At 62.5% G+C, this 57,671-nt stretch carries 44 protein-coding genes, 4 tRNA genes and 2 pseudogenes (2 of these 50 running past the window's edge); 36 read left to right on the top strand and 14 right to left on the bottom strand.

Going from position 1 to position 57,671, the window contains the following annotated elements; all coding sequences use genetic code 11:
* The 3 genes from B2D37_RS10510 to purU form a co-directional block, all read left to right on the top strand.
* Positions 1-2,870: the 3' portion of a sarcosine oxidase subunit alpha gene (locus B2D37_RS10510; protein ID WP_079202631.1), read on the top strand. It extends 148 nt beyond the left edge of the window; the window shows 2,870 of its 3,018 coding nt (coding positions 149-3,018); its start codon lies beyond the left edge, outside the window; its stop codon occupies positions 2,868-2,870.
* A gap of 86 nt (positions 2,871-2,956) precedes the next feature.
* Positions 2,957-3,586, top strand: coding sequence for a sarcosine oxidase subunit gamma (locus B2D37_RS10505; RefSeq protein WP_079202630.1), 630 nt, complete (start codon positions 2,957-2,959; stop codon positions 3,584-3,586).
* A 119-nt stretch (positions 3,587-3,705) separates the two neighbouring features.
* Positions 3,706-4,563, top strand: a complete 858-nt coding sequence (purU, locus tag B2D37_RS10500; RefSeq protein WP_079202629.1) for a formyltetrahydrofolate deformylase — start codon at positions 3,706-3,708, stop codon at positions 4,561-4,563.
* A 516-nt stretch (positions 4,564-5,079) separates the two neighbouring features.
* Here the strand turns inward: purU and B2D37_RS10495 are convergent.
* A complete protein-coding gene (locus B2D37_RS10495; protein ID WP_079202628.1) occupies positions 5,080-5,634 on the bottom strand; it encodes a UPF0149 family protein in 555 nt (184 codons plus the stop codon).
* Positions 5,635-5,877: 243 nt separating this feature from the next.
* On the opposite strand from B2D37_RS10495, the gene B2D37_RS10490 reads away from it, so the two are divergent.
* Complete coding sequence (locus tag B2D37_RS10490; RefSeq protein ID WP_079202627.1) at positions 5,878-6,741, top strand: fumarylacetoacetate hydrolase family protein; 864 nt, start codon at positions 5,878-5,880, stop codon at positions 6,739-6,741.
* Between the two features lie 230 nt (positions 6,742-6,971).
* Here the strand turns inward: B2D37_RS10490 and B2D37_RS10485 are convergent, their stop codons facing one another.
* The 4 genes from B2D37_RS10485 to B2D37_RS10470 form a co-directional block, all read right to left on the bottom strand.
* Positions 6,972-7,181, bottom strand: a complete 210-nt coding sequence (locus B2D37_RS10485) for a hypothetical protein (protein WP_256573169.1) — start codon at positions 7,179-7,181, stop codon at positions 6,972-6,974.
* A gap of 236 nt (positions 7,182-7,417) precedes the next feature.
* Positions 7,418-7,762 (bottom strand): YdbL family protein, encoded by a 345-nt coding sequence (locus B2D37_RS10480; RefSeq protein ID WP_079202626.1) that lies wholly within the window; start codon positions 7,760-7,762, stop codon positions 7,418-7,420.
* 11 nt (positions 7,763-7,773) lie between these two features.
* On the bottom strand, positions 7,774-7,965 hold the full coding sequence (locus B2D37_RS10475; protein ID WP_079202625.1) for a YnbE family lipoprotein: 192 nt from the start codon (positions 7,963-7,965) through the stop codon (positions 7,774-7,776).
* Positions 7,966-7,980: 15 nt separating this feature from the next.
* Positions 7,981-10,590, bottom strand: a complete 2,610-nt coding sequence (locus B2D37_RS10470) for a YdbH domain-containing protein (RefSeq protein WP_177345209.1) — start codon at positions 10,588-10,590, stop codon at positions 7,981-7,983.
* Between the two features lie 850 nt (positions 10,591-11,440).
* Between B2D37_RS10470 and B2D37_RS10465 the strand changes: the two genes are divergently transcribed.
* Together B2D37_RS10465 and rmuC are read left to right on the top strand one after the other, a co-directional pair.
* A complete protein-coding gene (locus B2D37_RS10465) occupies positions 11,441-11,785 on the top strand; it encodes a tetratricopeptide repeat protein (RefSeq protein ID WP_079202623.1) in 345 nt (114 codons plus the stop codon).
* Positions 11,786-11,854: 69 nt separating this feature from the next.
* Complete coding sequence (rmuC, locus tag B2D37_RS10460; RefSeq protein WP_079202622.1) at positions 11,855-13,342, top strand: DNA recombination protein RmuC; 1,488 nt, start codon at positions 11,855-11,857, stop codon at positions 13,340-13,342.
* Positions 13,343-13,698: 356 nt separating this feature from the next.
* Here rmuC and B2D37_RS10455 read toward each other — a convergent pair whose 3' ends face one another.
* Together B2D37_RS10455 and B2D37_RS10450 are read right to left on the bottom strand one after the other, a co-directional pair.
* Positions 13,699-14,955: an MgtC/SapB family protein gene (locus B2D37_RS10455; RefSeq protein WP_079202621.1), complete on the bottom strand. Its 1,257-nt coding sequence runs from the start codon at positions 14,953-14,955 to the stop codon at positions 13,699-13,701.
* 181 nt (positions 14,956-15,136) lie between these two features.
* Positions 15,137-18,619, bottom strand: a complete 3,483-nt coding sequence (locus B2D37_RS10450) for a PAS domain-containing hybrid sensor histidine kinase/response regulator (RefSeq protein WP_079202620.1) — start codon at positions 18,617-18,619, stop codon at positions 15,137-15,139.
* A 248-nt stretch (positions 18,620-18,867) separates the two neighbouring features.
* Here B2D37_RS10450 and B2D37_RS10445 point away from each other — a divergent pair, with 248 nt between their 5' ends.
* The 5 genes from B2D37_RS10445 (at position 18,868) to B2D37_RS10425 (ending at position 23,847) form a co-directional block, all read left to right on the top strand.
* Positions 18,868-19,437, top strand: coding sequence for a GNAT family N-acetyltransferase (locus tag B2D37_RS10445; protein ID WP_079202619.1), 570 nt, complete (start codon positions 18,868-18,870; stop codon positions 19,435-19,437).
* A 3-nt stretch (positions 19,438-19,440) separates the two neighbouring features.
* Complete coding sequence (locus B2D37_RS10440) at positions 19,441-20,280, top strand: AraC family transcriptional regulator (RefSeq protein WP_079202618.1); 840 nt, start codon at positions 19,441-19,443, stop codon at positions 20,278-20,280.
* 272 nt (positions 20,281-20,552) lie between these two features.
* Positions 20,553-21,263: an AzlC family ABC transporter permease gene (locus B2D37_RS10435; protein ID WP_079202617.1), complete on the top strand. Its 711-nt coding sequence runs from the start codon at positions 20,553-20,555 to the stop codon at positions 21,261-21,263.
* Positions 21,263-21,592 carry an AzlD domain-containing protein gene (locus B2D37_RS10430; RefSeq protein ID WP_079202616.1) on the top strand — a complete coding sequence of 110 codons (330 nt, stop codon included), beginning with the start codon at positions 21,263-21,265 and terminating at the stop codon, positions 21,590-21,592. The genes B2D37_RS10435 and B2D37_RS10430 overlap by 1 nt, the downstream gene beginning before the upstream one ends.
* A gap of 377 nt (positions 21,593-21,969) precedes the next feature.
* Positions 21,970-23,847: an MFS transporter gene (locus B2D37_RS10425; RefSeq protein ID WP_079202615.1), complete on the top strand. Its 1,878-nt coding sequence runs from the start codon at positions 21,970-21,972 to the stop codon at positions 23,845-23,847.
* Positions 23,848-23,857: 10 nt separating this feature from the next.
* Here B2D37_RS10425 and B2D37_RS10420 read toward each other — a convergent pair whose 3' ends face one another.
* Together B2D37_RS10420 and B2D37_RS10415 are read right to left on the bottom strand one after the other, a co-directional pair.
* Complete coding sequence (locus B2D37_RS10420) at positions 23,858-25,348, bottom strand: MDR family MFS transporter (protein WP_177345277.1); 1,491 nt, start codon at positions 25,346-25,348, stop codon at positions 23,858-23,860.
* A gap of 49 nt (positions 25,349-25,397) precedes the next feature.
* Positions 25,398-26,447, bottom strand: a complete 1,050-nt coding sequence (locus B2D37_RS10415; RefSeq protein ID WP_079202613.1) for an HlyD family secretion protein — start codon at positions 26,445-26,447, stop codon at positions 25,398-25,400.
* A gap of 121 nt (positions 26,448-26,568) precedes the next feature.
* Between B2D37_RS10415 and B2D37_RS10410 the strand changes: the two genes are divergently transcribed.
* The 8 genes from B2D37_RS10410 to B2D37_RS10375 all read left to right on the top strand — a co-directional run bounded on the left by B2D37_RS10410 (position 26,569) and on the right by B2D37_RS10375 (position 31,186).
* Positions 26,569-27,435, top strand: a complete 867-nt coding sequence (locus B2D37_RS10410) for a LysR family transcriptional regulator (RefSeq protein WP_079202612.1) — start codon at positions 26,569-26,571, stop codon at positions 27,433-27,435.
* An 86-nt stretch (positions 27,436-27,521) separates the two neighbouring features.
* Entirely contained in the window at positions 27,522-29,003 is a 1,482-nt protein-coding gene (gene gltX / locus B2D37_RS10405) for a glutamate--tRNA ligase (protein WP_079202611.1), read from the top strand.
* 124 nt (positions 29,004-29,127) lie between these two features.
* A tRNA-Ala gene (locus B2D37_RS10400) sits at positions 29,128-29,203 on the top strand.
* Positions 29,204-29,268: 65 nt separating this feature from the next.
* A tRNA-Glu gene (locus tag B2D37_RS10395) sits at positions 29,269-29,344 on the top strand.
* Between the two features lie 52 nt (positions 29,345-29,396).
* Positions 29,397-29,472 (top strand) — tRNA-Ala (locus tag B2D37_RS10390).
* A 62-nt stretch (positions 29,473-29,534) separates the two neighbouring features.
* Positions 29,535-29,610 (top strand) — tRNA-Glu (locus tag B2D37_RS10385).
* Positions 29,611-29,782: 172 nt separating this feature from the next.
* A complete protein-coding gene (locus B2D37_RS10380; protein WP_079202610.1) occupies positions 29,783-30,322 on the top strand; it encodes a TetR/AcrR family transcriptional regulator in 540 nt (179 codons plus the stop codon).
* Between the two features lie 24 nt (positions 30,323-30,346).
* Entirely contained in the window at positions 30,347-31,186 is an 840-nt protein-coding gene (locus tag B2D37_RS10375; RefSeq protein WP_079202609.1) for an alpha/beta fold hydrolase, read from the top strand.
* On the opposite strand, the gene B2D37_RS10370 is transcribed toward B2D37_RS10375, so the two are convergent.
* Positions 31,156-33,072 carry a diguanylate cyclase gene (locus tag B2D37_RS10370; protein WP_079202608.1) on the bottom strand — a complete coding sequence of 639 codons (1,917 nt, stop codon included), beginning with the start codon at positions 33,070-33,072 and terminating at the stop codon, positions 31,156-31,158. The two genes, B2D37_RS10375 and B2D37_RS10370, sit on opposite strands and share 31 nt — an antisense overlap.
* A 332-nt stretch (positions 33,073-33,404) precedes the next feature.
* Here B2D37_RS10370 and B2D37_RS10365 point away from each other — a divergent pair, with 332 nt between their 5' ends.
* Positions 33,405-33,854: a thioesterase family protein gene (locus B2D37_RS10365; RefSeq protein ID WP_079202607.1), complete on the top strand. Its 450-nt coding sequence runs from the start codon at positions 33,405-33,407 to the stop codon at positions 33,852-33,854.
* Between the two features lie 9 nt (positions 33,855-33,863).
* Here the strand turns inward: B2D37_RS10365 and B2D37_RS10360 are convergent, their stop codons facing one another.
* Positions 33,864-34,070, bottom strand: coding sequence for a hypothetical protein (locus B2D37_RS10360; RefSeq protein ID WP_154067074.1), 207 nt, complete (start codon positions 34,068-34,070; stop codon positions 33,864-33,866).
* Between the two features lie 332 nt (positions 34,071-34,402).
* Between B2D37_RS10360 and B2D37_RS10355 the strand changes: the two genes are divergently transcribed.
* Entirely contained in the window at positions 34,403-35,392 is a 990-nt protein-coding gene (locus tag B2D37_RS10355; protein WP_079202605.1) for a tRNA-dihydrouridine synthase, read from the top strand.
* A gap of 176 nt (positions 35,393-35,568) precedes the next feature.
* Here the strand turns inward: B2D37_RS10355 and B2D37_RS10350 are convergent, their stop codons facing one another.
* The 3 genes and pseudogenes from B2D37_RS10350 to B2D37_RS10340 form a co-directional block, all read right to left on the bottom strand.
* Positions 35,569-36,315: an SDR family oxidoreductase gene (locus tag B2D37_RS10350; RefSeq protein WP_079202604.1), complete on the bottom strand. Its 747-nt coding sequence runs from the start codon at positions 36,313-36,315 to the stop codon at positions 35,569-35,571.
* Between the two features lie 68 nt (positions 36,316-36,383).
* Positions 36,384-40,061 (bottom strand): PAS domain S-box protein, encoded by a 3,678-nt coding sequence (locus B2D37_RS10345; RefSeq protein WP_079202603.1) that lies wholly within the window; start codon positions 40,059-40,061, stop codon positions 36,384-36,386.
* Between the two features lie 95 nt (positions 40,062-40,156).
* Positions 40,157-41,061 (bottom strand): annotated as a pseudogene (locus B2D37_RS10340) (LysR family transcriptional regulator).
* A 213-nt stretch (positions 41,062-41,274) separates the two neighbouring features.
* Between B2D37_RS10340 and leuC the strand changes: the two are divergent.
* The 15 genes and pseudogenes from leuC to B2D37_RS10265 all read left to right on the top strand — a co-directional run.
* A pseudogene (gene leuC / locus B2D37_RS10335) lies at positions 41,275-42,701 on the top strand (3-isopropylmalate dehydratase large subunit).
* Between the two features lie 11 nt (positions 42,702-42,712).
* Positions 42,713-43,357, top strand: coding sequence for a 3-isopropylmalate dehydratase small subunit (leuD, locus tag B2D37_RS10330; RefSeq protein ID WP_079202602.1), 645 nt, complete (start codon positions 42,713-42,715; stop codon positions 43,355-43,357).
* Between the two features lie 9 nt (positions 43,358-43,366).
* Positions 43,367-44,131, top strand: a complete 765-nt coding sequence (locus B2D37_RS10325) for a class I SAM-dependent methyltransferase (protein WP_079202601.1) — start codon at positions 43,367-43,369, stop codon at positions 44,129-44,131.
* A 37-nt stretch (positions 44,132-44,168) separates the two neighbouring features.
* On the top strand, positions 44,169-45,251 hold the full coding sequence (leuB, locus tag B2D37_RS10320) for a 3-isopropylmalate dehydrogenase (protein WP_079202600.1): 1,083 nt from the start codon (positions 44,169-44,171) through the stop codon (positions 45,249-45,251).
* 55 nt (positions 45,252-45,306) lie between these two features.
* Complete coding sequence (asd, locus tag B2D37_RS10315; protein WP_079202599.1) at positions 45,307-46,419, top strand: aspartate-semialdehyde dehydrogenase; 1,113 nt, start codon at positions 45,307-45,309, stop codon at positions 46,417-46,419.
* 162 nt (positions 46,420-46,581) lie between these two features.
* Positions 46,582-47,592 (top strand): aspartate-semialdehyde dehydrogenase, encoded by a 1,011-nt coding sequence (locus B2D37_RS10310; protein ID WP_079202598.1) that lies wholly within the window; start codon positions 46,582-46,584, stop codon positions 47,590-47,592.
* Positions 47,593-47,746: 154 nt separating this feature from the next.
* Positions 47,747-50,557, top strand: coding sequence for a FimV/HubP family polar landmark protein (locus B2D37_RS10305; RefSeq protein ID WP_079202597.1), 2,811 nt, complete (start codon positions 47,747-47,749; stop codon positions 50,555-50,557).
* Between the two features lie 3 nt (positions 50,558-50,560).
* Complete coding sequence (gene truA, locus B2D37_RS10300) at positions 50,561-51,427, top strand: tRNA pseudouridine(38-40) synthase TruA (protein WP_079202596.1); 867 nt, start codon at positions 50,561-50,563, stop codon at positions 51,425-51,427.
* Between the two features lie 45 nt (positions 51,428-51,472).
* The gene (locus tag B2D37_RS10295) at positions 51,473-52,093 is read left to right on the top strand and encodes a phosphoribosylanthranilate isomerase (protein ID WP_079202595.1); all 621 of its coding nucleotides are present in this window, start codon (positions 51,473-51,475) and stop codon (positions 52,091-52,093) included.
* A 221-nt stretch (positions 52,094-52,314) separates the two neighbouring features.
* Entirely contained in the window at positions 52,315-53,205 is an 891-nt protein-coding gene (accD, locus tag B2D37_RS10290) for an acetyl-CoA carboxylase, carboxyltransferase subunit beta (protein WP_079202594.1), read from the top strand.
* A complete protein-coding gene (gene folC, locus B2D37_RS10285) occupies positions 53,202-54,509 on the top strand; it encodes a bifunctional tetrahydrofolate synthase/dihydrofolate synthase (protein WP_079202593.1) in 1,308 nt (435 codons plus the stop codon). The genes accD and folC overlap by 4 nt, the downstream gene beginning before the upstream one ends.
* Complete coding sequence (locus B2D37_RS10280; RefSeq protein WP_079202592.1) at positions 54,493-55,116, top strand: SPOR domain-containing protein; 624 nt, start codon at positions 54,493-54,495, stop codon at positions 55,114-55,116. Before folC ends, B2D37_RS10280 begins: the two co-directional genes overlap by 17 nt.
* A 223-nt stretch (positions 55,117-55,339) precedes the next feature.
* Positions 55,340-55,894, top strand: a complete 555-nt coding sequence (locus tag B2D37_RS10275; RefSeq protein WP_079202591.1) for a CvpA family protein — start codon at positions 55,340-55,342, stop codon at positions 55,892-55,894.
* A 46-nt stretch (positions 55,895-55,940) separates the two neighbouring features.
* Entirely contained in the window at positions 55,941-57,446 is a 1,506-nt protein-coding gene (purF, locus tag B2D37_RS10270; RefSeq protein ID WP_079202590.1) for an amidophosphoribosyltransferase, read from the top strand.
* Between the two features lie 86 nt (positions 57,447-57,532).
* Positions 57,533-57,671, top strand: the beginning of a protein-coding gene (locus tag B2D37_RS10265; RefSeq protein WP_079202589.1) for an O-succinylhomoserine sulfhydrylase. Its footprint extends 1,073 nt past the window's final position; 139 of the gene's 1,212 nt are visible here — the first part of the coding sequence; it begins with the start codon at positions 57,533-57,535; its stop codon lies beyond the right edge, outside the window.

Below are 57,671 nucleotides of genomic sequence, written 5' to 3'. Positions count from 1 at the left end.
GTAGCTTCAAGTACTCGCGTCCGCGTGGCATCGTCGCCGCCGGCGCCGAAGAGCCCAACGCGGTGCTGCAGATCGGCGCCAGCGAAGCCACCCAGATCCCCAACGTGCGCGCCACCCAGCAGGCCCTGTACAGCGGCCTGGTGGCCAACAGCGTGAACGGCTGGCCGAGCGTCAACAATGACCTGATGGGCATTCTCGGCAAGGTCGGTGGGCAGATGATGCCGCCGGGCTTCTATTACAAGACCTTCATGTACCCGCAGAACCTCTGGCTGACCTACGAGAAGTACATCCGTAAGGCCGCTGGCCTGGGTCGCGCGCCGAAGGAAAACGATCCGGACAGCTACGACTACCTGAACCAGCACTGCGACGTACTGGTAGTCGGTGGCGGCGCCGCCGGTCTGGCCGCCGCATTGGCTGCCGGGCGTAGCGGTGCACGGGTGATTCTGGCCGACGAGCAGGAAGAGTTCGGCGGTCATCTGCTCGACAGCCGTGAAAGCCTCGACGGCAAACCGGCCGCCGATTGGGTGGCCAAGGCCCTCGCCGAACTGCAGAAGATGCCGGAAGTCACCCTGTTGCCGCGCTCGACCGTGCACGGCTATCACGATCACAACTTCCTCACCATCCACGAACGGCGCACCGATCACCTCGGTGATGCCGCGCCGATGGGCGAGGTGCGGCAGCGCCTGCACCGGGTGCGTGCCAAGCGCGTAGTCCTGGCCGCCGGCGCCCACGAGCGTCCGCTGGTGTATGGCAACAACGACGTGCCCGGCAATATGCTGGCCGGCGCGGTGTCCACCTACGTGCGCCGTTACGGCGTGGCCCCGGGTAAGCAGCTGGTGCTGTCGACCACCAACGATTACGCCTACCGCGTAGCGCTGGACTGTCTGGAAGCCGGGTTCAAGGTGGTCGCCATCGCCGATGCCCGTGCCAACCCAAAGGGTGCCTGGGTCGAAGAAGCACGGGCCAAGGGCCTGCGCGTCCTGACCGGCAGTGCGGTGATCGAAGTGCGTGGCAGCAAGCGCGTCAGCGCGGCGCGCGTCGCGGCGATCGATCCGCAGGCACATAAAGTCACCAGCCCCGGCGAATGGTTGGAGTGCGACCTGGTCGCCAGCTCCGGCGGTTACAGCCCGGTGGTGCACCTGGCCTCGCACCTGGGCGGCAAGCCGACCTGGCGTGAAGACATCCTCGGTTTCGTGCCGGGTGAAGGTTTCCAGGCGCGCGTCTGCGCCGGTGCCATGAACGGCGTGTTCGCCCTCGGCGAAGTGCTCGCCGACGGCTTCGAAGCCGGCGCCAAGGCGTCTGCCGACGCGGGCTTTACCCCGGTCTCGGGCGAGTTGCCGAAAGTTTTCGGCCGTCACGAAGAGCCGAGCATCGCGCTGTTTCAGGTGCCGCACGAGAAGTCGACCGCACGGGCGCCGAAGCAGTTCGTCGACCAGCAGAACGACGTCACCGCGGCCGGTATCGAACTGGCCACCCGCGAGGGCTTCGAGTCGGTCGAGCACCTCAAGCGCTACACCGCGCTGGGCTTCGGTACCGATCAGGGCAAGCTGGGCAACATCAACGGTCTGGCGATTGCCGCGCGGTCGATGGGCATCAGCATCCCGCAGATGGGCACCACCATGTTCCGCCCGAACTACACCCCGGTGACCTTCGGCGCCGTGGCCGGGCGTAACTGCGGTGCGTTGTTCGACCCGGTGCGTTACACCGCGCTGCACAGCTGGCACCTGAAAAATGGCGCCGAGTTCGAGGACGTCGGTCAGTGGAAGCGCCCCTGGTACTTCCCCAAGGCCGGTGAAGACATGCACGCCGCCGTCGGCCGCGAGTGCAAGGCGGTACGCGACAGCGTCGGCCTGCTCGATGCCTCGACCCTGGGCAAGATCGACATCCAGGGCCCGGATGCGCGCGAGTTCCTCAACCGCGTGTACACCAACGCCTGGACCAAGCTGGACGTGGGCAAGGCCCGTTACGGCCTGATGTGCAAGGAAGACGGCATGGTCTTCGACGACGGCGTGACCGCCTGTATGGCCGATAACCACTTCGTCATGACCACCACCACCGGCGGCGCCGCGCGCGTCATGCAGTGGCTGGAAATCTACCAGCAGACCGAGTGGCCGGACCTCAAGGTGTACTTCACCTCGGTCACCGACCACTGGGCGACCATGACCCTGTCCGGCCCCAACAGCCGCAAGCTGCTGGCCGAAGTCAGCGACATCGACCTGGACAAGGACGCCTTCCCGTTCATGACCTGGAAGGAAGGCCAGGTTGGCGGCGTGCCGGCGCGGGTGTTCCGCATCTCCTTTACCGGTGAGCTGTCGTTTGAGGTCAACGTGCAGGCCGACTACGCCATGGGCGTGCTGGAAAAGATCGTCGCGGCGGGCAAGAAGTACAACCTGACCCCGTACGGCACCGAGACCATGCACGTGCTGCGGGCCGAGAAGGGCTTCATCATCGTCGGTCAGGAGACCGATGGCTCGGTGACCCCGGACGACCTCAACATGGGCTGGTGTGTCGGTCGCACCAAACCTTTCTCCTGGATCGGCTGGCGCGGGATGAACCGCGAAGACTGCACCAAGGCAGACCGCAAGCAGCTGGTCGGCCTCAAGCCGGTCAACACCAGCGCGGTGCTGCCGGAAGGCGCACAGCTGGTGTTCGACGCCAAGCAGGCGATTCCGATGAGCATGGTCGGCCACGTGACCTCCAGCTACTACAGCACCAGCATGGGTTACAGCTTTGCCCTGGCCCTGGTCAAAGGCGGCTTGAAGCGCATGGGCGAGAAGGTTTTCGCGCCGCTGGCAGATGGCAGCCTGATCGAGGCCGAGATAGTCCCGTCGGTGTTCTTCGACCCGAAAGGCGAGCAGCAGAACGTCTGAGACCACGACCACTCGCCAGGCCCCAGCAGGCTGGAGCCTGGCGAGCAACGAATTAGCGCTGACGTACCTACGACAGGCGGAACAACATGAGCACAGTAAACGTTTACAAGCAGCGCCCCGATGCGGCGCACGCCGAGTCCCCGCTGTTTCACGCCGGCCTGCATGAGCTGGCAGGCAAGGGCAAGAGCAGCGCGGGCATCAACCTGCGCGAGAGAAAACTGCTGGGTCACCTGACCCTGCGCGGCGATGGCCATGACCCGGCCTTTGCCGGCGCCGTGCACAAGGCCACCGGCCTGGAATTGCCGGGCGCACTGGGCCTGGTGGTCAAGGGTGAGACCTCGTTGCAATGGCTGGGCCCGGACGAGTGGCTGCTGATCGTACCGAGCGGCGAAGAGTTCGCCGCCGAAAAGAGCCTGCGCGAAGCGCTGGCCGGCCAGCACCTGCAGGTGGTCAACGTCAGCGGTGGGCAGACTATTCTCGAACTGACGGGGCCGAAAGTCCGCGAGATGCTGATGAAGTCGTCGATCTATGACGTGCATCCGCGCAACTTCCCGGTGGGCAAGGCGGTCGGCACCACCTTCGCCAAGACCCAGCTGGTGATTCGCCGCAGCGGCGAAGAGACCTGGGAGCTGCTGGTACGCCGCAGTTTCTCCGATTACATCTGGCTGTGGCTGCAAGACGCCTGCGCTGAATTCGGCCTGGCGATCAAGGCCTGACAGCAGTAGCAATCCTGTGGGAGAGGCCGGGCGGCGATCCGCTTTAGCCGCGACTGTTTTCGCGGCTAAAGCCCCTCCCACAGACGCCCGCACTGGCAACGATTACCGGGAGCTTGACCATGAGCCGCACCCCCGATACCTGGATTCTCACCGCCCACTGCCCGAGCGTGCTCGGCACCGTGGACGCGGTGACGCGCTTCCTGTTCGAGCAGAACTGCTACGTCACCGAGCACCATTCGTTCGATGACCGGCTGTCCTCGCGCTTCTTCATCCGCGTCGAGTTCCGCGTGGCCGAGGGCTTCGACGAGCAGGCCTTTCGCGCCGGCCTCGACGAGCGCCTGTCGCCCTTCGACATGCACACCGAACTGACCCCGCCGGGCTACCGGGCCAAGGTGGTGCTGATGGTGAGCAAGGCCGACCATTGCCTGAACGACCTGCTCTACCGCCAGCGCATCGGCCACCTGGCCATGGACGTGGTGGCGGTGGTGTCCAACCATCCCGATCTGGAACCGCTGGCACGCTGGCACGAGATTCCCTATTACCACTTCCCCCTCGACCCCAACGACAAGCCGGCGCAAGAGCGCAAGGTGCTGCAGGTGATCGAGGACAGCTGCGCCGAACTGGTGGTGCTCGCCCGCTACATGCAGGTGCTCTCACCCGAACTGTGCCGCAAGCTGGACGGCCGGGCGATCAATATCCACCACTCGCTGCTGCCCGGCTTCAAGGGCGCCAAGCCCTATCACCAGGCGTACCAGAAGGGCGTCAAGCTGGTCGGCGCCACCGCCCATTACATCAACAATGACCTCGACGAGGGGCCGATCATCGCCCAGGGCGTGGAGGCGGTGGACCATGCCCATTATTCGGAAGACTTGATAGCAAAAGGCCGCGATATCGAGTGCATGACCCTGGCCAAGGCGATCGGCTATCACCTCGAACGACGTGTATTTCTGAATGACAACCGAACAGTGATTTTGTAAAGGAAGTCAACGTTCGACCACCATAAAACCAGTGTGTATATGGCTTACTGTCTGCTGCCGTGCGCTTCCAGTCAGGGTGTTAGATTTACCCGGTTTATAGAGGATCTATGCGCGAAGGCCACGTAACTCAGCAGGTGTCAGATAGTCGGTACATGCTAATGCCCCCATTTGCAGTACTTTCCAGAAGTAGAGGTCAGGCCGACATGGCCAACTTCTGTTTGGCGGTGATGCCTACCAGGGTCATGCTTAGCCGTTCGTGATGATATGTCTGTTGTTGCCGACGTGTTTTTGAGCCGAGTACCGACGCTGGACTGACCCAGCCCAATACTTCGAAAAACCGAATTCAACGAGGGTTCACGAGACGCGGAACTGGGTCAATGAAATCCAGGTGAGGGGCCAAAATGTATCTGCAGTAACATTGTCACCCGGCCTGGGTCGATAGATGCCGTTCACAAAGACTGCTATCGACCCGAATCGTAAAATCCATTGTTGTAAAAAACCAAGTCCAAGCAGCCCTTAGCGCTGAGCCAGCCAGTAGTCATGCAAGGCATGTGCAGTCTGCTCGATCGCTTCCACGCGCTGGCGATGTTGCTCCACATCCAGATCCGCCGGGAGCTCGAAGTTGTCTTGCTCGGCGCAGAAAGTAAGCGCTTGCAGCTTCGCTGCCAGGGGCGCAGACAACTCGGGCCAGTTGCCCACGGCGACACCACGCAGGTAACCGAAGCACCACTCTTCAGCCAGGGTAAGTGTCCGGCCAAAGTGCTCGGTCTGTTCGAACCGTGGCTTGAACGCCTGCGCATTCAGGGTCAGCTGGGTGGCCAGTGTGTTCATGTGGCGCACGCTCAGTTCTATGAGCTTTTTGCACTCATCTGGGTTCTCCCAATCTGGATTTTGCCCGCCCCAGATGGCCGGGAACCACTCGGCGATATCCACCTGTACGGGGCCGGAGACCAAGGCAGTGAAGTAACCATCGAGCTCGGAGGCGTTGAGTACGGAGTGATCGTCGCCGTATTTCAGCAGGGTGTCTTCGATGAACTCGAAGTCGGTGGAACCGAGATGTTGGTTTTGCATAGGGATGTTCCTTCGTTTATCGGGCGCCGCAACGCGTTGAGGTGCGCTTCAAAAAGGCGTGGATGATGGCGCTCCCGGACTTTTTTATCCAGCCGCGCCAAGCGCTATCTGTGCCGTAGCTGCCGTTCTCGGCGAGAATAGCCCGGCAACTGGTCGCTCGACTGGAGCAGGAAGAGCATTGGCCCAGTTTTCCGGGGCTACTGAGTACCGCTGCACAGCGGGCATGAATTCAAGGGTGGTGTGATGAGATTAGTAACTTTCCAAGTGGGCGAAACGGTCGGGCTGGGCAAGGTTGTCGGTGATCGGGTAATTGCCCTGGCGGCGGCATTGCCTGACCTGCCCGCTAGCATGGCGCGTCTGCTGGCGGCCGGCCCCGAGGCATTGGCGCGGGTAGCCGCGCTGCAGCCGGACAGTGACAGCCTGGCGCTGGATCAGGTACACCTGCTGGCGGCGGTGACCGATCCGCAGAAGTACCTGGCTATCGGCATGAACTATCGCGCCCACGCCGCCGAGGCCGAGCGTAACGGTGTGCCTATTCCCAAGTCGCAGCTGTGGTTCAACAAGCAGGTCTCCTGCCTCAACGGTCCCTATGACCCGATCGACATGCCCAAGGTCTCGACCAAGCTCGATTACGAGGCCGAGTTGGGCGTGGTCATTGGCAAGCGCTGCCGGCATGTGTCGGTGGAAGATGCGCCATCGGTGGTTGCCGGTTATCTGGTCTGCAACGACGTCAGCGTGCGTGACTGGCAGATGCGCAGCCCGACGTTCACCCTCGGCAAGTCCTTCGACAGCCACGGCCCGATTGGCCCGTGGCTGGTTACCGCCGATGAGGTGCCGGACCCTCATGCGCTGATGATGCGGGCTTATGTGAATGGCGAAAAACGTCAGGAAACCAGTACCGGCGACATGATCTACAACATCTGGGAACAGATCGCCTACCTGTCGACGGTGATGACCCTGGAGCCTGGCGATATCCTTGCTACCGGCACGCCGGCCGGCGTCGGCGTTGGCTTCACGCCCAAGCGCTTCCTCGCCGTGGGTGATGTGGTGCGGATCGAGATCGACGGTCTCGGTCATATCGAGAACACCGTGGTCGCCGAGGCCTGAGAGGCTGTAAAAACCTCCCGTGTATTGCGACCGCTGCTGACGTTGCGCTATGCAAAAAAGGGGGCCATTCAGCTCGCTAAATGCCTCCCTTTTTTTGCGTAGCAGCCGGTGGCCGGCGAGCTGCTAGACCAGGCCTGTGTGCGTAATGACGACTGGTGTCGGGTGGCGGCCATGGCCCGGATGCTAGTGCGCCGCGGCTCAATTGCCCCTATGAGTGGACGCTGGGCTGCTTATGCAAGCCGCTCCCAGATCTCGGTATTGGCCAGGTCCTGTGTGGTGGCGTGTTTCGACTGGCCGTAGATGGGGGCGAGCTCGTAGCCGTCGCCCGTGTCATCGGCGGCCGAGTAGCGTACGCCGCTGGGCTTGTGCAGGTAGCGCTCGGGGCGGCTGCACTGTGCATTGATACGCTGTACTTGGGCCGATTCGGTCATGCCGTTCATTGCCTGTCCTGCTGCAGCTGGTGCTGCTCCGGTTTCTTCAGAGTCTGTTCTCGATAAGGCCGGGGGTCTGTGCGCTATCGAACCATCCCGCCGTTGACCCGTGATCCCGGGGTTTGACGGCGTGCCCCGGTGACAGGCGGAGTGAGCACGACGGCACAGATCCCGCCAAAGTGAAAAACCCCTGAGGCGTTGGCCTCAGGGGTTTTGGTTGTGCGGCGTGGCGCTTGGCCGTCGGTCTACTTGCGCCGCCACTGGCCTTGCCATTGGATGTACTGGCCGGGTGGGGTTTTGTCGATGGCTTTTTGTCCGGCGATGGCTTCCACGTCGCTGAGCTGGATACCGTTCTGGGTCGCCAGTTTCTGGTATTCGGCGCGCCGAGCCAGGTTGATCAGGCGGGCGATTTCATCGACCTCAGGACCGGGCTTGACCACGCCGAGGTAGCCGTTGGGCATTTCGCCGAGTTGGCCGCTGGTCTTGGCGCCGCCGAGGGCGGACATGGCTTGGTTGAGGTTCAGGGCCAATACCGGCAGGCTCAGGCTGAGCAGTAGGAGCAGGCTTACGATTCGTTTTGACAGGCTCATGGTGTGGCTCCTTAGAACAGTCCGCTGGACTCGCTGAACATGCCGTCCAGCGCCTTATCCACCTTGATGTAGATTTCGTGCTCGATCTTCACGTTGAGGTTGATATTGATCGGCTCGTTGGGCATCGCCAGCTGCACCGTCGGGGTACAGGCTACGCTCAGCAGGCCCATCAGCAGGGCGGCGAAACAACTACGCAAGCGCATGGCGCTTCTCCTTGATTAAGGCTCCTTCGGGGATGCTGCATTGCGCTCCAGCATACGCTGCTGCACCCGTTGCTTGATGATCTCGTTTACCTTATCGGTCAATTGCAAACTGGCCAATAGGGTCGGGATATCTTCCTCCAGATTGATGTTGAAGTGGATCGGACGGCCCAGTTCAATTTCCGGGTTGCGCCCCTCCAGGCGCAGGGCCAAGAGCAACTTGCCATCGCGATCATAGTTGACCTGGCTACTCAGGGTCGTGAAGTGAAAATTTTCCAAAGATTGCGTGACCAGTTGCATGGCCGGGTTGCTGCGCCCCAATGCCCTGATGCGCGCCGAATGAAACTCCAGGCGCCCGCCTGGCGCGCGCGCGAGCAGATGTCCCTGTTCGATCTCGATGCCGGCGGGGCCGATGCTCAGCGGCAGTTGGCCGTCGATGAGGCCGCTGCCCGCCAGGCCCTCGGCCGGGTAGAGGGTGAAGAACTGGTTGAGGTCGAGGCCTTGCAGGTGCAGGGGGAACACCTGCTTGCTCTGCTGCAGGTCCCACTGACCAGGATCGAGCCGGAGCATGCCGCCCATTACCGAGGCCTGGGCCTGTTGCAATTTGAGCAGACCCTGGCTCGGTTGCGCGCGTGCTGCCGTGTAGGTGCCGCGGAGTAGCGCCGGGCCGATGGGCATGCCTGGGTCGACTTGCTCCAGGCGCAGCTTGGTCAGATCGAGATGGAGCTGGCGCTGATCGAGGCGCAGTTGCAGACGCGCATCCAGGCCGCTGAGTTCGCTACGGTCATAGATGCCGGCCAGGCCTTTGCCGTTGAGCCCGAGCTGAATGTCGGGCGAGTCGCGGCCCGGGGCGAGGCTGAGGCTGGCGTTGCCGCTCAGGCGGCCGTTGTTGAGGTCGAGCAGCGCCGGCCAATCAGCCAGGGTTTTCGCCAGCGGATTGCCGGCACGCAGAAATACTTCAGTCAGCTGCGCCTGCAGTTGCAGGCCCTTACTGCTGTTGTGTTGCAGTTGCACGGCCAGCTGCAGATCGGCATCTGCCGATAACTGGCCGCTGAGGTCGAGCTGTTGCTGGCTGGCCGCTAGCGTGCCTTGCCAGCGCCAGCCCTGCGGCTTGAGGGTCGCGTGCTCGAGACGTTGGCTTGCCAGTGTGGCGGGGCCGTGCAGGTGCCACGCCTGCACGGTGCCGGCCTGGTGCTGCGCTTGCAGCTGCAAGTCCTGGCTGGTGGCACTGACCTGCAGCAGGCGCAGCTGCGCAACGCTCAGTTGGCCCAGTTCGAGTTGTGAGCCTTTGCTCAGGTCGAGGCGCAGTTGTTGACTGTCCAGGTAACCGGTGAAGTTCAGCTTGGCTTGCAGGTCGCGCAGTTTCCAGCCGGCGACAGCCAGGCCTGGGCTGCTGACCTTGAGCTGCGCCTTGCCCAGTTGCGCGGCCCAGGGCGGTGCGTTGGCCAGGGCCAGCGTGGCCTGCAGGTCGAGTTGGCTGGGGCCGCTACTGGTCAGGCTGATCGCCAGTGGCAGCGAGCGCTCGGCCAGGTTGCCGGGTAGCTCGGCAAGTGGGCTGGTGGGTTGAATGCGCAGATGCAGCGAGTCGGGGCGCAGGGCTGGCGGCAGCTCGCTCAGCCACTGCGCCGGCAAACGACTGAGCTGCAGATCAGCCTCCAGGTGTTCGGCGAACCATTGGCCCGCGACGCCGCGGGCGGCGATGCCGAAGCGGCCTTGCACCTGGCCCGCCCCCGGGATTGGCCAGGGCTGCGGCAGGGTGGCGCTGGCGTCGACTTGGCCACTGGCGCTGCGCAGTTGCTCCAGGCTCAGGACGCCGGAGGCCAGCTGTAGTTGCCAGGTCGCCGAGAGTTGCGCCGCGCTCGGGGCGCTGGGCAGTCGGGCGTCGGGGGCGAGGGTCCACTCGCTGAGCCAGTCTTGCAAGGCTACGGCCTGGCTGAGGTCGGGGGCACTCAGCTGGCCGCTCCAGAGCGGTCCGGCAGGGCTGCTGCGCAGGTTGCTGTGCAGGCTCAGTTGGCGTTGTCCGTCGACTGCCAGGGTCAGTTGCAGGTCCGCCGCCTGAGCGTCGCCCTGCAGTTGTGCACGCCATGCCAGCTGTTGCTCGCGGTGTTGCAGGTTGAGCCGCAGTTCCAGGGTCCGCGGGGTATCTTGCGTCTGGTTCAGTTGCAGGTCGCCTTGCAGCGTGCAGCGCCCGCCGGGGCAGGGCAGTTCGGCAGTGAGCTGCTCGATGCGCAGGCTGAGTGGCAGCCAGGCCAGCGCTGCGGCCAGTTGCTGCAGATCGGGCGCAGTAGCGCTGGGCTCCGGCTGGTTATTCTGTGCGGCGGGTTGCCAGGCAACGGCGAGACGCTCGAGGCGAACATGCTGCCAGAAGGGCGGCGTCAGGCTGAATTGCTGCCAGCCCAGGTGCAGATCTTGCGCAGTGAGTTGAGTGCTGCCGGCACTGCCGCGCTGCTCCAGGTCGAGGCGAGCCAGGCCGATGCCGGTTAGCGACAGGCGTGCTCCCTGCCAGTCGAGTTGGTGAATCGCGTGACGCTCGAGCAGGCGCAGCCAACTGAAGTAGCTGTAACCGCCAAGCAGCATCAGCAACGTGAGCACGCTGATGATTCGCAGCCCGGAACGCCGGCTGATCATGAGTACATTTCCATTGTGGTAAGGGTGCTGCCTGGACGTTAACCCATGAGCCTGGGGCTGCCAATCAAGCGCTGGCGGATCGTTGAAAACTGGCGTGCTCGCCATCGGCCATGCTGCGGCCCATGGCTATTGTGGTGGGTGGTGCTCCGCGACTATCAGTCGCGGTTCGATGGGCAGGCCAGCGTTATCGCGCCAGGGCGAGGCGGGGCAGGCCATTGTGCATGGGGTGACCCTATTGCCGGCGATACCCGGTTTTTAGCTGCTGTATGCATGAAAATACGTGGTAAATAGCTAAATAGTTGCTGTCAGACGTGGTTATAGCGGGGCAGTGGCGGTCAATATTTTCCCGGTGTGAAGACTCTGGGTGATTGGCGTCCTAGGAAGTGGCGTTGCTTGTAGTGGAAGACCGCTTGAGGCGTGCGTCTTGGCCGGAAAATGCGCCTAAACAGGGCGCTCAGGCAGTCCGGCAGAAAAACTTTTGCACAATTGCGCTGCGCCTTGTCAAGGCTGAATTTGTGATTGATGTAAATCCTTGATTCTTTATAAGATTTTTTTAAGTCAATGAAAAATATGAATTTTTTGTGCTGGTGAAAAAATCATCAGTTTGACCTCAGGCCCCATAGCATAGGCGATCAGGCGTCTTTCTCCCATGTTATCCACTGAGTTATCCACAGCTTTTGTGGATTGTCGCAAGCCTTTGCTTTAGCCCGCTCTCGAGTGGGTTTATCGGGGCTTTACCTCGGCGAAAAAAGGAGTAAAGTGCCCGCCTTTCCCGCTACAGCTGCTTCTTATGTCACGCGTATTACCTCGTTTATCCGCTGCAACATCCCCTGTCAGTCCTCGCTTGCCGATGCGCGTTGCGCTCTGGCTGCTGGACAGCCCGCGCTTCGGTCATGCGCCAAGCGTTAAACGCTTCGCCGGCCAGTTGCTCAAGCAGCCGGCGCGTCAGGGTGTGGTGCTGGCCCAGAGCCGGCTGGGGCAATTGCTCTGCCGCGACTGTGGCAATACCCGCGATCGGCGTATCGGCTTCGAATTGCTGCGCCAGGCCGCACGTTCCGGCGATCGCCAGGCCCAGCTGGAGCTGGGCCGGCTGTACAGCCAGCCGCGTCGCAATGAACCGTTGCAGGCGCGGCACTGGCTGGAACTGGCAGCCGCACAGGGCTCGACTGAAGCCAAGCAACTGCTCGGCCTCTGATCCCCGTCTGAGCGTTCTGCGTGGGGCCGGGCTGGGTATACTGCCCGGTAATCTTGCGCGGAGCCGCTTATGCCAATTGATTTACCTTTCCAGCTACCTGCGCTGCTGCTCGGCTTGGCCGCTGCAGGCCTGCCGTTGCTGGCCCTGGCCTGGTCGCTGCAACGGCGTGCGGCCAGTGCGCAACTCGAATCCAGCCTCTTGCAGGAGCGCCTAAGCAGCGCGCAATTGGCTCAGGCTGGCCTGGGCGCACAGCTCGATGAATGTCGCCAGGAACTCGCCGAGATCAGCGAGATCAAGGCCGACCAGCAAGCCGAGTTGGCGGCCAAGCGGCGCGAGACCGAACTGCTGCAGCACGAGCGGCAGGTCGCCCGCGAGGCCGCTCTGGCCTGGCAACAGCAGCGTGAACAACAGGAAGCCGAACTGCGTCGCCTGGGCGCCGAGCGCGCGGCCTTGAGTGCCGAGTTGCGCGAGCAGCAGGGTAGCCACCAGCAGCGCCTGGACGACCTGCAAGGCTCGCGCGATGAGCTGCGTGCGCAGTTCGCCGAGTTGGCCGGGAAGATCTTCGATGAGCGCGAGCAGCGCTTCGCCGAGACCAGCCAGCAGCAGCTCGGCCAGTTGCTCGATCCGCTCAAGGAACGCATCCAGTCCTTCGAAAAACGCGTCGAGGAGAGCTACCAGCAGGAAGCCCGCGAGCGCTTCTCGCTGGGCAAGGAACTTGAACGTCTGCAGCAGCTCAATCAGCGACTGGGCGATGAAGCGACCAATCTGACCCGCGCCCTGCAAGGGCAGAAGACCCAGGGCAACTGGGGCGAGCTGGTGCTCGAGCGGGTACTGGAACATGCCGGGCTGGAGAAGGGCCGTGAATACCAGACCCAGGTCAGCCTGAAGAGCGCCGACGGCCAGCGTTTCCAGCCCGATGTGCTGATCCAGTTACCCGGCGACAGGCAGGTGGTGGTGGATGCCAAGGTCAGCCTGACGGCCTATCAGCAATATGTCGCTGGCGAAGACGAGCCAACCCGGCAGCAAGCCCTGAAACAGCATGTGCTGTCGTTGCGTGGTCATCTGAAAGGCTTGTCGCTGAAGGATTACCAACGCCTGGAAGGACTGCACAGTCTGGATTTCGTGCTGTTGTTCGTGCCGATCGAGGCCGCCTTCGCCGCGGCGCTGCAGGCCGACACCGGCCTGTTCCAGGAGGCCTTCGAGCAGAACATCGTGATTGTCAGTCCGACTACCCTGCTGGCGACCCTGCGGGTGATCGACAGCCTCTGGCGCCAGGAGCGGCAAGGCCAGAACGCGCGCGAGATCGCCGAACGCGCCGGGGCGATGTACGACAAGTTCGTTGCGTTCATCCAGGACCTAGACGAAGTCGGTACGCGCCTGCAGCAGCTGGACAAGGCCTATGCCGCGGCGCGCAACAAGCTCTGCGACGGGCGCGGCAATATCATCAGTCGGGTGGAGAACCTCAAACTGCTCGGCGCCCGCGCGAGCAAGAGCCTGCCGGCCGAGTTGCTCGAACAGGCAGCTGGGGTGGCGGTGTTGGATGAGGCGGCGGAGTAGGGTGCAGCGCCGCCTCGCAGGGTTGTCGCAAGGCGCGCGTGCGAAACACCGAGGTTGCGTAGGCGATCACCCGTCGTCCAGACGCCGCGCTGTCGCGCAGCAAACTGGAGGCAATGGTGTCTGTCGGCTTGTGGGTACCTGTAGGGGCGGGGGGGACGCCCAGTTCCATGCCCACGATGGGTTTCGCGGGCATGGCCCGCTCCTACAGGGCTTTTTGTATATTTAATTTATATATAAAACAATGAGTTATCTTTTGTTTGATGAGAGCGGCCCATGGCCGCGAAGATTGTTGCCGTACCACGGGTCGTCGGCATGCGACTAGGCGTTCCCACTGTGCCTACGGAACCCGGTCGCTCTTAAACCAGCAGCAACACCGTCGCACCCGCCAGCAGGCCAGCGGCCATCACCGGCAGGGTCCGCAGGGCCAGCTCACGGCCGCCGATCAGGGCGATCAGCAAGCCCTTGATCAGGCTGTTACTGAGGACCGCGAGGAAGATGCCGTGCACCGCGACCTGCGGAGCCAGCTCGGCTTTGGCGCTGCGTGCCAGGGTCAGGGTGATGGGGTCCACGTCGGCCAGTCCGGAGAGCAGCGCCACCAGGTACACGCCAGCATCGCCAAGCCAGCGCCGTGCGCCTTCCGCGAGAAACAGGATCAGCACCAGCAGCGCGGCGAAGCGCAGCGCCGAGCCCAGCTCGAAGGGGTTCTTCAGGGCTGGTTCGGCGTTTTCCTCCGACAGGCTGTCGGCCAGGCGAAAATAGACCAGCGCGCCCCCGGCATAGACCAGGGCCGCCACGCCCAATGGCCAGAGCAGGCGCGGTAGCAATTGGGCATTGATCAGGCCGACTTCCAGTAGCACGCGGGGAAACATCAGGGCCGAGGTTGCCAGCAGGCCGCAGGCCAGCATGGCGTGCAGGCCGCGCTGCTGGCTCAGGCGGGCGAGGGTGACGGTCATCGCGGTGGAGGAGACGATGCCGCCCAGCAGCGCGGTGATCAGCAGGCCATGGCGGGTGCCGACCAGGCGAATCGCCACATAGGCGGCAAAACCGAGGCCGGCAATCAGCACCACCATCCACCAGGTGACATAGGGGTTGAACGCCTGCCAGGGGCCGTAGCCCTGGTTGGGCAGGGCCGGCAGCAGCACCAGGGAGATGAACAGCAGCTTCAGCACGCCCGACAGCTCGGCCTCGTTGAGTCGGCGTAGGGCGCCGTGCAGGGTGCGTTTGAGGCTCAGTAGCAGTGCCACCGCCACGGCACCGGCAGCGGCCAGCGGAGGATGTCCGGCGACTGCCAGGCTGCCGAGGATGAAGGTGATCAGCATCGCCACTTCGCTGGTCAGGCCCTTGTCGCCGTTTTGCAGCAGGTCGCCGAAGTACGAGGCGAGAACCAGCGCGGCGAAACCGACGAAGACGACCGCCCAGGCGACCACGCCGAAGCGCTCGCCGAGCAGCATGGCGAAACCACCGAGCAAGCCGGTCAAGGCAAACGTGCGGATACCGGCAGCCAGCCGCCCGTCCTCGCTGTTGCGCTCCTGCCAGCCGCGTTCGGCGCCGATCAGCAGGCCAGCCGCCAGCGCGCTGGCGAAATTCAGTAGGGTGTCGAGCGCCTCGGGCATGCTGCGTCCTTGAGCGGGGCTTGATGGTGACAGTCTAGCTGTGGGCCACCGCCTGACATTGCGCCAGGTCAGTGGATGAGTGTCGCGGCCACTGGCAATCGCGGCTGAAGCCGCTCCCACGTGGAAAGCGTGTTGCATCTTGTGGGAGGGGCTTCAGCCGCGAGCGGTTCCCGCGGCCAGCCTAGCGCAACGTCAGGTGGCGGCTGAGCAGGGCGCGCAAGGCTGCGGGTTTGACCGGCTTGGCCAGGTAGTCGAGGCCGGCGGCGTGGACTTCGGCGATCACTTCGGGGCGGCCGTCGGCGCTGATCACCACGCCAGGCACCGGCTCGCCTAAGCGGGTGCGCAGCCAGGCCATCAACTCGGTGCCGGTTTCGCCTTCGTCGAGGTGGTAGTCGACCAGGGCCAAGTGCGGGCGGACGTCCTCGTTGAGCAGGTGTTCGCATTCCAGGCGATTGCGTGCGGTCCATACCTGGCAGCCCCAGCGTGACAGCAGGCTGTGCATGCCGGTGAGGATGCTGTCCTCGTTGTCGATGCACAGCACCTGGCTGCCGGTCAGCAGCTGGCCATTGAGTTCGGCGCTGGCCGGCTTGGGTTTGGCCAGCGGGGTGCGGGCCAGCGGCACGGTGACGCTGAACACGCTGCCCTTGCCCGGCCAGGACCGCACCTCCAGCCTGTGCTCGAGCACCCGGCACAGGCCGTCGGCAATTGCCAGGCCGAGGCCGAGGCCTTTTTCGGCGCGGGTCTGGTGGCTGTCCAGACGCTTGAATTCCTCGAAGATCACCTTGCGCTTGTCTTCCGGGATACCCGGGCCGCGGTCCCAGACTTCCAGGCGCAGTTGCCCGCCTGAGCGGCGCACGCCCAGCAATACGCGACCCTTGGCGTAGCGGAAGGCGTTGGTGAGAAAGTTCTGCAGCACCCGGCGCAGCAGTTTGCTGTCGCTGTCCACGCGCAGGCGGCTGCCGCGCAGGCGGAAGTCGACGCCGCATTCGGCGGCCAGTACCTTGAACTCGGCGCCCAGGGTATCGAACAGGCTGTTGAGGGCGAAGGCGTTGCGGTCCGGGGTGATGCGGCCATTCTCCAGACGCGAGATGTCCAACAGGTCGCTGATCAGGTCTTCCGCCGAACGCAGCGAGCTGTCCAGGTGGCGCACCAGTTCCTTGGCCTCGTGCGGCAGCGCTTCCTCCTGGTGGGAGAGCGCTGCGGAGAACAGCCGCGCGGCATTCAGCGGCTGCATCAGGTCGTGGCTGACGGCGGCGAGGAAGCGGGTTTTCGACTGGTTGGCCGCCTCGGCCACGCTCTTGGCCTCGGTCAGCGCCTGATTCAGTTGTGACAGTTCATGGGTGCGTGCGGCGACCCGCTGTTCCAGGCCTTCGTTGGCGTCCTTGAGCGCCCGCTCGGCCTCGCGGAACTCGGTGATGTCGGTGAAGCTCATGACGAAGCCGCCGCCGGGCATCGGATTGCCGATCAGTTCGATCGCCCGGCCGTTGGGGAAGGTGCGCTCGTAACTGTGCGCGGTGCCCTGGCGCATCCAGTGCAGGCGCCTGGCAACGCTCTCTTCGATATCGATGTCACCTGCGCCGAGCAGGCCGCGTTGGGCGTTGAAGCGGATTAGCTCGGCAATCGGCCGGCCGACGTAGACTTGGCCGTCCGGGTAGTCGAACAGCTCGACATACCGATGGTTCCAGGCCACCAGACGCAGCGATTGATCGACCACGCTGATGCCCTGGGTGATGTTCTCGATCGCCCCTTGCAGCAGGGCGCGGTTGAACTGCAGCACCTCGCTGGCTTCGTCGACGATGCGCGCCACATCCTCGACCTGCATCTCGCGTCCTTCGATGGCCGCCTTGACCACCGCCCGGGTCGAGGAGGCGCCGAGCACACCGGCGAGCAGGCGTTCGGTGTGGGCGATCCACTCGCTGTTGGCCGGCAGGTTGGGGTTGAAGCTCTGACCCTGGCGCTGGGCACAGCGGATAAAACTCTGTTGTGCGCGCTCCGCACCGACGAAGCGGCTGGCAAGGATCAGCAAGTCGTTGACCTGGACCGCCAGCAAGCTGCGGTTGCTCGGTTTGACACCGAAGTCGTGACCGATAAAGCGGCCGGCTTGCCAGTGTTCGGAAACCCGCGTGCGGGAGAAGTAGGACACCCAGACGAACAGCAGGAAGTTACCGGCCAGCGACAGCACCACGCCGCGGGTCAGGGGGTCGACCGCGAAGCCGATCGGCGCGTAGAGCAGGCCTTGCAGGCCGGGCAGGCTGTCCAGCGACCAGCCGGCGCTGCGCGCCACCAGCGGCATGATCAGGGTGTAGAACCAGATCAGCGCGCCGAGGGCCATCCCGGCAAATACGCCGCGGCGGTTGGCCTGCTTCCATACCAGGGCGCCGAACATCGCCGGGGCCAGCTGGCTGATGGCGGCGAACGAGATTTGGCCAATGGTCGCCAGGCTGGCGTTGGAGCCGAGCAGGCGGTAGCAGACATAGGCCAGCAGCAGGATCAGTACGATGCTCACCCGGCGCGCCGTGAGCATCCAGTGGCGGAAGGCCTCGAACGGCCGCTCGGTGTTCTGTCGGTGCAACAGCCAGGGCAGCAGCATGTCGTTGGAAATCATGGTCGACAGCGCCACCGAGGCGACGATGACCATGCCGGTGGCGGCCGAGGCGCCGCCAATGAAGGCCAGCACGGCCAGGATCGGGTGCGCCTGGGCCAGCGGCAGACTGATAACAAAAGAGTCTGGCGTCACGCCGGCCGGCAGCAGCATCTGCCCGGCCAGGGCAATGGGTACGACGAACAGCGCGGCCAGCACCAGGTAGGCCGGGAACACCCAGCGGGCCAGGCGCAGGTCCCGCGGTTCGATGTTTTCCACCACGGTGACGTGGAATTGTCGCGGCAGGCAGATGATGGCGATCATCGACATGCCGGTCAGCGTCATCATCGCCGGCCAGTTCACCGCCTCGGCCCAGAATTCGTCGAGTGCGGGGGTGTTGCGGGCCTGCTCGAACAGATCGCCGAAACCGTTATAGAGGCCGTAGGTGACGAACGCGCCGACGGCGAGGAAGGCCAGCAGTTTGACAATCGATTCGAAGGCGATCGCCAGCACCATGCCGCGGTGATGCTCGGTGACGTCCAGGTTGCGCGTGCCAAACAGGATGGTGAACAGCGCCAGGACCAGCGATACGATCAGCGCGGTGTCCTGGGCGCGGGTGCCGGTGGAGTCGGCGCCAGCGCCGATCAGCAGGTTGACCCCGAGCACGATGCCCTTGAGTTGCAGGGCGATATAGGGCAGCACGCCCACCAGGCAGATCAGGGCTACGACTATCGCCAGGGCCTGGGATTTACCGTAGCGCGCCGCGATGAAGTCAGCGATGGAGGTGATGTTCTCCTCTTTGCTGATCATCACCATCTTCTGCAGCACCCAGGGGGCGAACAGCATGATGATGATCGGCCCCAGGTAGATCGGCAGGAATGACCAGAGCTGCTCGGCAGCCTGGCCGACCGCGCCGAAGAAGGTCCAGCTGGTGCAGTAGACCGCCAGCGACAGGCTATAGACCCAAGCGCGCATGCGCGGCGGCAAGGGCGCGCGGCGGCGGTCGCCATAGAAGGCGATGGCGAAGAGAATGGTCATATAGATCAAGGCGACCGCAGCGATCAGCCCGCTGGACAAAGACATGGGTACTCCGACAGCAAACTATATGGGACTTGCCCGGTCTTAATTCAGGTGCTGACCACAGCCCCTTCGAGACGAGACCATACTTCAAATGAATCCTCAGCAGTGTCGCAGTAAAGTGCCGTGCCGTCAGGCGCGACTAAGGTCGCAGGCCGGGGCGAAAACAACTCGGCTGCTAGCGCTTGGTAATTGTGGCCGAGCGTCTGCCCTGTTAGCGTGGCGCGCTTGCGTCTAGTCGGAGGAGGGACCCCATGTTCAAGCCGCAATTGATTACCCTGCAGCGCGGCGCGCTGCGTATCGAACCGATGCTCGATGCCGATATTCCGGCGCTGGTCGCCCTGGCCGAAGCCAATCGCCAGGAGCTGATCCATATGAGCGGCGCCCAGCGCCTGGATTGGTACCGCCAGGGCCTGCTCGATCAGCGTGAAGGCAAGGCGCTGCCGTTTGTCATTCGCCTCGGCGAGCAACTGGTGGGCACGACCCGTTTCGGCGACTTCATGCCGGCGCTGCCCGCCGCCGAGATCGGCTGGACCTGGCTCGATCACAGCCAGCACGGCACCGGCCTGAACGTCATGGTCAAGTACCTGATGCTGCGCCACGCCTTCGAGAACTGGCGCATGGTGCGCGTGCAGTTGAAAACCGCCGCCAGCAACCTGCGTGCGCAGCGCGCGATCGAAAAGCTCGGCGCGCAGCGCGAGGGCGTGTTGCGCAATCATCGCCGGCTGGCCGACGGGCGGCTGGATGACAGCGTGCTGTACAGCATCACCGATCAGCAGTGGCCGGCGCTCAAGCAACAGCTGGAGGCGCGTTTCAGCGGCTGATCTATGCCATCGACTGAGGTTGAGCGCACCCGTTTCTGGACGTCGCCCGAGCTGCACGGGGTCGAGCTGCTGCATGCCCACTACATCGAACAACGCTTTACCCCGCATGTGCATGAGGGTTTTGTGTTCACGGTGATCGAGCACGGCGCGCAATCTTTCCGGCATCGTGGCGGCGACCACCTGGCGCCGGTCGGCAGCATGGTGCTGATCAATCCGGATGAACTGCACACCGGCTCCAAGGCCCATGAGCAGGGTTGGCGCTACCGCGGTTTCTACCCCGATAACCGCCAGATCGTCGGAGTGATGGCCGAGCTCGAACTGGATGCGGGCGGTCTGCCGTCGTTTGCCGACAGCGTATTGCATGACCCGCAGTTGCACCGCATGTTCGCTGAGTTGCATCGGTTGCTGGACAGTCCAGCCAGTGCCTTGCAGCAGCAGACCGCCTGGCGCGAGGCGATCCTGGCGTTGTTTCAGCGCCATGCGCGGATTCCAGCTGGCCGCGCGCCAGGGCAGGAGCCGCGGGCCGTGGCGCGGGCCAAGGAATTGCTGAGCAGCCAGCTCGCCGAGCCGCCGTCGCTGGAAGCGCTGGCCCAGGCGGTCAACCTGTCACCCTTCCATTTCGCCCGGGTGTTCCGCCGCGCCACCGGCTTGCCGCCCCACGCCTGGTTGATGCAGCGCCGGCTGGAGCAGGCCCGCGCTTTGCTGAAAAACGGCTGTGCGCCGCTGCGCGTGGCCATGCAACTGGGCTTCGCCGATCAAAGCCACCTGGGTCGGCAGTTCAAGCAGACCTATGGCGTCGGCCCGGGCGCATACCGCAAGGCCTGCCGCGGCCGGCCTGGGTAGGGTGCCGTGCGCATCAGTGGCGACGGTCACTGATACCAACCCTTGGCCAGTGTGGGAGCGGTCTCGGCGGCGAACTGCAGCGTCCGCAACACCGCCTGGTTGGTTCGCAGATCGAGTCGCCTGGGTTCGCGGCTAAAGCCCCGCCCACAGATGTGCAGCACCGCGCAGGGAAGGGCTTCTGCGACATTGCCTGTCCCGCACGAGCCACTGCGCAAGATCGTTCAAGACCGTCCTCGCGCTGCGCGGTAACCTGCGCAGTCCAAGGAGGCTCCATGTCCCGTCAACACGAATTCGCCCAAGGCGCCCGCGACATGCTGCCGATGCTGCTCGGCGCCGTGCCCTTCGGCATCATCTTCGGCAGCCTGGCCGGGGCCGCCGGCCTGAGCCCCTGGCAGACGCTGGGCATGTCGCTGCTGGTGTTCGCCGGTTCGGCGCAGTTCATCGCCATCAGTTTGCTGGGCGCCGGTACCGGCCTTGCCGTGTTGCTGCTCACCACCCTGGTGGTCAACCTGCGCCACGCCCTGTACAGCGCCAGCCTGCAACCTTACGTCCGTCATCTGCCCAAGCGTTGGCGCATGCCGCTGGCCTTCTGGCTGACCGACGAGGCCTACGCGGTGGTGCTGCAGCGCTATACCGCTGCGGACAGCTCGGCGCACAAGCACTGGTACTTTCTCGGGGCGGCCCTGGCCATGTACCTGAACTGGCAGCTGTGCACCCTGATCGGCGTGCTGTTCGGCCAGCGCGTGCCGAATCTCGCCGCCTGGGGTTTGGACTTCGCCATGCTGGCGACCTTTATCGGCATCGTCGTGCCGATGTTGCGCAATCGCCCGCAAGTTGCGGCGGCGCTGGTGGCCGGTGCGGTGGCGCTGGCCTGCCATGCCTGGCCATACAAGCTCGGCTTGCTGGCCGCGGCGTTCAGCGGGATTGTCGTGGGCGTGCTGCTGGAGCGGTGCAATGAACGAGTCGAAGAGGAGCTGGCCTGATGGATAACTGGTGGTTGATTCTCGGCATGTTGGCGATCACCTTTTCGATTCGCTACAGCCTGTTCGCCTTTCCCGACTTGCGCTTCCCGCCGCTGGTGCGCCAGGGCCTGCATTTTGTGCCGACCGCGGTGCTGACCGCCATCGTGCTGCCGGGCATGTTGCTGCCCGATGGCCAGCACTGGGCGCTGCGCCTGGACAATGCCTACCTGTGGGCGGGGCTGGCGACTATCGCCATCGCCGCCATCACCCGACATTTATTGGCGACCATCGGCGGCGGTCTGCTGGTGTTCTTCCTGTTGCGCTGGGCAATGGGTCAGTTGCCGCTCTAAGAGGGTGTTTACAAATTACTGCGCTCGGCCATGCTGCGTTGAAATCAGCCTCAAAATGCTCATGTACTACTCGTACACTCCGCTTTTTCGGCTGATTTCGCCTTGCCTGGCCATCGCTCGCTACTTTTGTAAACACCCTCTAAGCGCTTGTGAAATAACGCCTGTCTACTGCGGCGTGGCGCCGCGAACGCCTGGAGCTAGCCTCGCGACGGCGCTCGATATGTTCACCACCGCTGCGGCGGTTTTGCCGAACGCCGGGCAAAAACCGTCGATCGTTGTGGCTTTGCTACGGCTTGTTGCAGTCCAATGCTGGACGGGCGCCGCGGCGCTCGCGGTTTTCCCGGCCTTGCACGGCCCTAATGCCAGGTACATGGACGATGACCCAACACTCGCAATTCCGCCTGCTCGGTTCCAGGCGCTTCCTGCCGTTTTTCCTCACCCAGTTGCTCGGCGCCTTCAACGACAACATCTTCAAGCAGTCGCTGATCCTCGCCATCCTCTACAAGCTCAGCTCCAGCGCGGACAGCAGCCTGCTGGTCAATCTCTGCGCGCTGCTGTTCATCCTGCCGTTCTTCCTGTTTTCCGCGCTCGGCGGGCAGTTCGGCGAGAAATTCGCCAAGGACAGCCTGATCCGGGCGATCAAGTTCGCCGAGATCCTGATCATGCTGGCCGGCGCCGCCGGGGTGCTGCTGGGCAACCTGCCGCTGATGCTCGCCGTGCTGTTCTGCATGGGCACCCAGTCGGCGCTGTTCGGTCCGGTGAAGTATTCGATCCTGCCGCAGCACCTGCGCGAAGAGGAACTGGTCGGCGGCAACGCCCTGGTCGAGATGGGCACCTTCCTGGCCATTCTCGCCGGCACCATCGGCGCCGGCATCATGATGGCCAGCAGCGGCTATGCCAGCCTGGTCGCCGGCACCGTGGTCACGGTGGCGGTGCTCGGCTATCTGGCCAGTCGTGGCATTCCCCGCGCCCATGCGGCACTGCCGGAGCTGATGCTGGACTGGAACATCTTCCGCCAATCCTGGCGCATCATGCGCCTGGGCCTGGCCGAACAACGTCCTTCGGTGTCGCGCTCGTTGGTGGGCAGCTCCTGGTTCTGGTTTCTCGGGGCGGTCTATCTGACCCAGATCCCGGCCTATGCCAAGCAGTGGTTGTACGGTGACGAGAGCGTGGTGACCCTGATTCTCACCGTGTTCTCGCTGGGCATCGCGCTGGGGTCGATGCTGTGCGAGCGGATGAGCGGGCATAAGGTGGAGATCGGCCTGGTGCCGTTCGGCTCGATCGGCCTGACCCTGTTCGGCGTGCTGCTCTGGTGGCACTCGGGTGGTTTCCCGCAGGGCATCCAGGCCCACGACTGGCTGACGGTGCTGGGCTACGGCCAGGCCTGGTGGGTACTGTCCTCGATTCTCGGTATCGGTTTATTCGGCGGTCTCTACATAGTGCCGCTGTATGCGCTGATCCAGTCGCGTACTGCGGAACACGAGCGGGCGCGGGTGATTGCCGCGAACAACATCCTCAACGCGCTGTTCATGGTGGTTTCGGCGATTGTCTCGATCCTGTTTCTCAGCGTCGCCGAGCTGTCGATTCCGCAGTTGTTCCTGGCGATTGCGCTGATGAATGTCGCGGTCAACAGCTACATCTTCAAGCTCGTCCCCGAGTTCAGCATGCGCTTCCTGATCTGGCTGCTCGGGCACTCGATGTACCGGGTCGAGCATCAGGGGCTGGACGCGATTCCCGAGGAAGGGCCGGCGGTGCTGGTGTGCAACCACGTGTCTTTCGTCGATGCCCTGCTGGTGGGCGGTGCGGTGCGCCGGCCGGTGCGTTTCGTCATGTATTACAAGATCTACAACCTGCCCGTGCTCAACTTTATCTTCCGCACCGCCGGCACCGTGCCGATTGCCGGGCGCAGTGAGGATCTGCTGATCTACGACGCGGCGTTCAAGAAGATTGCCGAATACCTGCGTAACGGCGAGTTGGTGTGCATCTTCCCGGAGGGCAAGTTGACCGCTGATGGCCAGATCAACGAGTTCAAGAGCGGTATCGAGCGCATCCTCGGAGAAAACCCGGTGCCGGTGATTCCCATGGCGCTGCAAGGCCTGTGGGGCAGCTTTTTCAGTCGAGATCCGCGCAAGCGCCTGTTCAGGCGCCTGTGGTCGCGGATCAAACTGGTGGCGGGCGCGCCACTCGGCGCCGAGCAGGCCGATCGGCAGCTGTTGCAGGCGCAGGTGACGGCGTTGCGTGGCGATCTGCGCTGAACAGCGAGGATCAATGCGCCGCGCCACCGGTCGTGCCGGCGGGTAAGCGCCTGGTCAGCAGCACCGCGAGCATGCTGATGGCGAGGGCGATACCGATGCAGTGGAAGGCATCGTTGTAGGCCATGATCGCCGCCTGCTGATGGGTGATCTCGCTGAGCTTGGCCAGGGCCGCCTGCTCGCTGCCCAGCGTTTCGGTCAGGAGCGCCAGACGCTCGGCGACCTGCGGGTTGCTTGGCACCAGGGCCTCGCGCAGGTAGTCGAAATAGACCTTGGCGCGGCTGTCGAGCAGGGTCGCGAGCAGGGCGATGCCGATGGCGCCGCCGAGGTTGCGCAGGATGTTGAACAGGCTCGAGGCCGAGCCGGCATCTTGCGGCAGCACGTAGGCGGTGGCGATCAGCGAGATGGTCACCATCACCAGCGGCTGACCGAGGGCGCGGATGATCTGGATATGATTGAACTGCTCGCCGGCGAAGTCCGGGTTGAGTACCCCGGAGGCGAAGCTGGCGGCGCCGAACAGGGCGAAACCCAGGGCGCAGAGCAGCTTCGGCGACACCACTTTCATCAGCAGTGGCACCAGGGGAATCAGGAATAACTGCGGAATGCCCATCCACATGATCACCTCGCCGATCTGCAGGGCGTTGTAGCCCTGGATCTGCGCCAGATACAGCGGCAGCACATAGATAGAGCCGTACAGGCCCATACCCAGGCCGACGCTGGAAATGCCCGCCAGGCCGAAGTTGCGCTCGCGCAGCACGCCGAGGTTGATCAACGGGTTGGGCCGTGACACTTGCAGGATGATGAACAGCACCAGGCTGATCGCCGCGATGCTGCCGAGCCCGGCGATCAGGTTGGACTCCAGCCAATCCTTGCGGTGGCCTTCCTCAAGAAACACCTGCAGGCAACCCAGGCCCAGGCCGAGGGTGAGAATGCCGGCATAGTCGCTGGTTTTCAGCAGCTCCCAGTGCGGCGCTTTCTTTTCCAGACCGTAGAGCAGCCCGGCGATCATCAACAGGCCAGGCACCACGTTGATATAGAAGATGTATTTCCAGCCGAAGTTTTCCGTTAGCCAGCCGCCCAGGGTCGGTCCGATGGATGGAGCGAAGGTCGCTGTCAGGGCGAACAGTGCCATGCCTTTGGCGCGATGGTGTTCGGGCAGTTTGATCAGGATCAGGGTGAACGCCAGGGGGATCAGTGCGCCGCCGGTAAAACCTTGCAGGGCGCGGAACACGATCATGCTCTCCAGGCTCCAGGCCATCGAGCAGAGCAGTGAGGCGGCCAGGAACCCTATAGACACCCACACCGCCAGGCGTCGCGCGGAGAGGAGCTGGACCAACCAGGCCGTCATCGGAATCATGATGATTTCGGCAACCAGGTAGGAGGTGGAGATCCACGAGCCTTCCTCCAGGGTGGCCGACAACGCACCCTGGATATCCTTGAGTGAGGAGTTGGTGATCTGGATGTCCAGTACCGCCATGAAGGCGCCGAGCAGGGCGCTCATCACCGCGATCCAGTCGCGCCGGCTGGGTTCGCCAGTGGGGCGAATCAGCGCATCAGCCGCCATGCTGTTGATCGGTCTGGATGTCGACCTTGACCTCTACCGACATGCCCGGACGAATCAGGCCCTGGAGCGGATTGTCCACGGCGAAGGTCAGTTTGATCGGGAAGCGTTGCACCACCTTGGTGAAGTTGCCGGTGGCGTTATCCGGTGGCAGCAGGCTGAACTGTGCGCCTGAGGCGGCGAACAGGCTGTCGACCCGGGCCTCGATGGGGGTGTCGGGGAAACTGTCGAAAGTCAGTTCGGCGCTTTGTCCAGGTCGCATACGCCCGATCTGGGTCTCCTTGAAGTTGGCCTGAACCCAGATGTCCTGATCCGGTACCAGCGACAGCAGATAGGCCCCGGCTTGCACGTATTGGCCGTTGCGTGCGGCGCGCTGGCCGATAAAACCGCTGATGGGTGCGAGGACCTCGGTACGCGCGAGGTTCAGCTGTGCTTGGGCCAGGTCGGCGCGGGCGCTGGCGATCTGCGCGTCAAGGCGTTTGATCTCGGCTTGCAGGCTGTTGATCTGCTGGCGCTCGGCTTGTAGATCCGCCTGGGCCTTGCTCACCTGTGAGCGCGCGATGCGGCTGTCGGCCGCCAGGGTGGTCACCCGCTCCTCGGAGACATAGCCGGGTTTGCGCAGGGTTTGCGCGCGTGACAAATCGATTTGGGTACGTTCCAGGATGGCTTCGCTGGCCGTTACGCCAGCCTGGCTGGCGGCAATCAGACTGGCCTGCTGGCTCAGTTTGCTCTGCGCCTGAAGCCGTTCGGCTTCGCGGGTGGCGAGGACGGCCTGAGCACGCTGCTGCGCCAGTTCGAAGTCAGCGCTTTCCAGTTTCAGCAACAACTCGCCCTGCTGTACATGCTGGTTATCACCCACCAACACCTTGACGATGCGCGCGCCAAGCTGGCTGGAGACGCGGGTGATTTCACCCTGGACATAGGCGTTGTCGGTGCTTTCGAGATAGCGCCCGACGAGCAGCCAGCGGGCGGAGAAGGCCGCAGTGATGAGGCCGAGTACGACCAGGAAGATAAGTAGGCGACGTTGCAGTTGGGCAGGCATGGCAGGCGCTCGAAGCTCGGGCAAGAGGGTGTTTGCAACATGGCATCGGTGAATCTAACAGTGTTTCTTTGGAGTCTGTAAGGCTAAAATTCATAAGCTTTGTTGCTTATGGGGAACAATAATGGGTCTTGATGATGCCCTGATCTTCACTCGTGTGGTCGAGTGCCACAGCTTCACCCATGCTGCTCTGGGGCTGGGCATGCAAAAATCCACGGTCAGTCGACGCATTGCCTTGCTCGAGGAACGCCTCGGCGTACGTCTGCTCAATCGCACCACGCGCAAGCTGCGCCTGACTGAAGTCGGTCAGGCCTATTACGAGCGCTGTCGGCAGATCATGCTCGATTTCGCCGAGGCCGAGCAGGCGGTCATGCAGCTACAGCAGGAGCCATCCGGTTTGCTGCGCATCACTGCGCCGATTGAATTTGGTCAGCTGTTTCTCGGTCGCGTGCTTGGCGATTTTATGCGTCAGTACCCGCTAATCACCGCCGAAGTGGAACTGACTTCACGGCATGTCGATCCGGTCGAGGAGGCTGTGGATATCGTCATCCTGGTCGGCCAGCCACAGGACTCCACGCTGATCGCGCGCAAGTTGTTCGAGACCAACCGCTCCTTGTGCGCCAGCCCCGACTACCTGGCCCGGCATGGCACCCCACGGACAGTCGCCGAGTTGGCGTCGCATCGGGCGATTCTGTTGCCGCATGACTCGCCGCGTCACTGGCCGCTGCTCGGCGAAACCATTGCGTGCCAGCGGGTCTTGACCTCGAACAACATTACGTTTGCTCGTGAAGCGGCGTTGGCGGGGGCGGGAATTGCCGGCCTGCCGGTCATGATCAGTGAGCGCGCGGTGCAGGAGGGGCGGTTGGTCGAGCTGTTGGCGGAGGCTCGATTGCCGGTTGGCGAGTTGTATGCGGTCTATCCTTCCCGGCGGTTCCAAGCGATGAAGGTGAAAACCTTCCTCGATTTCCTGATGAATAGTCTGCCGTTCTAAGGTGGCCGGCTGCTGGAGCCGGCAGTGCCGGGGCTGTTAATATCGCCGTCTTAATCGGTTTTCGCTTCACTTCTTCGAGACTCGCCATGACCACCGTCCGCACCCGTATTGCGCCATCGCCGACCGGCGATCCGCACGTAGGCACTGCCTATATCGCCTTGTTCAACCTGTGCTTTGCCCGTCAGCACGGTGGTGAATTCATTCTGCGTATCGAGGACACCGACCAGGTACGTTCTACCCGCGAGTCGGAACAGCAAATCTACGACGCCCTGCGCTGGCTCGGTATCGAATGGAGCGAAGGCCCTGATGTCGGCGGTCCTCACGGTCCTTATCGACAGAGTGAACGTGGGCATATCTACCAGAAGTACAGCGCCGAGTTGGTGGACAAGGGCCACGCCTTCCACTGCTTCTGCAGCGCCGAGCGCCTGGACCAGGTTCGCGCCGAACAGATGGCAGCCAAGCAGACCCCGCGCTATGACGGCCACTGCATGCATTTGTCAGCAGAGGAGGTGCAGCCGCGCCTGGCGGCCGGCGAGCCTAACGTGGTGCGCATGAAGGTGCCGACCGAAGGCGTTTGCGTGGTGCCGGACATGCTCCGCGGCGAGGTCGAGATTCCCTGGGATCGCATGGACATGCAGGTGCTGATGAAGACCGATGGCCTGCCGACCTACTTCCTGGCCAACGTGGTCGACGATCACCTGATGGGTATCACCCATGTATTGCGCGGTGAAGAGTGGCTGCCGTCGGCGCCCAAGCTGATCCTGCTGTACGAATACTTCGGCTGGGACAAGCCGCAACTGTGCTACATGCCGCTGCTGCGTAACCCGGACAAGAGCAAGTTGTCCAAGCGCAAGAACCCGACCTCGATCACCTTCTACGAGCGCATGGGCTTCCTGCCGCAGGCGATGCTCAACTACCTCGGGCGCATGGGCTGGTCGATGCCGGATGAGCGTGAGAAGTTCAGCCTCGACGAGATGATCGAGCATTTCGATATCCAGCGTGTGTCCCTGGGTGGGCCGATCTTCGACCTGGAGAAGTTGTCCTGGCTCAATGGGCAGTGGATGCGTGAGCTGAGCGTCGAGGCGTTTGCCGCGGGCGCGCAGCAGTGGGCATTCAACTCGGACTACATGATGCAGATCGCCCCGCACGTGCAGGGGCGGGTCGAGACTTTCAGTCAGATCGCTCCGCTGGCCAGTTTCTTCTTCGCCGGTGGCGTCAACCCCGACGCCAAGCTGTTCGAACACAAGAAGCTGTCGCCGGATCAGGTGCGTCAGGTCATGCAGTTGATCCTGTGGAAGCTGGAGGCGCTGCGTCAGTGGGAAAAGGACAAGATCACCGGTTGCATCCAGGCGGTGGTCGAGCATCTTGAATTGAAGCTGCGCGACGCCATGCCGCTGATGTTCGCCGCGATTACCGGTCAGGCCAGCTCGGTATCGGTACTCGATGCGATGGAAATTATCGGCCCGGACCTCACCCGTTTCCGTCTACGCCAGGCCATCGAGTTGCTCGGCGGGGTGTCGAAGAAGGAAAATAAGGAGTGGGAAAAGCTGCTGGCGTTCATCGGCTGATCGCGACTTTGCTGGTAGAACAGGGTAAGTGGTTGTTCTGTCAGCATAAAGAAAGCAGCTATAGGTAAAAATTTTGTTGACAGTAGGGGGGGCGTGCTCTTAACATGCGCCCCGTCCTTGAGATGGGGCTATAGCTCAGCTGGGAGAGCGCTTGCATGGCATGCAAGAGGTCGACGGTTCGATCCCGTCTAGCTCCACCAATCTCAAAGCCGAAAGGCTTGCCACAGTCAGCATTCGTGTTGGCTGAGTTTTGAAGGGTATTTGCGTCCCCTTCGTCTAGTGGCCTAGGACACCGCCCTTTCACGGCGGTAACAGGGGTTCGAGTCCCCTAGGGGACGCCACTATTTAAAAAGCAGCTCCGTTGGGAGTTGTGAGCCGCGAGGCGATAAATCTGGGGGTATAGCTCAGCTGGGAGAGCGCTTGCATGGCATGCAAGAGGTCAACGGTTCGATCCCGTTTATCTCCACCAAATTTAGCAGTCATAACACTGCCACGGGCCAGCGTAAGCTGGCCTTGTTTTTCGAAGGTTTCGTCCCCTTCGTCTAGTGGCCTAGGACACCGCCCTTTCACGGCGGTAACAGGGGTTCGAGTCCCCTAGGGGACGCCATTTTTGCCCGCTCTGCGGGACTTTTAAAGGGTCATTCTTCACGGAATGGCCCTTTTGTTTTTTTTGCTCCGACTTCCCTTCCGATTAACCAACCCGACCAGCGGTAAGGCTTTCTGCTTGCTTAAATTTATTACGAGCATAATATTTCAATCGTAATATTTTGGAGGTGAGTATGAACGACAAGAAAGCCCAAACCCGTGAACGCATTCTTTCTGCGGCCAGTGCCGCGTTGGTGCAGCGCGGCCCCGCCGAGCCGAGTGTCGGCGAGGTGATGGGCGCTGCTGGGCTGACCGTGGGTGGCTTCTATGCGCACTTCGAGAGCAAGGACGCGCTGATGCTGGAGGCGTTCAGGCAGTTGCTCGGCCAGCGCCGCGAGTTGATTAAGCAGATGGACAGCGATCTGCCGGCCGACGAGCGCCGGGCACTGATCGCGGCGTTCTACCTGTCACGCAAGCACCGCGATGCTACCGAACAAGCCTGCCCGCTGCCGAGTTCGCTGGGCGAGCTGACGCGTCTGCCCGAGGGCTTTCGCACGGCTCTGGCCGAGCATCTGGAGTTGATGGTGGCGCAGTTGTCGGCAAGCCCTGAGGACGCTTCCCGTGTGCTTGCCGATATCGCCTTGATGGTTGGGGGGTTGGCGCTGGCGCGGGCGCTGGGTCCCGGCGAGTTGTCTGACCGCGTTCTGCGTGCCGCCAAGTCGGCGATCGTTTGAGGCAATCGGTTGAGGAGAAGGACAATGAGCAATCTGAATTGGGTTCGTGGGTTCAATGCCACCGTCGGCTGGGTGGCGCCGCAGGTAGTGGCAAGCAAGATGCGCCGGCAATTCATGACGCCGCGCGAGTTGCCGCCACGCGCTTGGGAGCTGCCGCTACTGACTCAGGCCGAGCGCATCACCTTGCGTTTCGGGCTTTCGGCATTGCGCTGGGGCAGTGGGCCGACGGTGTTGCTGATGCACGGTTGGGAAGGCCGGCCGACCCAGTTCGCCGAGCTGATCAAGGCGCTGGTGCAGGCCGGGTATGCCGTGGTCGCCCTGGATGCCCCGGCGCATGGGCGCTCGCCAGGGCGGGAGGCGAATGTGGTGGTGTTCGCCCGCGCCCTGCTCGAGGCCGCCAGTGAATTGCCGCCATTGCAAGCAGTGATCGGCCATTCGATGGGGGGCGCCAGCGCCTTGCTGGCAACGCAGATGGGCTTGCGTGCCGAGGCGGTGGTCAGCATCGCGGCGCCGAGCCGGATTCTCTCCATGCTGCGGCTTTTCGCGCGCTATATGGGCTTGCCTGCCCAGGCGCGGGCGCATTTTATCCGTCTGGTCGAGGAAAAGGCTGGGATGCCGGCCGGGCACCTCGATGTGGCGCGCTACCAGCTGGATTTTCCGGGTTTGATCGTGCACGCCGCAGATGACCCGGTTGTGCCGTATAGCGAAGCACAGGCGATCCATGAGGCCTGGTTCGACAGCCGGCTGTTGCGTCTCGAGCAGGGCGGGCATCAGCGGGTCTTGTCTGACCCGCAGTTGGTGCAGGCGGTTATGCAGCTATTGGCTGCGCTGCGTCAGACCTCGTCAAGCAAGCTGGCCTCATAACTTTCTACGCGATTGCGGCCGGCCGCCTTGGCTCGATAGAGAGCCTGGTCGGCGTGCTGCAGTAGTTGTTCGCTGTCCGCACTGTCGGGTAGCCCGGCGCACACGCCGATGCTGATGGTCAGGCCGATGGTCTGGCCTTGATAGGTGCAGGGATGGCGGGCCAGATCAGCGCGCAGTTGTTCCGCCAGGTCATGAGCGCCGGCCTGATCGGTATCGTTCAGTACGACGACGAACTCTTCGCCGCCGAAGCGGGCGAGCAGGTCACCGGCGCGCAAGCGTTGCTGCAGGCGTTGGGCAGCGTGGTGCAGGCAGGCATCGCCGGCCAGATGGCCATAGTGGTCGTTGACCTGCTTGAAGTGGTCAAGGTCCATCATCAGGATGGCCATGGGGCGCTGGCTGCGCACGGCCTGGGCCAGGCTTCGGTGCAATTCGTCGTTAAGGGTCTGCCGGTTGAACAGGCCGGTCAGGCTGTCCCGGCGATTCAGCTCGGACAGTTGCTGGTGGGCGCCGGAAAGCGCCTTCAGGGCCTGTTCCAATTCTGTTGTGCGTTCCTTGACGCGGATCTCCAAGCCCTCGTTGAGCTGTCGTTGCAGGCACAGGCCCTTGGCCTGTGCCACGCGCAGTTGTTGCTCCTGGGCGAGCAGTTGCGCCTGGGCCAGACGTTGGGCGCTCTGCGCCTGGCGGATGCGCACTGCCAGGGCGATGGAAAAAACCACCAGCTCGATCAGTCCACCGATCTGTTGCGCGTGCAGGGTCAGCAACGAGTTGGCGATCAAGCCAGTGCCGCTGAGGATGCTGAACAGGCTGGCGCTGATCAGTACGAACCAGCCGATGGCGAAGAGGCGGGCGGGTTTATAGCCTTCTCGCCAGCGCAGCAGGGTGAACAGGCAGGCGAGTGCGGCGCAGGCGATGACCAGGGCGAAACCGCCGAGCAGTGCTACTCGATAGGGGGCGAGCAAGGACAAACCGATGACCAGCCAGGTGAAACCCAGCAGCACGCGCACGACCTGGGTGTAGCGCGGCGATGCATGCCTGAGGTCGAGCACTCCATAGGTGAACAGAATGCCGAACAAGGTAGTTACTGCCGAACTGAGCGGGAAACTCAGTTGGTGCCAGTTAAGCGATTGCGGCCAGAGCCATTGCAGGGAGAAGCCGAGCTGGATGAACTGGTAGCCGCCGAAACTGGCGACGAACAGGCTGTACCAGAGGTAGTCGCGGTCACGGGTGATGACGAAGATCGACAGGTTATAGATCAGCATCGCCGCCAGTGCGCCGAAGAACAGCCCTTGCAGGAGCAGCATGCGTTGTTCATGGCGGTCGAAGGTGGCGCTGGTCATCAGGCTGGCGCTGAGGTTGGCCGAGCCTTCGGTCTGCATGCGCAGGATCAGCTCGCGGCTTTCCCCGGCGGCCAGGTGTAGTGGTAGCAGCAGTTGCCGGTGTTCGATCCAGCGCGCCGCGAATGGGCGCTGATCGCCAGAGCTGTAGACCCGCTCGCCATCCAGGCCATAGGCATCCAGATAGTCCAGCAGCGGGTTAGCGATCAGCAGTACCCAGTCCATGTTGCGGGATTCGGGGTTATGCAGTTGCAGGCGTAGCCAGTAGGCGTTACCGCTATAGCCGAAGCTGGCATCGCGGCGGGCAACCGGTTGCCAGGCCGAGTCTGGCAGGCTGCGTACATCATCTATATCTGCCTGCTTCTGCGGATCATGCCAGACCTGCATGAAAGGCCCCGGCAGCACGACTTGCTCCGTCGTGGTCAGAGAGAGCACATCCGCCTGGCTCAGGCTGGGCAGGAGCAACAACAGCAACACGCGTAAGGCTGCAATCACGTGCAAGTTTCTCGGGTAAGTGACGGTCGAAATGAAGCCGCGCAGGTTGATATCCATAAGGCCTGCAGGGCGATAGCCTAGTGGCTTCGGCCGATTAACCAAAATACTTTAGGCATTTAGTGGCTTGCAGCTGCGGATGGGCACAGGCGCGCTGGGGTGAAGCCAGCGTGTAGAGTGCATGGAGTCAGCGCGTATTTAGCGCCTAGAATAGTGCGCTGGCCAACCTGGCAGTCCATCACTTCAAGATTCAGGAGTAACCCCATGAGCCCGACGGTGAAGATCACTCAAGCGCCGATGCGCCTTGTGCCTGTGCGCTGCTGGCGGCAGCCCGTGACCAGGCTTGCGAGCGCGTTGAGCAACAAGTTGAGCTCCAATCTGGAGCAGCCGCGATGAGTTGGGACCTGGCTAATCCATTTGTGCTCGACATCAGCGTGGTTGCCGACGATATCGACGGCCTCGGGCATGCTAATAACGCGGTCTATGTCAGCTGGCTGGAGCGCTGCGCCTGGCGTCACTCGCAATACCTGGGCCTCGATCTGGCCGAATACCGCCGGCTCGACCGGGCCATGGCGGTGCTGCGCCATGAGATCGATTACCTGGCTAGCGCCTATGAAGACCAGGAGCTACAGATGGCCACCTGGATTGTCGAATCGGATCAGCGCTTGAAGATGGATCGGCGCTTTCAGCTGGTCCGTCCAGCGGATGGCATCACCCTGTTGCGAGCCAAGACCACGTTCGTCTGTATCGAACTGTCCAGTGGCAAACCCAAGCGCATGCCGGTCGAATTCGTCGAAGGCTACGGCCGTGCTTTGCAGTTGCCCTTTCCGCTGGAGCTTTGACTCGCGCGGTTATTGCAGTTGCGGGGCAAGGAACAGTGCATTGTTGTCGAGCATTACCAAGTACTGCTTGGTCTCTCCTGCCTTGAGTAGAACCGACTGGCCGCTGGCCAGGCCAGCTGCATCGCAGTTGTCAGCTGATTTCAGGCGTGCCCTGAGATAGAGCGTGCCGGCCGGCACATCCAGGCTCACCGACTTGCCGGCTGGCAGTTGTGCCACCGGCTTCTGCTCCACGAGCAACTCGACAGCGCAAGTGTTGGGCACCTTGCGGTCGCGGCCGATAACCAGTTGGGCCGTGTCTTCGGGGCGGGTCGCAGTGCGGATTCGCCGGTTTGCCGTGACTCTGCCTGGCTCAGGCCGAGGCTGACGTACAGGCTGGCGAGCAGTATAAGGATGCGCATGTTCGTCCTCCGTAGCGTTGTAGTGTCCCGGTAATGGACTCCCTGAAGCCGGCGGCGTTCCATTTCGTTGGTGTACGCCTGCCTTGGCGGGCATTTCATTCAGGGCAATTCGTTGCGTACACTACGCGGCGTTTTTTCGAGATTTTTTCTATGCAGATCGCCCTTGCACCGATGGAAGGATTGGTCGATGAGATCCTCCGCGATGTGCTGACCCGGGTCGGCGGCATCGACTGGTGCGTGACCGAATTTATCCGCGTCACCGAGCGAGTGCAGCCCGCCTCGACCTATCAGAAGCTGGCGCCGGAACTGTTCAGCGCTGCGCAAACGGCGGCCGGTACGCCATTGCGCGTGCAGTTTCTCGGCTCCGATCCGCAGTGCCTGGCGGATAACGCGGCCTTTGCCTGCGGCCTCGGTGCGCCGGTGATCGACCTCAACTTCGGCTGCCCGGCGAAAACCGTGAACAAGTCCCGTGGCGGCGCGGTGTTATTGAAAGAGCCGGAACTGCTCCATGCCATCGTCCGCGAGGTGCGCCGCACGGTGCCGGCCGGGATTCCGGTAACGGCCAAGATGCGCCTGGGTTTCGACCATAAGGACTACGCCCTGGAATGTGCCGAAGCACTGGCCGAAGGCGGGGCGTCGCAGCTGGTGGTGCATGCGCGCACCAAGGTCGAGGGCTACAAGCCGCCGGCCCATTGGGAGTGGGTGGCGCGGGTGCAGGAGGTGGTCAAGGTGCCGGTGTTCGCCAATGGCGAGGTGTGGACGTTGGACGACTGGCGCCGCTGTCGCGAAATCAGTGGCGTCGAGGACATCATGCTTGGCCGCGGCCTGGTGGCGCGGCCGGACCTGGCCCGGCAGATTGCCGCGGCGCGGGCCGGGCAGGCCGTGGTCGAAATGGACTGGGCCGCCATGCAGCCCTTGCTCGCCGATTTCTGGCGGCAGGCGCGGCGCAAGATGTCCCCACGCTATGCCCCGGGACGCTTGAAACAATGGCTGGCGATGCTCACCCGCAGCTATCCCGAGGCGTTCGCGTTGTTCAATGCGCTGCGCCGGGAGAGCGATTGCCAGCGTATCGATGCGTTGCTCGGGATTGATTGTCCCGCTGACCATCAGCCAGCAGCCGGCTTTTGTCGGGTGGGTTAGCCACTGAGCCGCTATTCGGGCAGGGCTGCAGTTTGTCACGGTGTAACCCAGCGTTGCGCTGTGCCTGCTGGCGCTCTTCGGCTCGCGCGGCGTCTTTTTCGGGTTTCTTCGGGCGCCGCGCGCTTCCCTGAAGTGCGCCGCGACTTATCCGGCGAGGGTAGTGCGCATGGCACTACTCAGCGGCCGCCGCTGACATCCAGCAGGGCGCCGCTGGTGTAGGACGCCTGTTCGCTGGCCAGCCAGAGAATCGCCTGGGCGACTTCCTCAGCCAGACCGCCGCGGCCCATGGGTACGCTCTGGCTGACCCGGGCGACCCGTGCCGGTTCGCCGCCGCTGGCGTGGATCTCGGTGTCGATCACCCCTGGGCGCACGGCGTTGACGCGAATACCTTCGGCGGCGACTTCCTTGGCCAGACCCAGGGTCAGGCTGTCGATGGCGCCTTTGGCGGCGGCATAGTCGATGTATTCGCCGGGCGCGCCGAGGCGGGCTGCCGCCGACGACAGGTTGACGATGGCACCACCACTGCCGCCATGGCGGGTCGACATGCGTTTCACCGCCTCGCGGGCGCAGAGAAAGCTGCCGAACACGTTGACGGCGAAGACCCGCTGCCAGCGGCCGAGGTCCATCTGTTCCAGGCGCATCTGCTGTTCCAGTATGCCGGCGTTGTTGACCAGCACGTCGAGCCGGCCGAAGTGCTGGTCGATGCGGGTGAACAGTCGCAGTACCTGGGTTTCATCGGCTACGTCGGCCTGCACGGTGATGGCCTGTCCGCCGGCCGCGACGATTTGTTCAGCCAGAGCCTCGGCGGCTTGGTTGTGCTGGCGGTAATTGAGGCATAGGGCATAGCCCTGGGCTGCTGCCAGCCTGGCGGTGGCGGCGCCGATGCCGCGGCTGGCGCCGGTGATCAGCATGACTTTACGCATGGGACGGGTCTCCGGGATGGTCTGGCCGCGGCTGGCTGCGTGGCACGGGTGTTTCGCTGCGTGGCCCTTCAGGGCGTCGCCAGACGCTGGCGGGTGTGTGCCAACAGTGCGCGGAACTCGGGCAATGGCAGCGGTTTGCTGAACAGGTAGCCCTGGTACAGGTGGCAGCCCTGTTGCGTGAGAAAATCCAGCTGCTGCTGTTGTTCGACACCTTCGGCAATGATCTCCAGGCCTAGGCTGCGCGCCATGGCGACGATGGCGCGGATGATTTCCGCGTCGTTGGTATCATTGGGGGCGTCGCGGACGAAGGATTGGTCGATCTTCAGCAGGTCCACCGGCAGGCGTTTGAGGTAGGTCAGCGAGGAGTAGCCGGTGCCAAAATCGTCCATGGCGAAGCTGACGCCGAGCTTCTTCAGGCGATTCATCTTGGCGATGGTGTCCTCGATGTTCTGGATGACGATGCCTTCGGTGATTTCCAGCTTGAGCATGGGTTTGGGCAAGGTGCTGCTGCGCAGGCTGCTTTCCACGCGCTCGACAAAGTCGTTGTGGCGGAACTGGCGGGGGCTGATGTTGACGCACAGGCTGAAGTTCTGCGCATCGATCAGCCCTTCTTCGAGCAGTTGCGCGCAGGCATGGCAGGCTTCGGCGAGCACCCAGCCGCCGACTTCGAGGATCAATCCGCTTTCTTCCAATACGTGGATGAACAGTGCTGGCGACTGTGGGCCAAGGGTTGGATGGAGCCAGCGCAGGAGTACCTCGGCGCCGATGATCTGGCCGGAGCGGGCATCTGCCTGGGCCTGGAAGTACAGCTCGAACTCACCGCGCGCCAGAGCCAGGTGCAGGTCATTTTCCAGGCGTAAACGCTCGCTGGCGGCTTCCTGCATGGTCCGGCGGAACAGCTGGACGGTATTGCGCCCGGAGTCCTTGGCGCGATAGAGGGCGATGTCGGCGCGTTTCAGCAGGTCGGCCGGGGTGGCGCCGTGGTCGGGGATCAGGGCGATGCCGATGCTCGGCGTGACCTGCAGGCGATGGCCGTCGATGAGCATGGGTTCGGCCAGCAACTTGCGCAGTTTTTCCGCGACCATGCGGGCCTGGCGGGTGACGGTCGAGCGATTGCCTTCGAGGCCGGAGAGCAGGATGACGAACTCGTCGCCGCCGAGGCGGGCGACGGTGTCTTCCAGGCGTATGCTGGCTTCCAGGCGGGCGGTAACCAGTTTGAGCACGGTATCGCCGACCGGGTGGCCGAGCGAGTCGTTGATGTGCTTGAAGTGGTCGAGATCGAGAAACAGCAGGGCGCCGCGCAGGTCGTGACGCTTGAGCAGGGCGATCTGCTGGGTCAGGCGGTCCATCAGGAGGGCGCGGTTGGGCAGGTTGGTCAGCGAGTCGTGGTAGGCCAAGTGCTGGATCTGCGCCTGGGCTTCCTTCAACAAGCTGATGTCGCGGGCGGTCAGCAGCAGGCAATCGAGACCGTCCAGGTCGATCGGCTCGACCGACACCTCCACCGTCTTGACACTGCCGTCACGGTGCTTGCCGAGCATCTCCCGGTGCGTCACCCGGCCGTCGCGCTGGAGCATTTCGAGCATCTCCTGGCGCTGCCTGGGCTCGGCCCAGATATTCAATTCCAGGGCCGAGTGACCGATGACCTCCTCGGCGTGGTAGCCGGTGAGGCGGTAGAAGCCTTCGTTGACCTCGATATAGCGGGCCGTATCGCGTTCGGTGATGGTGATGGCGTCGGGACTGGAGTGAAAGGCCTTGGCGAATTTTTCCTGGCTGGCCTTGAGTGCGGCCTCGGCGTGCAGGCGTTCGCCGACGTCGCGCAGGGTGCTGAGGATACACAGTTGGCGGTCGACCCGGATGAACCGGCTGGACACCATGCAGGTCAGTTCAGCGCCAGCCTTGGTGCGGTAGCGGGCTTGCTCGTTGTTCAGGCCCTGTTGCGCGGTGAGCTTGTTGTACAGGTGCAGGCGTTCGTCGCTGTCGGCCCAAAAGTTGGTCTCCGGGCCGCTGCGCCCGACGATCTCCTGCGGCGTCCAGCCGAAGACCTGGCTGAAGCTGTCGTTGATTTCGACGAATACGCCGTCGCGGATGCGCGACACACAGATAGGGTCGGGGCTGGCCTGGAACAGGGTGGCGAATTTCTCTTCCGAGGCGGACAGGCGTTGTTCGCGCTGTACCCGTTCGCTGATGTCGATGAGGATGCCGGCCATGCGCAAGGGTTGGCCTTGTTCGTCGCGATAGAGCTTGGCGGTACTCTCTAGGTAGTGCACCTCCTTGTTGCTGTAGATCGCCCGGTAGGTGACCTGGTAGTCCTGCCCAGTACCTTGCGTCAAGTCATGGTAGGTCTGACGCATGGTATGCCGGTCGTCCAGCGGCACATGGCTGAAGAACTCGCGAAAATCACCATGAAAGGGCGCTTGGCTCACACCGTGCAGCGTTGCGGCGCGGGCCGAGGCAAACAGCATGTTGCTCGGGATGTGCCAGTCCCAGGTGCCCAGGTCGGCCGACTCCAGGGCTAGGGTCAGGCGTTCCTGGCTGTTGTTCAGGGCCTGCTCCTGGGCACGCTGCTGGGTGATGTCGCGCACCGTCAGCACCAGGCAGGGGCGTCCGTCCAGCTCGATTTGTCCGCCGAACAACAGGTTGTCGCTGACACTGCCGTCACGGCTGTACAGGCGCACTTCCAACTCGTTCAGGCTGCCTTGGCGCAACGCCTCAAGCATCCGCTGGCGATCATTGGGGTCGGCCCAGATACCCAGTTGCAGCGAGGTGAGCCCCAGGGTTTCGTTACTTTTCCAGCCGAATTGCCGCTCGAAAGCCGGGTTGACCTCGACAAAGCGCCCGGTTTCCTTGTCGGTGATCACCACTGCGTCGGGGGTGTGGCGGAACGCCTGGGAGAATTTTTCCTCGCTGTTGCGCAGTGCGGCATCGATGCGCTGGCGTTCGCTGGTATCGAGAAAGGTACAGAGTAGAAAGGCTTGCCCCTCCAGTTCGATGTATTGGCTGGACATCACACCGTCGAGAATGCGCCCGTCGCGGGCCCGCATCTGCACTTCCTGGATGACCGGTTCGTGGCTGCTCGGCGCAGCGTGGCGCAGATAGTCGCGCTGCTGGTCATGCACCCAGAGATCCAGTTCGAGGGTCGAGCGGCCGATGACCTCGGCGGTCGGCCAGCCGAAGGTGCTGGCGAAATGCTGATTGGCCTCGGTGATCATGCTGTCAGCGAAACGCACCAGCAGAATCACGTCCGGGCTGAGGCGGAACAGATTGGTGAAGCGCTGCTCGGAGTTGCGCAGCGCCTGGGCGCGCTGCTGTTGGGCGCTGATGTCGCGGATGACGCCGAACATCTGTTGCTTGCCGTTGGAGTCGGTCTGCAAGCGGCCACTGATTTCCAGCCAGTGCAGGCTACCGTCCGGCCAGCGGATGCGATGCTGCAGGGGGTGGCTGCTTGGTACGCCGTCGAGCACGGCCTGGAACATCTGCAGTACAGCGCTGCGGTCTTCTTCCGGGATCAGTTCGATGTAGTTGATCCGGGTGCACAAGGGGCGGGTCGGGTCCAGGCCGAACAATGCTTGGGCGCCACGCGACCAACTGATCTGGCCGCTTGGCACATCCCAGTACCAGGCGCCCAGTTGCGCGCCGTTGAGTGCCGCCAGCAGGCGCGGGGCGTCGTTCCAGGTGTTCTCGAATACGGCTGGATCCAGGGCAGGAATGTGCGGCAGCGGTGGCCGGTTGTCACTGGCGTTGGCCATTGGCAGCCTTTTGGTTATGGGGTGAGCTGTGCTGGGGCGTGAGATGACAGCGGTGCAGGGTCATATAAAAGGGCCCTTTATAATTGTTATACGCCTCACGTTAGCCTTTGCGCAGGCGCCAGTGCAAACTTGTCGCGCTGGGCATCGAGCAACTGCATAAAAGCCCGTGCGGCATTCGATAGGGTGCGCTCGGTGTGCGAGATATAGCCGAGCTGTCGCGACAGCTGGATGCCGGGCAGCGGCAGACGGGCGACCTGTTCGTCGAGCATGGTGCGCGGCAAGACGCTCCAGGCCAGGCCGATGGAGACCATCATCTTGATAGTCTCCAGGTAGTTGGTGCTCATGGCGATATTCGGCGTCAACTCCTGGGCTTCGAACAGGCGCCGCACGATGTGGTGGGTAAAGGTATTGCCGCCCGGAAATACTGCCGGGTGGCGGGCTACGTCGGCCAGGCTGATTACGCCACTGCGTGCCAGCGGGTGTTCGGGCGCCGCAACGAAATCCAGCGGGTCGTCCCATACCGCTACCGCATGCACCGGCTCGCGGGTTTCCGGGCCAGGGTGATCACCGCCAGCTCGGCGCGCCCGTGGAGGACTTCTTCGTAGGCCACTTCGGAGTCGAGAAACTGGATGTCCAGCGCCACCTGCGGGTGCGCGCGGGTGAAGGCGCGCAGCAATGGCGGCAGGCGATGCAGGCCGATGTGATGGCTGGTGGCCAACGTCAGCCGGCCGCTGACCTCGCCGCTGAGGTTGTTCAGGGCGCGGCGGGTATCGTCCAGCACATTGAGAATCTGGTAGGCGCGTGGTAACAGGGCGCGGCCGGCCTCGGTCAGACTGACCTCGCGACCCAGGCGGTCGAACAGGCGCACATTCAATTGCTGCTCCAGGCTGGCGATGCGTTTGCTCACGGCCGGCTGGGTCAGGTACAGGCGTTCGGCGGCCTCGGAGAAGCTGCCAAGCTCGGCGATGGCGATAAAGGCATTGAGGGTGGCGAGTTCCATGGCAAAAGCTCCAGACGGTAGGCCTTACGCTGCAAGGGCCGCGCTGTGAGCCCGCGCTTGCAGCCTGAGGTTTATAGCCTATTGCTATTCCTGATAGGAATCCTTTGGATGAAAAATATGAATTTGAGTAATTCAATCCAAAGCCATAGGATCGCCCTATAAATACAGGGCTATTCGTCCTTGAATAGAAACACGCTGATGAGGGAATCGCTGATGGCCGGCAAAACGCTCTACGACAAGCTCTGGGAAATGCATGAGGTGAAGCGCCGTGACGATGGTTCGTCGCTGATCTACATCGACCGCCATATCCTCCACGAAGTGACCTCGCCGCAGGCCTTCGAAGGGCTGCGTCTGGCTGGGCGCAAGCCGTGGCGCATTGACGCCAACATCGCCACCCCGGATCACAATGTGCCGACCACCAAGGCCGAGCGCCAGGGCGGTCTGGAGTCCATCGCCGATGAAGTCTCGCGCATTCAGGTGCAGACCCTCGACGAGAACTGCGACGAGTTCGGCATCCTCGAGTTCAAGATGAACGACGTGCGTCAGGGCATCGTCCATGTGGTCGGCCCGGAGCAGGGCGCGACCTTGCCGGGCATGACCGTGGTCTGCGGCGACTCGCACACCTCGACCCACGGCGCCTTCGGCGCTTTGGCCCACGGCATCGGCACCTCCGAGGTCGAGCATGTACTGGCGACCCAGTGCCTGGTGGCGAAGAAGATGAAGAACATGCAGGTCCGCGTGGAGGGGCAGTTGCCCTTCGGCGTGACCGCCAAGGACATCGTCCTCGCGGTGATCGGCAAGATTGGCACCGCCGGCGGTAACGGCCATGCCCTGGAGTTCGCCGGCAGTGCGATCCGTGAGCTGTCGCTGGAAGGACGCATGACCATCTGCAACATGTCGATCGAGGCGGGCGCGCGCGTTGGAATGGTCGCGGTGGATGAGAAGACCATCGCCTATGTCGACGGTCGCCCGTTCGCACCCAAGGGGCGGATTGGGACAAGGCGGTCGCCGAATGGCAAGACCTGGTGTCCGACGCCGATGCGCATTTCGATAAAATCGTCGAGTTGCGTGCCGAGGACATCAAGCCGCAAGTCAGTTGGGGAACTTCGCCGGAAATGGTCCTGGCCGTTGACCAGCGCGTGCCGGACCCGGCGGTCGAGGCCGATCCGGTCAAGCGCGACTCCATCGTCCGTGCCCTCAAGTACATGGGTCTGAGTGCCAATCAGGCGATTACCGATATTCAACTCGATCGGGTATTCATCGGCTCCTGCACCAACTCGCGTATCGAAGACCTGCGCGCCGCCGCCGCCGTGGCCAAGGGGCGCAAGGTTGCCGCGACCATCAAGCAGGCGATGGTGGTGCCAGGCTCCGGCCTGGTCAAAGCCCAGGCTGAGCAAGAGGGTCTGGATCAGGTCTTTATCGCGGCTGGCTTCGAATGGCGCGAGCCAGGCTGCTCCATGTGCCTGGCGATGAACCCGGACAAACTCGGCAGTGGCGAGCATTGCGCGTCCACCTCCAACCGCAACTTCGAAGGTCGTCAGGGCGCCGGTGGACGTACCCACCTGGTCAGCCCGGCCATGGCGGCGGCGGCGGCGGTGACCGGCCACTTTATCGATGTGCGTGAATTGATCCAGGCCTGAGGAGTCCGAATATGAGAGCTTTTACTCAACACACAGGCTTGGTTGCGCCACTCGAACGCGCCAACGTCGACACCGATCAGATCATTCCCAAGCAGTTCTTGAAGTCGATCAAGCGCAGCGGCTTCGGCCCCAACCTGTTCGATGAGTGGCGCTACTTGGATATCGGTCAGCCCAATCAGGACAGCTCCAAGCGCCCGCTGAACCCGGATTTCGTGCTGAATTTTCCGCGTTACCAGGGCGCCAGCGTGCTGCTGGCGCGGGAGAACTTCGGTTGCGGCTCGAGTCGCGAACACGCCCCCTGGGCGCTGGAAGAATACGGTTTTCGCGCGATCATCGCGCCGAGCTTTGCCGATATCTTCTACAACAACAGCTTCAAGAACGGCTTGCTGCCGATCATTCTCGACGAGTGCGATGTCGATGAGCTGTTTCAGCAGAGCGAAGCCTGCGAAGGCTACCAACTGACTGTCGACCTGGGCGCGCAAACGGTGACTCGTCCGGATGGCAAGCAGTACCGCTTCGACGTCGACGCCTTCCGCAAGCATTGCCTGTTCAACGGTCTGGACGATATCGGCCTGACCCTGCAGGACGCCGAGGCGATCCGCTCGTTCGAGGTCGGTTATCGGCAGAACCAGCCCTGGCTGTTCCGCGACGCCTGAGAGGTTGTGATGAGCGACAAGCTCCATGTGCAAGTGGTACAGCGCCAGTTCGGCGAGCAGGCCAGCGCCTACCTGAGCAGCACGGTGCATGCCCAAGGCGTCGAGTTCGCCTTGCTCCAGGCCGAACTTGACGGGCATGGCGATGCGCGCGTGCTCGATCTTGGCTGTGGCGCCGGGCATGTGAGCTTCCACGTCGCGCCGCTGGTCGCCGAGGTGGTGGCCTACGACCTTTCCGAGCAGATGCTCGCTGTGGTGGCCAGTGCCGCTGCGCAACGTGGCCTGGACAATGTGCGCAGCGAACGCGGGGCGGCCGAACACCTGCCCTTTGCCGATGGCAGTTTCGATTTCGTCTTCAGCCGTTACTCGGCGCATCACTGGAGTGATCTTGGGCTCGCCCTGCGCGAAGTGCGGCGGGTCTTGAAGCCCGGCGGTGTGGCGTGTTTCATCGATGTGACGTCTCCTGGAAGGCCGTTGCTGGACACCTATCTGCAGGCCGTCGAGGTGCTGCGCGATACCAGTCATGTGCGCGATTACTCCGCCGCCGAATGGCTGCAGCAGGTGAGCGAGGCGGGCCTGTATCCACGCAGCCATGTTCGCCAGCGCCTGCGCCTGGAGTTCGCCTCCTGGGTCGAGCGCATGCGTACACCCGAGGTTTTCCGCGAGGCGATCCTGGCCTTGCAGAAGTCGGTAGGCGCTGAAGTGCGCGAATATTTTGAAGTGGCCGCTGACGGTTCCTTCAGCACCGATGTCGTGGTGTTGTGGGCCGAGCGCTGAGAATTGCTGGCGCATTGGCGCCTAACGAGAGGATTGCATGAGCAAACAGATTTTGATTCTACCCGGCGACGGTATCGGCCCGGAAATCATGGCCGAGGCGGTCAAGGTGCTGCAGCTGGCCAACGACAAGTTCGACCTGGGCTTGGAGCTGTCGTTCGACCAGATGGGCGGCGCCGCCTATGAGCAATACGGCGTGCCCTTGGCCGATGAGACCCTGGCGCGCGCCCGCGCCGCCGATGCGATCCTGCTCGGCGCGGTGGGTGGGCCCCAGTGGGATGCCATCGATCCGGCCCTGCGTCCCGAGCGCGGCCTGCTGAAGATCCGTTCGCAACTGGGTCTGTTCGCCAACCTGCGTCCGGCCATCCTCTATCCGCAGTTGGCCGATGCTTCGTCGCTGAAGCCTGAAGTGGTCGCCGGTCTGAACATCCTGATCGTGCGTGAGCTGACTGGCGGCATCTACTTCGGCAGCCCGCGTGAATCCCGCGTGCTGGAGAATGGCGAGCGCATGGCGTTCGACACCCTGCCGTACAGCGAGAGCGAGATCCGCCGGATTGCCCAGGTCGGCTTCGACATGGCCCGTGTGCGCGGCAGCAAGCTGTGCTCGGTGGACAAGGCCAACGTACTGGCCTCCAGCCAGCTGTGGCGCACCGTGGTCGAGGAAGTGGCCAAGGATTACCCGGATGTCGAACTCAGCCACATGTACGTCGATAATGCGGCGATGCAGCTGGTGCGCGCGCCCAAGCAGTTCGATGTGATGGTCACCGACAACATGTTCGGCGACATTCTGTCGGATGAGGCTTCCATGCTCACCGGTTCTATCGGCATGCTGCCGTCTGCCTCGCTGGATGCCTACAACAAGGGCATGTACGAGCCGTGCCATGGTTCGGCGCCGGACATTGCCGGGCAGGGTATCGCCAATCCCCTGGCGACCATCCTCTCGGTCTCCATGATGTTGCGCTACAGCTTCAGCCAGAACCAGGCCGCCGATGCCATCGAGCAGGCCGTCAGCAAGGTGCTGGATCAAGGCCTGCGCACTGGCGACATCCATTCCGTAGGTACGACCAAGGTCGGCACTGCGGCCATGGGTGATGCGGTAGTCGAGGCGTTGCGTAGTCTGTAATCTTCTAGGCTCTCCGGAGAGTTTCCGGCGGTCTGTTCATATAGGTGTAGTGGTTATGAAACGTGTAGGTCTGATCGGTTGGCGTGGCATGGTCGGCTCCGTGCTGATGCAGCGCATGCTGGAAGAGCAGGATTTCGACTTGATCGAGCCGGTATTCTTCACCACCTCCAATGTGGGTGGCCAGGGTCCGGCCATCGGCAAGGACATCGCCTCGCTGAAGGATGCCTACAGCATCGAGGAGTTGAAGAGCCTGGACGTGATCCTCACCTGTCAGGGTGGCGACTACACCAGTGAAGTCTTCCCCAAACTGCGTGAAGCCGGTTGGCAGGGCTACTGGATCGATGCCGCATCCTCACTGCGCATGGCCGATGACGCGGTGATCGTGCTGGATCCGGTCAACCGCAAGGTGATCGATCAGCAGCTGGATGCCGGGGCCAAGAACTACATCGGCGGCAACTGCACCGTCAGTCTGATGCTGATGGCCTTGGGCGGCCTCTATGAAGCCGGTCTGGTCGAGTGGATGAGCGCCATGACCTATCAGGCCGCGAGCGGTGCCGGCGCGCAGAACATGCGTGAGCTGATCAAACAGATGGGCGCGATCCACGGCTCGGTCGCCGATGAACTGGCCGATCCGGCCAGCGCCATCCTGGATATCGACCGCAAGGTGGCCGAGGCCATGCGCGGCGAGTCCTTCCCGGTGGATAACTTCGGTGTGCCGCTGGCCGGTAGCCTGATTCCTTACATCGACAAGGAGCTGCCGAACGGCCAGAGCCGTGAAGAGTGGAAGGCCCAGGCGGAGACCAACAAGATTCTCGGTCGCTTCAAGAACCCGATTCCAGTGGACGGCCTCTGTGTGCGCATCGGCGCCATGCGCTGCCACAGCCAGGCGTTGACCATCAAGCTGAACAAGGACGTGCCGCTGTCCGACATCGAGGGTCTGATCAGTCAGCACAACCCTTGGGTCAAAGTGGTGCCGAATCAGCGTGAAGCCAGTATCCGTGAGCTTGGGCCAACTGCCGTTACCGGCACCCTGAGTGTACCGGTCGGGCGTCTGCGCAAGCTGAACATGGGCTCGCAGTACCTGGGCGCCTTCACGGTAGGCGACCAGCTGCTGTGGGGCGCCGCTGAGCCGCTGCGCCGCATGTTGCGGATTCTGCTGGAGCGTTGATAACGTCTGTAGTGAGTTTTGCCTGAGCATGCTCAGTTGTAATGAATAGGAGCCAGCTGAGTCGATGATCGAGGTATTGAGCGATCATCGGCGTAGCTGGCTCCTTTGCATTTGTGGGGCTGCGCTATACAGTGCGGTGCTTAACTAGTCAGAAGCCTGTCCATGACCCGTACCTTTGATATTGCCGTGATCGGTGCCACCGGTAGTGTTGGCGAAACCCTCGTGCAACTGCTCGAAGAGCGCGATTTCCCCGTGGCCAATCTGCACCTGCTGGCCAGCGGCGAGTCGGCCGGGCGTTCTCTGTCTTTCAAAGGCAAGAATCTGCGGGTGCGAACCCTGGAGGCCTTCGATTTCTCCAGCGTCGGCCTGGTTTTCTTTGCCGCCAGTGAGGCGATTACCCGCAGCTATGCGCCCAAGGCGCATGCGGCCGGTTGTACGCTGATCGATCTGGCCGCCGCGTTGCCGTCCGAGCAAGCGCCTCGCGTTGTGCCTGAAGTAAACCCGCAGGTCTTGAAAACCCTCAGCGCCCCCTATCAATTGACCAGCCCGAGTCCCTCGGCGATTGCCGTGGCAGTGGTGCTGGCCGCTCTGCGCGAGCAGATCGATGTGCTGCGTGTGGCGGTCACCGCTTGTCTGGCTGTTTCCAGTCGTGGCCGTGAAGGGGTGTCCGAGTTGGCGCGGCAAACCGCTGAGCTGCTTAACGGTCGCTCATTCGAGCCACAGTTGTTCGACCGGCAAGTTGCATTTAATCTGCTGGCTCAAGTGGATGCGCCGGATAGCGACGGCCATGGTGCTTTGGAAAAGCGCTTGGCCACTGAGCTCAAAGAGTTGTTTGCTCGGCCACAGCTAAAAGTCTCGGCAACGTGTATTCAGGCGCCGGTGTTCTTTGGCGACAGCCTCAGTGTGTCGCTGCAGGCAGATGCTGCTGTCGATCTGCCGGCGATTTGTACGGCTTTGCAGGCATGTGCCGCCCTGGAGTACGTCGAGCCAGGCGATTATCCGACGGCTGTAGGCGATGCAGTCGGTCAGGATGTGCTGTATGTAGGCCGCGTTCGTGGTGGGCAGGATGACCCAGCTGAGCTCAATTTGTGGATTGCGTCTGATAATGTGAGGAAAGGCGCCGCCTTGAACGCTGTGCAATTGGCTGAGTTGTTGATAAAACACTATCTGTAAAAGATACTTAGCTAGAAATCTGAATAAACTTTCGAGCTTAGCAACATTGGCTGAGTTGGTTGCTGAATGGGGAGCCACCTTCGGGTGGATGCAGGCAGCAGCTCTCAAGACCCTCTCGGATATCGAGAAAAAAGATAAAACAAGGGATAACGCTATGGTTCGGGTTCGCAAACTGGTGCTGGCAATCGCAGCTGCTTCGGCACTGTCCTCCGGTATGGCGCACGCGCTGGGGCTGGGTGAAGTGACCCTGCAGTCGGCGCTGAATCAGCCATTGGTGGCTGAGATCGAATTGCTGGAGGTGCGCGATCTGGCGTCCAGCGAGTTGCTGCCGAATCTGGCGTCCCCTGAAGAGTTCACCAGGGCTGGGGTCGATCGCCAGTACTTTCTGACTGACCTCAAGTTCACTCCGGTACTCAAGCCGAATGGCAAGAGCGTCATTCGCGTGACCTCAAGCAAGCCGGTACGTGAGCCTTACCTGAATTTCCTGGTCGAGGTGCTGTGGCCCAATGGCCGCCTGTTGCGCGAATACACGTTGCTGCTCGATCCACCTCTTTACTCGCCGCAAACCGCTGCCGCCGCTGCGCCACAGCTGCCAGTAGCTGCTCCAGCACCACGCCCGCTAGCCGCTCCCATTCAGCGTTCCGCCCCGCCAGCCAGTGCTCCGGTAGCGCGTGCGCCAGTCGCCGCGCCAAGTGCCCTGCAAGGCAGTGAATACAAGACCACCGCCAATGACACTCTGTGGGAAATTGCCCAGCGTGTGCGCGGTGGCGGCAGCGTGCATCAAACCATGCTGGCCATTCAGGATCTGAATCCTGATGCCTTTATCGGTGGCAATATCAATCGCCTCAAGAAAGGCCAGGTGTTGCGTCTACCCGAAGAGCAGCAGATCAAAAGCCGTGCCCAGACCGAAGCCGTGGCCCAGGTTGCTGAGCAGAATGCGGCCTGGCGCGAGGGGCGCAGCGTCGCTGCCAGCGCCCGCCAGTTGGATGCGACCAGGCGCAGTGTCGCTGGTGCCGCACCGGCCGAGGCCAAAACTCAGGACAGCCTGAAGCTGCTTTCCGCCGATAGCGGCAAGGCCGCCAGTGGCAGTGACGCAGGTGCTGCCGACAGCAAGGCACTGAGCGACAAATTGGCGGTGACCCAGGAAGGCCTGGATTCCACTCGCCGCGAGAACGAAGAGCTGAAAGGGCGCATGAGTGACCTGCAAGGTCAGCTCGAAAAATTGCAGCGTTTGATTCAACTGAAAGATGATCAGTTGGCCAAGCTGCAGGCGGATCTAGCCGCGCAAGGGCAGGCTCCTGCCTTGGAAGCCCCGGCCTTGGCGGCAGTACCTGCAGCTGCGCCGGTTGCCCCTGCTGCAGCCGAAGCTCCCGACTTTAACTACAGCGAGGAACCCGCGGCGCCAGCTGCTGAGCCCCAGCAGCCGGACGCTCAGCCTGCTGTAGCCGTTGAGCCTGCCGCGGCGCCCGTCGCCGAGGCGGCGCCAGCTCCGGTGGTAAAAGCTGCTGCGCCAGTGGCTCCGGCCAAACCTGTTGAACAGCCGCCACAACTCAGCGCTCTCGATGATCTGCTTGCCAATCCTATGCTTCTCGGGATTGCCGCTGGTGGCGCTTCGCTCTTGCTGCTGATCGGGTTGATGATGTTGTCGCGCCGCAACGCATTGAAAGAAGCCGAGTTGCAAGAAAGTCTGGCCGCCGAGAGCCGTGGCAATGATTTTGATAGCGATATGGAGCTGCCGGCCGACAGCTTCCCCGATGACCTTCTCGACAGCGCCGACAGCGCCGACAGCGCTGAACCAGGCGATGAGCGTGTGATTGCGCAGACCAACGATGCGTTGGGCGAGGCAGACATCTATATCGCCTATGGTCGCTTCAATCAGGCCGCCGAGTTGCTGCAAAATGCCATCAACGATGAGCCGCAACGCAGTGACCTGCGTCTCAAGTTGATGGAGGTTTATGCCGAGCTGGGTGATCGCGATGGTTTCGCCCGCCAGGAAAGCGAATTGCGCGAAATAGGCGGTGCCGCCGCCGAGGTCGATCAATTGAAAGGCAAGTATCCGGCAATAGCCGTTATTGCCGGCGCTGGTGTGGCTGCCAGCGCCTTGGCCGATGATGATTTTTCCAGCTTCAGTCTGGATGATCTGAGCCTGGATGAGCCTGATCGGCCGGCCGCAGCGGTAGATGACCTGGATGATGCCTTCGATCTGAGTCTGGATGATCTCGAATCCGACCTTGAAGCCGATCTTGAGCGTGAGCTGCATGCTCCTGGCACCGATGCTTTACTGACCGACTGGGACAGCCTGTCATTGGCTAGTGATCTGGATTTGACTGCCCCGGCCGAGTCGCAGGCGGATAAAGACGATGACCTGGAATTCGATCTGAGCCTTGACGATGAGTCCGCCGATAGCGTGGAGTTGGAGGGGGAGCTGGCGGATTTCAGTCTGGAGTTGGATGCCGAGAGCAAGCCGGCAGCAGCCGAGGCCGAAGACGATGAGTTTCTGTTGAGCCTGGACGACGAGCTGACTGCCGAGCCAGCTGCTGATGAGCTGGCCGGGTTGAGTCTCGACCTGCCGAGCGAATCCGAGGGTGACGATTTCGATCTGTCCGACGATTTCGATCTGTCGCTAAGCACTGACGCTCCGGTTCAGCCCAACAGCGATAGTTTCGCTGCCCAGCTCGATGAAGTGACCGCGGAGCTGGATCAGTTCTCGGAGAGTCTGGATCAGCCCGCCGACTTGACTCAGCCTGCACCTGTCGCTGCGCTGCAAGGAATGGATCTGGATGGCGATGATGATTTCGATTTCCTCTCGGGCACCGATGAAACGGCGACCAAGCTCGACCTGGCGCGCGCCTACATCGATATGGGCGATACCGAGGGTGCGCGTGACATCCTCGATGAAGTGATCGCCGAAGGTAACGATGATCAGCAGCAGGAAGCGCGTGAGCTGGTCACTAACTTGGTTTGATACATGTCTGATGCATTACCCGCAACGGCAGCCGACTCGGCTGCCGTTGGCATTTACAGAGTCGCCCTCGGCGTCGAATATAAAGGCTCGCGTTACTGTGGCTTTCAGCGTCAGCGTGCCGGCGTGCCGACAATCCAGGCCTCCCTGGAAAAAGCCTTGTCGAAAGTCGCTGGTGGCGCCCCGGTCACCTTGAGTTGTGCCGGGCGCACTGATGCGCTGGTGCATGCTAGTGCGCAGGTGGTGCACTTCGATACGCCGGTCGAGCGTTCCATGCTCGCCTGGGTCATGGGTGCCAACAGGAATCTGCCGACCGATATCAGTGTGGTGTGGGCCAAACTGATGCCGGCGCATTTCGATGCGCGCTTCTGTGCCAAGGCCAGGCGTTATCGCTACGTGATCTACACCGATCAGGTTCGCCCGGCGCACATGGCCGAGGAAGTAACCTGGAATCATCGGCCACTGGATATTGAGCGCATGCGCGAAGCGGCGAATGCCTTTGTCGGGACCCACGATTTCAGTGCCTTCCGCGCTCGCCAGTGCCAGGCCAAGTCGCCGATCAAGACGGTGCACCACCTGAAGTTGATCGAGCATGGTCGCTTTATCGTGCTGGATATCCGAGCCAATGCGTTCCTGCATCACATGGTGCGTAACATTGCCGGGGTATTGATGACCGTCGGCGCTGGCGAGCAGCCGGTGGAGTGGGCGCGTGCGGTGCTGGAGACCGGAGTGCGGCGCACTGGCGGGGTGACCGCACATCCTCACGGGTTGTACCTGGTGCAAGTTGACTACCCGCAGGAGTTCGACTTGCCCACGCGTTATCTCGGGCCGCATTTCCTCGCGGGGCTGCTGGATGTGGCGGCAGACGCCTAGGCATTCCTTTGCTACCATCGGTTCTTTGCTGGAGGTATTCGCCCGTTGTCAGTCGTTCGCTGCAAGATCTGTGGAATTACCCGCGTAGAAGACGCATTGGCTGCTGTTGAGGCCGGTGCCGACGCCATTGGCCTGGTTTTTTATGCCAAGAGTCCGCGAGCCGTAACCGTGCAGCAGGCGCAGGCAATCCTCGCTGCGTTGCCGCCGTTCGTGACCACGGTGGGCCTGTTTGTCGATAGCCCTCGCGGCGAGTTGAACGCTATTCTCGATGCCGTGCCGCTGGATCTGTTGCAGTTCCATGGCGATGAAACTCCGGCCGCCTGCGAGGGCTTTCGGCGTCCCTATATCAAGGCGTTGCGGGTCAAGCCGGGCGTCGATATTGCTGCGCAGATTGGCCTGTATGGCTCTGCGGCGGGTGTTTTGCTGGATACTTTTGTGCCGGGCGTTCCGGGCGGTACCGGCGAGGCGTTCGACTGGTCATTGGTGCCTCGCGGCTTGCATATGCCGATTATCTTGGCGGGAGGCTTGACGCCCGGGAATGTACACGCCGCTATCGAGCAGGTGCAGCCCTATGCGGTGGATGTCAGCGGCGGCGTCGAGGCGAGCAAGGGTGTGAAGGATCACGACAAGATTCATGCGTTCGTACGTGCAGTCAGGAGTGCCTGAGCCGATGCTCATGCGATGTGACGACGCTGCAGGCTTGGCCGTCCATAACCCTGTTGCAGGTACTGTAATGACCGCCTTTGGCAGTCGAGATCAAGGTGGCGGGTGTTGCGCTTGCAGATGCCGGCCCCTATTGAGACTGCCTTCGTGAATTTGCTTGGATGTGCCGGTAAGGCCCTGTGCCAGACGCCTGTTCGAGCCCACTGTTTTGGAGAATCAAGAGCATGAGCAACTGGTTGGTAGACAAACTGATCCCATCGATCATGCGGTCCGAAGTCAAGAAGAGTTCGGTGCCCGAAGGCCTCTGGCACAAATGCCCGTCGTGCGATGCGGTGTTGTACAAGCCCGAGCTGGAGAAGACTCTGGATGTCTGCCCCAAGTGCAATCACCACATGCGCATCAATGCGCGTGCGCGCCTGGATATCTTCCTCGATGCCGAGGGCCGCGAAGAGATTGGCGCGGAACTGGAACCGGTTGATCGCCTGAAATTCCGCGACAGTAAGAAGTACAAGGATCGCCTGACTGGCGCGCAGAAGCAGACAGGCGAGAAAGACGCACTGATTGCCATGCGCGGCACTCTTGAAGCCATGCCGGTGGTGGCCTGTGCCTTTGAGTTCTCCTTCATGGGCGGTTCGATGGGGGCGGTCGTTGGCGAACGCTTTGTGCGCGCCGCCAATGTGGCACTGGAGCAGCGTTGCCCGTTCGTGTGCTTCTCCGCTTCGGGCGGTGCGCGCATGCAGGAAGCGCTGATTTCCCTGATGCAAATGGCCAAGACGTCTGCAGTGCTGGCGCGTTTGCGCGAAGAAGGCGTTCCGTTTATCTCGGTGCTGACCGATCCAGTTTACGGTGGCGTTTCCGCCAGCCTGGCCATGCTCGGTGATGTCATCGTCGCCGAACCCAAAGCGCTGATCGGTTTTGCCGGTCCGCGGGTGATCGAGCAGACGGTGCGAGAAAAGCTCCCGGCTGGTTTTCAGCGCAGCGAGTTCCTCATCGAGCATGGTGCCATCGACATGATCATTCATCGCGAAGAGTTGCGCGCGCGCCTGGCCAGGCTGCTAGCCCAGTTGATGGGGCTGCCGGCGCCTGTTACTGCTGCGTTGCCGGTCACGGCATGACCGAACGCTCCCTGGCCGATTGGCTGGCATACCTGGAACAGTTGCATCCAAGTGCCATCGATATGGGGCTGGAACGGTCCGGGGCTGTGGCGCAGCGCTTGGGCTTGTCCAGGCCTGCGCCGCGGGTGATTACGGTCACCGGCACCAATGGCAAGGGTTCCACCTGTGCCTTTCTCGCTGCCTTGCTGCAGGAGCAGGGTCTCAAGGTCGGGGTATACAGCTCACCTCACCTGTTGCGTTACAACGAGCGTGTGCAGATTGCTGGTGTCGAAGCCAGCGATGCCGAGCTTTGCCAGGCTTTCGCCGCAATCGAAGCCGCGCGCGGCGAGATTTCCCTGACCTATTTCGAGATGGGTACCCTGGCGGCTTTCTGGCTGTTTCAGCGCGCAGCGCTGGACGCCGTGGTACTGGAGGTTGGGCTGGGCGGACGACTGGATGCGGTCAATCTGATTGACGCCGATCTGGCCTTGGTGACCAGTATCGGCATCGATCATGCCGAATGGCTGGGCGATAATCGTGAGGCGGTTGCCTTCGAGAAGGCCGGTATCTTTCGCGCTGGCAAGCCGGCGTTGTGCGGTGATCTCGATCCGCCGCAGACGTTGCTGGCACAAGTGGCGCTGTTGGATGCGCCGTTTTTTCTGCGCGGCCGCGATTACGGCCTGAGCATCGAAGGGCCAGGCTGGTCCTGGTTTGGCTTGAATGGTCGGGGCGAGGTCTTGCGTCTGGAGCGCTTGCCATTGCTCGACCTGCCGATGGAAAACGCCGCGCTGGCCTTGCAAGCGTATGCGTTGCTCGATCTACCCTGGCAGGCTGAGCAAATCGTCAGTGCCTTGTCGCGTACTCGGGTAACCGGTCGTCTGGATCGCAGAATGCTGAATTGGCAGGGTAAGCCACTCACGTTGCTGCTGGATGTTGGGCATAATCCCCACGCGGCTGAGTATTTGGCGCAGCGCTTGTCTGGCAGGCCGTTGGCGGGCAGGCGATTTGCGGTGTTCGGCCTGCTGGCCGACAAGGACTTGGCCGGGGTGGTATCACCCTTGCTCGATGAAGTCGTGGATTGGGCCGTGGCGCCGCTACCGAGCAGTCGCACGCGTTCGGCTGGCGAGTTGCAGGCGTATTTACACAATCGTGGGGCGCAGGTCACCGCCTATGCCGATGTGCAGGCGGCGTTGCAGGCGCAATGTACGCAGGCGGCGGCAGGGGATGAAATACTGCTGTTCGGGTCTTTTTACTGCGTGGCCGAGGCCTTGGACTGGCTGGCCCGCCATGCCAAGGGGGGGGTGCAGGATGGCTTTGCTGGATAAAGGGTTGAGGCAGCGCATTGTCGGCGCTTTGGTGTTGGTGGCCTTGGCGGTGATTTTTGTACCCATGCTGCTGTCGCGTGAAGACGAGTTGCAGCGTGTGGTGGTCGATGCGCCGGCGATGCCGCAGGCGCCGGCCATGCCGCAGATTGAAATGCAGCCCGTAATCGTGCCGGAGCCTCAGGTGTTGCCAGAGGATTTGCTGGCGGATGAGCCCATTGCCGAGGTCCCGGCCCCTGTGGATGTGGCGCCCGTGCCCGTGCCCGTGCCCGTGCCCGCACCAGAGCCTGAGCCTGAACCGGCGCTGGCGTCCTCTGCGCCAGTCAGTGCTCCGGCACAAGCTCCCGCCAGCCGTCTGGATGCCAACAGTTTGCCGGTCAGTTGGTCGGTACAGTTGGCCAGTCTGTCCAGTCGCGCGGGTGCGGAAACTCTGCAGAAAACCCTGCGCAGTCAGGGTTACAACGCCTATGTCCGCCATGTGGATGGGATGAATCGGGTGTTTGTCGGTCCCGTGATCGAGCGAACCGAAGCCAATCGCTTGCGTGAGCAGTTGAACCGTCAGCACAAGCTCAGCGGCATTGTCGTGCGCTTTCAGCCGGAGCGCAGTTAGCGGGCTGTCGCGATATTCTGCGAGCTGGCGACCCGCGCTCGCATGGTGCAACGCGCACGCGCTGAAAACAGTCAACGCCTTCGTGGTAGCGGGATTTTCGCGCGCGCGCCCAGCCCTGGCTTCAGCGCGCACGGTAATTTTCCTGCGGCCTGATAATCCTTTGCTTACCCCATGCGAGGGGCTCTGTTAAAATGCAGCGCCTTTTCCGTAGGTAACCTGCATCGTGGCATTCACTTGGGTCGATTGGGCGATTATCGCCATCATCGCCGTATCGAGCTTGATCAGTTTGAGCCGTGGTTTCGTCAAGGAAGCCTTGTCCTTGCTCACCTGGATCATTGCCGGTGTGGTTGCCTGGATGTTTGGTGGCGCGTTGTCCGAGCACCTTGGCGGATGGATCGAAACCCCTTCGGCGCGGGTGATAGCAGCCTGCGCCTTACTCTTCATCGTCACCTTGCTGGTTGGCGCGCTGGTCAATTACCTGATCAGCGAGCTGATCCGTGTCACCGGTCTTTCCGGCACCGATCGTTTTCTCGGTATGGTTTTCGGCGCCGCCCGTGGTGGCTTGCTGGTAGTCGTGCTGATCGGGCTGCTCAGCCTGGCGCCGGTACAGCAGGATCCGTGGTGGCAGCAGTCGACGCTGTTGCCGCATTTTTTAATGGTCGCGGACTGGTCGAAGAACCTCATTCTAGGGGTGTCCAGCCAGTGGCTTGCCAGCGGCATCAGCGTACCTGCTGAGCTGTCGTTCAAAGAAGCGCTGATGCAGCATAAACTGCCTTAAACGCATTCAGAATTAGCCTGTTTCACTTCAGTAGGGGTTGCGTCACATGTGTGGCATTGTCGGTATCGTCGGTAAATCGAACGTCAATCAGGCGCTGTATGACGGCCTAACCGTCCTCCAGCACCGCGGCCAGGATGCTGCCGGTATTGTCACCAGTCACGATGGGCGGCTGTTTCTGCGCAAGGACAATGGCCTGGTGCGCGATGTCTTCCATCAGCGTCATATGCAGCGCCTGGTCGGCCACATGGGCATTGGCCATGTACGCTATCCCACCGCCGGCAGTTCCAGCTCGGCGGAAGCGCAGCCCTTCTACGTCAACTCGCCCTACGGCATCACCCTGGCACACAACGGCAACCTGACCAACGTCGAACAGTTGGCCAAGGAAATCTACGAATCCGATCTGCGTCACGTGAACACCAACTCCGACTCGGAAGTGTTGCTCAACGTTTTCGCCCACGAACTGGCCCAGCGCGGCAAGTTGCAGCCGACCGAGGAAGACATCTTCGCCGCAGTCAGCCAGGTGCATCAGCGCTGCATCGGTGGTTACGCGGTGGTGGCGATGATCACCGGTTACGGCATCGTCGGTTTTCGCGACCCTAACGGCATTCGTCCGATTGTCTTCGGTCAGCGCCACACCGATGAAGGCGTGGAGTACATGATCGCCTCGGAAAGCGTGTCGCTGGACGTGCTCGGCTTTACCCTGATTCGCGATCTGGCGCCGGGCGAGGCGGTGTACATCACCGAGGACGGCAAGCTGTCGACCCGACAGTGTGCGAGCAATCCGCATCTCTCGCCGTGCATCTTCGAGCATGTCTATCTGGCGCGTCCGGATTCGATCATGGACGGCGTCTCGGTGTACAAGGCGCGCTTGCGCATGGGCGAGAAACTGGCCGAGAAGATCCTCCGCGAGCGACCGGATCACGATATCGACGTGGTCATTCCGATTCCCGATACCAGCCGTACCTCGGCGCTGGAGCTGGCCAATCACCTCGGCGTGAAGTTCCGCGAAGGCTTCGTCAAGAACCGCTATATCGGTCGCACCTTCATCATGCCGGGGCAGGCTGCACGGAAGAAGTCGGTACGGCAGAAGCTCAACGCGATCGAACTGGAGTTCCGCGGCAAGAACGTGATGCTGGTTGACGACTCCATCGTGCGTGGCACCACCTGCAAGCAGATCATCCAGATGGCTCGTGAAGCCGGTGCGAAGAACGTCTACTTCTGCTCGGCCGCGCCAGCAGTGCGTTACCCCAACGTGTACGGCATCGACATGCCGAGCGCCCACGAGCTGATCGCCCATAACCGCAGCACCGAAGAGGTCGCCGAGCTGATCGGGGCCGATTGGCTGGTGTACCAGGAGCTGTCCGATCTGATCGAGGCGGTTGGTGGCGGCAAGATCAAGATCGAGCACTTCGACTGCGCCGTATTCGATGGCCAGTACATCACCGGCGATGTCGATGAGTTTTACCTGAACAAGATCGAACAGGCGCGTAATGACGTCACCAAGGTCAAGTCCCAGGCGGTCAGCGCGATTATCGACTTGTATAACGACTAAGCGGCAAGCGTTAAGTCACAGGCTGCAAGAGTGTGGCCCAGATGCAATCCGGGCCACGGTTGGGTTGAAGGCGGAGAACATAGGCAATGACGATTGAATGGGATGCGGGTCGCCTGGATAGCGACCTCGACGGTGTAGGTTTCGACACCCTGGCGGTACGCGCCGGCCAGCATCGCTCGCCTGAGGGCGAACACAGCGAGGCGATTTACCCTACCTCCAGCTATG

Source organism: Pseudomonas sp. CC6-YY-74 (assembly GCF_002025205.1).
In the GTDB taxonomy this organism is placed as follows: Bacteria; Pseudomonadota; Gammaproteobacteria; order Pseudomonadales; family Pseudomonadaceae; genus Aquipseudomonas; species Aquipseudomonas paeninsulae.
Note: the sequence above shows the minus strand (reverse complement) of the source record. Positions and strands in the feature narration are given on the sequence as shown.

Bases quoted from the DNA above. Each gene is read 5' to 3' on its own strand.
- B2D37_RS10505 (WP_079202630.1), top strand. From the start codon at position 2,957: ATGAGCACAGTAAACGTTTACAAGCAGCGCCCCGATGCGGCGCACGCC.
- purU (WP_079202629.1), top strand. From the start codon at position 3,706: ATGAGCCGCACCCCCGATACCTGGATTCTCACCGCCCACTGCCCGAGC.
- B2D37_RS10495 (WP_079202628.1), bottom strand. From the start codon at position 5,634: ATGCAAAACCAACATCTCGGTTCCACCGACTTCGAGTTCATCGAAGAC.
- B2D37_RS10490 (WP_079202627.1), top strand. From the start codon at position 5,878: ATGAGATTAGTAACTTTCCAAGTGGGCGAAACGGTCGGGCTGGGCAAG.
- B2D37_RS10485 (WP_256573169.1), bottom strand. From the start codon at position 7,181: ATGAACGGCATGACCGAATCGGCCCAAGTACAGCGTATCAATGCACAG.
- B2D37_RS10480 (WP_079202626.1), bottom strand. From the start codon at position 7,762: ATGAGCCTGTCAAAACGAATCGTAAGCCTGCTCCTACTGCTCAGCCTG.
- B2D37_RS10475 (WP_079202625.1), bottom strand. From the start codon at position 7,965: ATGCGCTTGCGTAGTTGTTTCGCCGCCCTGCTGATGGGCCTGCTGAGC.
- B2D37_RS10470 (WP_177345209.1), bottom strand. From the start codon at position 10,590: ATGATCAGCCGGCGTTCCGGGCTGCGAATCATCAGCGTGCTCACGTTG.
- B2D37_RS10465 (WP_079202623.1), top strand. From the start codon at position 11,441: ATGCGCGTTGCGCTCTGGCTGCTGGACAGCCCGCGCTTCGGTCATGCG.
- rmuC (WP_079202622.1), top strand. From the start codon at position 11,855: ATGCCAATTGATTTACCTTTCCAGCTACCTGCGCTGCTGCTCGGCTTG.
- B2D37_RS10455 (WP_079202621.1), bottom strand. From the start codon at position 14,955: ATGCCCGAGGCGCTCGACACCCTACTGAATTTCGCCAGCGCGCTGGCG.
- B2D37_RS10450 (WP_079202620.1), bottom strand. From the start codon at position 18,619: ATGTCTTTGTCCAGCGGGCTGATCGCTGCGGTCGCCTTGATCTATATG.
- B2D37_RS10445 (WP_079202619.1), top strand. From the start codon at position 18,868: ATGTTCAAGCCGCAATTGATTACCCTGCAGCGCGGCGCGCTGCGTATC.
- B2D37_RS10440 (WP_079202618.1), top strand. From the start codon at position 19,441: ATGCCATCGACTGAGGTTGAGCGCACCCGTTTCTGGACGTCGCCCGAG.
- B2D37_RS10435 (WP_079202617.1), top strand. From the start codon at position 20,553: ATGTCCCGTCAACACGAATTCGCCCAAGGCGCCCGCGACATGCTGCCG.
- B2D37_RS10430 (WP_079202616.1), top strand. From the start codon at position 21,263: ATGGATAACTGGTGGTTGATTCTCGGCATGTTGGCGATCACCTTTTCG.
- B2D37_RS10425 (WP_079202615.1), top strand. From the start codon at position 21,970: ATGACCCAACACTCGCAATTCCGCCTGCTCGGTTCCAGGCGCTTCCTG.
- B2D37_RS10415 (WP_079202613.1), bottom strand. From the start codon at position 26,447: ATGCCTGCCCAACTGCAACGTCGCCTACTTATCTTCCTGGTCGTACTC.
- B2D37_RS10410 (WP_079202612.1), top strand. From the start codon at position 26,569: ATGGGTCTTGATGATGCCCTGATCTTCACTCGTGTGGTCGAGTGCCAC.
- gltX (WP_079202611.1), top strand. From the start codon at position 27,522: ATGACCACCGTCCGCACCCGTATTGCGCCATCGCCGACCGGCGATCCG.
- B2D37_RS10380 (WP_079202610.1), top strand. From the start codon at position 29,783: ATGAACGACAAGAAAGCCCAAACCCGTGAACGCATTCTTTCTGCGGCC.
- B2D37_RS10375 (WP_079202609.1), top strand. From the start codon at position 30,347: ATGAGCAATCTGAATTGGGTTCGTGGGTTCAATGCCACCGTCGGCTGG.
- B2D37_RS10370 (WP_079202608.1), bottom strand. From the start codon at position 33,072: ATGGATATCAACCTGCGCGGCTTCATTTCGACCGTCACTTACCCGAGA.
- B2D37_RS10365 (WP_079202607.1), top strand. From the start codon at position 33,405: ATGAGTTGGGACCTGGCTAATCCATTTGTGCTCGACATCAGCGTGGTT.
- B2D37_RS10355 (WP_079202605.1), top strand. From the start codon at position 34,403: ATGCAGATCGCCCTTGCACCGATGGAAGGATTGGTCGATGAGATCCTC.
- B2D37_RS10350 (WP_079202604.1), bottom strand. From the start codon at position 36,315: ATGCGTAAAGTCATGCTGATCACCGGCGCCAGCCGCGGCATCGGCGCC.
- B2D37_RS10345 (WP_079202603.1), bottom strand. From the start codon at position 40,061: ATGGCCAACGCCAGTGACAACCGGCCACCGCTGCCGCACATTCCTGCC.
- leuD (WP_079202602.1), top strand. From the start codon at position 42,713: ATGAGAGCTTTTACTCAACACACAGGCTTGGTTGCGCCACTCGAACGC.
- B2D37_RS10325 (WP_079202601.1), top strand. From the start codon at position 43,367: ATGAGCGACAAGCTCCATGTGCAAGTGGTACAGCGCCAGTTCGGCGAG.
- leuB (WP_079202600.1), top strand. From the start codon at position 44,169: ATGAGCAAACAGATTTTGATTCTACCCGGCGACGGTATCGGCCCGGAA.
- asd (WP_079202599.1), top strand. From the start codon at position 45,307: ATGAAACGTGTAGGTCTGATCGGTTGGCGTGGCATGGTCGGCTCCGTG.
- B2D37_RS10310 (WP_079202598.1), top strand. From the start codon at position 46,582: ATGACCCGTACCTTTGATATTGCCGTGATCGGTGCCACCGGTAGTGTT.
- B2D37_RS10305 (WP_079202597.1), top strand. From the start codon at position 47,747: ATGGTTCGGGTTCGCAAACTGGTGCTGGCAATCGCAGCTGCTTCGGCA.
- truA (WP_079202596.1), top strand. From the start codon at position 50,561: ATGTCTGATGCATTACCCGCAACGGCAGCCGACTCGGCTGCCGTTGGC.
- accD (WP_079202594.1), top strand. From the start codon at position 52,315: ATGAGCAACTGGTTGGTAGACAAACTGATCCCATCGATCATGCGGTCC.
- folC (WP_079202593.1), top strand. From the start codon at position 53,202: ATGACCGAACGCTCCCTGGCCGATTGGCTGGCATACCTGGAACAGTTG.
- B2D37_RS10280 (WP_079202592.1), top strand. From the start codon at position 54,493: ATGGCTTTGCTGGATAAAGGGTTGAGGCAGCGCATTGTCGGCGCTTTG.
- purF (WP_079202590.1), top strand. From the start codon at position 55,941: ATGTGTGGCATTGTCGGTATCGTCGGTAAATCGAACGTCAATCAGGCG.